Origin of the sequence: Roseovarius confluentis, assembly GCF_002917925.1 — a bacterium.
Taxonomy (GTDB): Bacteria; Pseudomonadota; Alphaproteobacteria; order Rhodobacterales; family Rhodobacteraceae; genus Roseovarius; species Roseovarius confluentis.
The window spans coordinates 113,862-168,708 of sequence record NZ_PPFE01000001.1 but is presented as its reverse complement, the minus strand read 5'-3'; the positions used below and the strand labels follow the sequence as shown (position 1 = coordinate 168,708).

56 protein-coding genes, 1 tRNA gene and 1 pseudogene (2 of these 58 only partly in view) are annotated in these 54,847 nt (G+C 61.9%); 32 read left to right on the top strand and 26 right to left on the bottom strand.

Annotated elements, in window-relative coordinates; translation table 11 throughout:
• The 6 genes from plsX to C2I35_RS00805 all read left to right on the top strand — a co-directional run.
• A protein-coding gene (gene plsX, locus C2I35_RS00830; RefSeq protein ID WP_103761146.1) for a phosphate acyltransferase PlsX crosses the window boundary here: on the top strand, positions 1-635 show its 3' portion. It extends 466 nt beyond the left edge of the window; only the last 635 of its 1,101 coding nucleotides appear in the window; the start codon falls outside the window, past its left edge; its stop codon occupies positions 633-635.
• The gene (locus tag C2I35_RS00825) at positions 632-1,606 is read left to right on the top strand and encodes a beta-ketoacyl-ACP synthase III (protein ID WP_103761145.1); all 975 of its coding nucleotides are present in this window, start codon (positions 632-634) and stop codon (positions 1,604-1,606) included. The genes plsX and C2I35_RS00825 overlap by 4 nt, the downstream gene beginning before the upstream one ends.
• Before the next feature lie 112 nt (positions 1,607-1,718).
• Entirely contained in the window at positions 1,719-2,021 is a 303-nt protein-coding gene (gene ihfA, locus C2I35_RS00820) for an integration host factor subunit alpha (RefSeq protein ID WP_057789467.1), read from the top strand.
• 10 nt (positions 2,022-2,031) lie between these two features.
• Positions 2,032-2,997, top strand: coding sequence for a MerR family transcriptional regulator (locus C2I35_RS22380; RefSeq protein ID WP_245890351.1), 966 nt, complete (start codon positions 2,032-2,034; stop codon positions 2,995-2,997).
• A gap of 62 nt (positions 2,998-3,059) precedes the next feature.
• Positions 3,060-3,136, top strand: a tRNA-Pro gene (locus C2I35_RS00810).
• 73 nt (positions 3,137-3,209) lie between these two features.
• Positions 3,210-4,286: a 2'-deoxycytidine 5'-triphosphate deaminase gene (locus C2I35_RS00805; RefSeq protein WP_103761144.1), complete on the top strand. Its 1,077-nt coding sequence runs from the start codon at positions 3,210-3,212 to the stop codon at positions 4,284-4,286.
• Here C2I35_RS00805 and C2I35_RS00800 read toward each other — a convergent pair.
• From C2I35_RS00800 to C2I35_RS00765, 8 genes are all read right to left on the bottom strand, one after another.
• Positions 4,283-4,501 carry a hypothetical protein gene (locus tag C2I35_RS00800; protein WP_146049934.1) on the bottom strand — a complete coding sequence of 73 codons (219 nt, stop codon included), beginning with the start codon at positions 4,499-4,501 and terminating at the stop codon, positions 4,283-4,285. The two genes, C2I35_RS00805 and C2I35_RS00800, sit on opposite strands and share 4 nt — an antisense overlap.
• Positions 4,502-4,583: 82 nt before the next feature.
• Positions 4,584-5,255, bottom strand: coding sequence for an SMC-Scp complex subunit ScpB (scpB, locus tag C2I35_RS00795; protein WP_103761142.1), 672 nt, complete (start codon positions 5,253-5,255; stop codon positions 4,584-4,586).
• A gap of 7 nt (positions 5,256-5,262) precedes the next feature.
• Positions 5,263-6,051, bottom strand: a complete 789-nt coding sequence (locus C2I35_RS00790; RefSeq protein WP_211286090.1) for a segregation and condensation protein A — start codon at positions 6,049-6,051, stop codon at positions 5,263-5,265.
• Entirely contained in the window at positions 6,044-7,051 is a 1,008-nt protein-coding gene (nagZ, locus tag C2I35_RS00785) for a beta-N-acetylhexosaminidase (RefSeq protein ID WP_245890350.1), read from the bottom strand. The genes C2I35_RS00790 and nagZ overlap by 8 nt, the downstream gene beginning before the upstream one ends.
• Positions 7,048-8,043, bottom strand: coding sequence for an SPOR domain-containing protein (locus C2I35_RS00780; RefSeq protein WP_103761140.1), 996 nt, complete (start codon positions 8,041-8,043; stop codon positions 7,048-7,050). The genes nagZ and C2I35_RS00780 overlap by 4 nt, the downstream gene beginning before the upstream one ends.
• A 77-nt stretch (positions 8,044-8,120) precedes the next feature.
• Positions 8,121-9,866 (bottom strand): arginine--tRNA ligase, encoded by a 1,746-nt coding sequence (gene argS, locus C2I35_RS00775; RefSeq protein ID WP_103761139.1) that lies wholly within the window; start codon positions 9,864-9,866, stop codon positions 8,121-8,123.
• A gap of 48 nt (positions 9,867-9,914) precedes the next feature.
• Complete coding sequence (locus C2I35_RS00770) at positions 9,915-11,762, bottom strand: cation:proton antiporter (RefSeq protein ID WP_103761138.1); 1,848 nt, start codon at positions 11,760-11,762, stop codon at positions 9,915-9,917.
• A gap of 3 nt (positions 11,763-11,765) precedes the next feature.
• The gene (locus tag C2I35_RS00765) at positions 11,766-12,935 is read right to left on the bottom strand and encodes a deoxyguanosinetriphosphate triphosphohydrolase (RefSeq protein ID WP_103761137.1); all 1,170 of its coding nucleotides are present in this window, start codon (positions 12,933-12,935) and stop codon (positions 11,766-11,768) included.
• Positions 12,936-13,012: 77 nt separating this feature from the next.
• On the opposite strand from C2I35_RS00765, the gene C2I35_RS00760 reads away from it, so the two are divergent.
• Positions 13,013-13,339, top strand: a complete 327-nt coding sequence (locus C2I35_RS00760) for a HesB/IscA family protein (protein WP_057789486.1) — start codon at positions 13,013-13,015, stop codon at positions 13,337-13,339.
• 1 nt (position 13,340) lies between these two features.
• On the opposite strand, the gene C2I35_RS00755 is transcribed toward C2I35_RS00760, so the two are convergent.
• Genes C2I35_RS00755 through C2I35_RS00745 form a run of 3 tightly spaced genes read right to left on the bottom strand, consistent with a single transcriptional unit; the run spans position 13,341 to position 15,773 of the window.
• Positions 13,341-14,243 carry a DMT family transporter gene (locus tag C2I35_RS00755; RefSeq protein WP_103761136.1) on the bottom strand — a complete coding sequence of 301 codons (903 nt, stop codon included), beginning with the start codon at positions 14,241-14,243 and terminating at the stop codon, positions 13,341-13,343.
• Entirely contained in the window at positions 14,240-15,316 is a 1,077-nt protein-coding gene (locus tag C2I35_RS00750; RefSeq protein ID WP_103761135.1) for a DUF6902 family protein, read from the bottom strand. Before C2I35_RS00750 ends, C2I35_RS00755 begins: the two co-directional genes overlap by 4 nt.
• Positions 15,317-15,359: 43 nt before the next feature.
• On the bottom strand, positions 15,360-15,773 hold the full coding sequence (locus C2I35_RS00745; protein ID WP_103761134.1) for a DUF6749 family protein: 414 nt from the start codon (positions 15,771-15,773) through the stop codon (positions 15,360-15,362).
• Between the two features lie 325 nt (positions 15,774-16,098).
• Here C2I35_RS00745 and xth point away from each other — a divergent pair, with 325 nt between their 5' ends.
• The gene (gene xth, locus C2I35_RS00740; protein ID WP_103761133.1) at positions 16,099-16,881 is read left to right on the top strand and encodes an exodeoxyribonuclease III; all 783 of its coding nucleotides are present in this window, start codon (positions 16,099-16,101) and stop codon (positions 16,879-16,881) included.
• On the opposite strand, the gene C2I35_RS00735 is transcribed toward xth, so the two are convergent.
• Positions 16,878-18,047: an FAD-dependent monooxygenase gene (locus C2I35_RS00735; RefSeq protein ID WP_103761132.1), complete on the bottom strand. Its 1,170-nt coding sequence runs from the start codon at positions 18,045-18,047 to the stop codon at positions 16,878-16,880. The genes xth and C2I35_RS00735 overlap by 4 nt on opposite strands.
• A 72-nt stretch (positions 18,048-18,119) precedes the next feature.
• Positions 18,120-18,542: an RNA polymerase-binding protein DksA gene (gene dksA / locus C2I35_RS00730; protein WP_057790282.1), complete on the bottom strand. Its 423-nt coding sequence runs from the start codon at positions 18,540-18,542 to the stop codon at positions 18,120-18,122.
• 204 nt (positions 18,543-18,746) lie between these two features.
• Between dksA and C2I35_RS00725 the strand changes: the two genes are divergently transcribed.
• The 7 genes from C2I35_RS00725 (at position 18,747) to C2I35_RS00700 (ending at position 25,664) form a co-directional block, all read left to right on the top strand.
• On the top strand, positions 18,747-19,586 hold the full coding sequence (locus C2I35_RS00725; RefSeq protein WP_103761131.1) for an AAA family ATPase: 840 nt from the start codon (positions 18,747-18,749) through the stop codon (positions 19,584-19,586).
• Positions 19,587-19,942: 356 nt separating this feature from the next.
• Complete coding sequence (locus C2I35_RS00720) at positions 19,943-21,298, top strand: DUF2927 domain-containing protein (RefSeq protein ID WP_103761130.1); 1,356 nt, start codon at positions 19,943-19,945, stop codon at positions 21,296-21,298.
• Positions 21,299-21,315: 17 nt separating this feature from the next.
• Positions 21,316-21,483, top strand: coding sequence for a hypothetical protein (locus tag C2I35_RS22035; protein ID WP_170067084.1), 168 nt, complete (start codon positions 21,316-21,318; stop codon positions 21,481-21,483).
• Between the two features lie 8 nt (positions 21,484-21,491).
• Positions 21,492-22,676 (top strand): vWA domain-containing protein, encoded by a 1,185-nt coding sequence (locus tag C2I35_RS00715; RefSeq protein ID WP_103761129.1) that lies wholly within the window; start codon positions 21,492-21,494, stop codon positions 22,674-22,676.
• Positions 22,677-22,828: 152 nt separating this feature from the next.
• Positions 22,829-23,770 carry a nucleoside hydrolase gene (locus C2I35_RS00710; protein WP_103761128.1) on the top strand — a complete coding sequence of 314 codons (942 nt, stop codon included), beginning with the start codon at positions 22,829-22,831 and terminating at the stop codon, positions 23,768-23,770.
• A complete protein-coding gene (locus tag C2I35_RS00705; protein WP_103761127.1) occupies positions 23,767-24,213 on the top strand; it encodes a GNAT family N-acetyltransferase in 447 nt (148 codons plus the stop codon). The genes C2I35_RS00710 and C2I35_RS00705 overlap by 4 nt, the downstream gene beginning before the upstream one ends.
• A 32-nt stretch (positions 24,214-24,245) precedes the next feature.
• Complete coding sequence (locus tag C2I35_RS00700; protein ID WP_103761126.1) at positions 24,246-25,664, top strand: protein adenylyltransferase SelO; 1,419 nt, start codon at positions 24,246-24,248, stop codon at positions 25,662-25,664.
• Between the two features lie 2 nt (positions 25,665-25,666).
• On the opposite strand, the gene C2I35_RS00695 is transcribed toward C2I35_RS00700, so the two are convergent.
• The gene (locus C2I35_RS00695) at positions 25,667-26,317 is read right to left on the bottom strand and encodes a DUF2238 domain-containing protein (RefSeq protein WP_103761125.1); all 651 of its coding nucleotides are present in this window, start codon (positions 26,315-26,317) and stop codon (positions 25,667-25,669) included.
• A 38-nt stretch (positions 26,318-26,355) separates the two neighbouring features.
• On the opposite strand from C2I35_RS00695, the gene C2I35_RS00690 reads away from it, so the two are divergent.
• From C2I35_RS00690 to C2I35_RS00670, 5 genes are all read left to right on the top strand, one after another.
• A complete protein-coding gene (locus tag C2I35_RS00690; RefSeq protein ID WP_103761124.1) occupies positions 26,356-27,057 on the top strand; it encodes an endonuclease/exonuclease/phosphatase family protein in 702 nt (233 codons plus the stop codon).
• Between the two features lie 72 nt (positions 27,058-27,129).
• Positions 27,130-27,543 (top strand): Fur family transcriptional regulator, encoded by a 414-nt coding sequence (locus C2I35_RS00685; RefSeq protein ID WP_103761123.1) that lies wholly within the window; start codon positions 27,130-27,132, stop codon positions 27,541-27,543.
• A gap of 84 nt (positions 27,544-27,627) precedes the next feature.
• A complete protein-coding gene (locus C2I35_RS00680; protein WP_103761122.1) occupies positions 27,628-28,506 on the top strand; it encodes a DMT family transporter in 879 nt (292 codons plus the stop codon).
• A 99-nt stretch (positions 28,507-28,605) separates the two neighbouring features.
• A complete protein-coding gene (gene eno / locus C2I35_RS00675) occupies positions 28,606-29,883 on the top strand; it encodes a phosphopyruvate hydratase (protein WP_103761121.1) in 1,278 nt (425 codons plus the stop codon).
• A 1-nt stretch (position 29,884) separates the two neighbouring features.
• Positions 29,885-30,304 (top strand): cupin domain-containing protein, encoded by a 420-nt coding sequence (locus C2I35_RS00670; RefSeq protein ID WP_103761120.1) that lies wholly within the window; start codon positions 29,885-29,887, stop codon positions 30,302-30,304.
• On the opposite strand, the gene pgi is transcribed toward C2I35_RS00670, so the two are convergent.
• From pgi to zwf, 3 genes are read right to left on the bottom strand one after another with little or no spacing between them, the layout of a single operon-like run.
• The gene (gene pgi, locus C2I35_RS00665) at positions 30,301-31,896 is read right to left on the bottom strand and encodes a glucose-6-phosphate isomerase (protein WP_103761119.1); all 1,596 of its coding nucleotides are present in this window, start codon (positions 31,894-31,896) and stop codon (positions 30,301-30,303) included. The genes C2I35_RS00670 and pgi overlap by 4 nt on opposite strands.
• Before the next feature lie 39 nt (positions 31,897-31,935).
• Positions 31,936-32,607 carry a 6-phosphogluconolactonase gene (pgl, locus tag C2I35_RS00660; protein ID WP_103761118.1) on the bottom strand — a complete coding sequence of 224 codons (672 nt, stop codon included), beginning with the start codon at positions 32,605-32,607 and terminating at the stop codon, positions 31,936-31,938.
• Positions 32,604-34,058: a glucose-6-phosphate dehydrogenase gene (gene zwf / locus C2I35_RS00655; RefSeq protein WP_103761117.1), complete on the bottom strand. Its 1,455-nt coding sequence runs from the start codon at positions 34,056-34,058 to the stop codon at positions 32,604-32,606. Before zwf ends, pgl begins: the two co-directional genes overlap by 4 nt.
• 128 nt (positions 34,059-34,186) lie before the next feature.
• On the opposite strand from zwf, the gene C2I35_RS00650 reads away from it, so the two are divergent.
• Together C2I35_RS00650 and C2I35_RS00645 are read left to right on the top strand one after the other, a co-directional pair.
• Entirely contained in the window at positions 34,187-35,140 is a 954-nt protein-coding gene (locus C2I35_RS00650; protein WP_103761116.1) for a radical SAM protein, read from the top strand.
• A gap of 114 nt (positions 35,141-35,254) precedes the next feature.
• Complete coding sequence (locus tag C2I35_RS00645; RefSeq protein WP_103761115.1) at positions 35,255-35,956, top strand: M48 family metallopeptidase; 702 nt, start codon at positions 35,255-35,257, stop codon at positions 35,954-35,956.
• Positions 35,957-35,977: 21 nt separating this feature from the next.
• Here the strand turns inward: C2I35_RS00645 and C2I35_RS00640 are convergent, their stop codons facing one another.
• The 5 genes from C2I35_RS00640 to C2I35_RS00620 all read right to left on the bottom strand — a co-directional run bounded on the left by C2I35_RS00640 (position 35,978) and on the right by C2I35_RS00620 (position 41,558).
• Complete coding sequence (locus C2I35_RS00640) at positions 35,978-36,523, bottom strand: RSP_2648 family PIN domain-containing protein (RefSeq protein WP_103761114.1); 546 nt, start codon at positions 36,521-36,523, stop codon at positions 35,978-35,980.
• The gene (locus C2I35_RS00635) at positions 36,520-37,716 is read right to left on the bottom strand and encodes an RSP_2647 family RNA methyltransferase (RefSeq protein WP_103761113.1); all 1,197 of its coding nucleotides are present in this window, start codon (positions 37,714-37,716) and stop codon (positions 36,520-36,522) included. The genes C2I35_RS00640 and C2I35_RS00635 overlap by 4 nt, the downstream gene beginning before the upstream one ends.
• Before the next feature lie 19 nt (positions 37,717-37,735).
• Positions 37,736-38,389 carry a DUF6778 family protein gene (locus tag C2I35_RS00630; RefSeq protein ID WP_103761112.1) on the bottom strand — a complete coding sequence of 218 codons (654 nt, stop codon included), beginning with the start codon at positions 38,387-38,389 and terminating at the stop codon, positions 37,736-37,738.
• 126 nt (positions 38,390-38,515) lie between these two features.
• Positions 38,516-38,779 carry a hypothetical protein gene (locus C2I35_RS00625; RefSeq protein WP_103761111.1) on the bottom strand — a complete coding sequence of 88 codons (264 nt, stop codon included), beginning with the start codon at positions 38,777-38,779 and terminating at the stop codon, positions 38,516-38,518.
• Positions 38,772-41,558 (bottom strand): bifunctional [glutamate--ammonia ligase]-adenylyl-L-tyrosine phosphorylase/[glutamate--ammonia-ligase] adenylyltransferase, encoded by a 2,787-nt coding sequence (locus tag C2I35_RS00620; protein ID WP_103761110.1) that lies wholly within the window; start codon positions 41,556-41,558, stop codon positions 38,772-38,774. Before C2I35_RS00620 ends, C2I35_RS00625 begins: the two co-directional genes overlap by 8 nt.
• A 207-nt stretch (positions 41,559-41,765) precedes the next feature.
• On the opposite strand from C2I35_RS00620, the gene C2I35_RS00615 reads away from it, so the two are divergent.
• The 5 genes from C2I35_RS00615 to C2I35_RS00595 all read left to right on the top strand — a co-directional run bounded on the left by C2I35_RS00615 (position 41,766) and on the right by C2I35_RS00595 (position 45,656).
• Complete coding sequence (locus C2I35_RS00615; protein ID WP_103761109.1) at positions 41,766-42,224, top strand: DUF2852 domain-containing protein; 459 nt, start codon at positions 41,766-41,768, stop codon at positions 42,222-42,224.
• A gap of 69 nt (positions 42,225-42,293) precedes the next feature.
• The gene (locus C2I35_RS00610) at positions 42,294-42,743 is read left to right on the top strand and encodes an RDD family protein (RefSeq protein WP_103761108.1); all 450 of its coding nucleotides are present in this window, start codon (positions 42,294-42,296) and stop codon (positions 42,741-42,743) included.
• A gap of 85 nt (positions 42,744-42,828) precedes the next feature.
• Complete coding sequence (locus tag C2I35_RS00605; protein WP_103761107.1) at positions 42,829-43,659, top strand: arginyltransferase; 831 nt, start codon at positions 42,829-42,831, stop codon at positions 43,657-43,659.
• A gap of 140 nt (positions 43,660-43,799) precedes the next feature.
• Positions 43,800-44,810: a serine hydrolase domain-containing protein gene (locus C2I35_RS00600; protein WP_103761106.1), complete on the top strand. Its 1,011-nt coding sequence runs from the start codon at positions 43,800-43,802 to the stop codon at positions 44,808-44,810.
• Positions 44,811-44,930: 120 nt separating this feature from the next.
• A complete protein-coding gene (locus C2I35_RS00595) occupies positions 44,931-45,656 on the top strand; it encodes a DUF1194 domain-containing protein (protein ID WP_103761105.1) in 726 nt (241 codons plus the stop codon).
• A gap of 8 nt (positions 45,657-45,664) precedes the next feature.
• Here the strand turns inward: C2I35_RS00595 and C2I35_RS00590 are convergent, their stop codons facing one another.
• The 4 genes from C2I35_RS00590 to C2I35_RS00575 form a co-directional block, all read right to left on the bottom strand.
• A complete protein-coding gene (locus tag C2I35_RS00590) occupies positions 45,665-46,207 on the bottom strand; it encodes an AAA family ATPase (protein ID WP_103761104.1) in 543 nt (180 codons plus the stop codon).
• Positions 46,208-46,280: 73 nt separating this feature from the next.
• Positions 46,281-48,635 (bottom strand): TRAP transporter large permease, encoded by a 2,355-nt coding sequence (locus C2I35_RS00585; RefSeq protein ID WP_103761103.1) that lies wholly within the window; start codon positions 48,633-48,635, stop codon positions 46,281-46,283.
• On the bottom strand, positions 48,635-49,525 hold the full coding sequence (locus tag C2I35_RS00580) for a TRAP transporter small permease subunit (RefSeq protein ID WP_103761102.1): 891 nt from the start codon (positions 49,523-49,525) through the stop codon (positions 48,635-48,637). The genes C2I35_RS00585 and C2I35_RS00580 overlap by 1 nt, the downstream gene beginning before the upstream one ends.
• Before the next feature lie 107 nt (positions 49,526-49,632).
• Positions 49,633-50,715: a TRAP transporter substrate-binding protein gene (locus C2I35_RS00575; protein ID WP_103761101.1), complete on the bottom strand. Its 1,083-nt coding sequence runs from the start codon at positions 50,713-50,715 to the stop codon at positions 49,633-49,635.
• A gap of 263 nt (positions 50,716-50,978) precedes the next feature.
• On the opposite strand from C2I35_RS00575, the gene C2I35_RS00570 reads away from it, so the two are divergent.
• The 5 genes and pseudogenes from C2I35_RS00570 to ilvN all read left to right on the top strand — a co-directional run.
• Positions 50,979-51,176 carry a hypothetical protein gene (locus C2I35_RS00570; RefSeq protein WP_103761100.1) on the top strand — a complete coding sequence of 66 codons (198 nt, stop codon included), beginning with the start codon at positions 50,979-50,981 and terminating at the stop codon, positions 51,174-51,176.
• Between the two features lie 79 nt (positions 51,177-51,255).
• A pseudogene (locus C2I35_RS22375) lies at positions 51,256-51,622 on the top strand (LuxR C-terminal-related transcriptional regulator); the annotation flags it as partial.
• Between the two features lie 124 nt (positions 51,623-51,746).
• Positions 51,747-52,073 (top strand): hypothetical protein, encoded by a 327-nt coding sequence (locus C2I35_RS00555; RefSeq protein ID WP_146049931.1) that lies wholly within the window; start codon positions 51,747-51,749, stop codon positions 52,071-52,073.
• Positions 52,074-52,758: 685 nt separating this feature from the next.
• Positions 52,759-54,516 (top strand): acetolactate synthase 3 large subunit, encoded by a 1,758-nt coding sequence (locus C2I35_RS00550; protein WP_103761096.1) that lies wholly within the window; start codon positions 52,759-52,761, stop codon positions 54,514-54,516.
• Positions 54,517-54,565: 49 nt separating this feature from the next.
• A protein-coding gene (gene ilvN / locus C2I35_RS00545) for an acetolactate synthase small subunit (protein ID WP_103761095.1) crosses the window boundary here: on the top strand, positions 54,566-54,847 show its 5' portion. The gene runs 279 nt beyond the window's last position; the window shows 282 of its 561 coding nt (coding positions 1-282); the start codon lies at positions 54,566-54,568; its stop codon lies beyond the right edge, outside the window.

Below are 54,847 nucleotides of genomic sequence, written 5' to 3'. Positions count from 1 at the left end.
GCGGCGCCGATATCCGGGCCGATGCCAAGGACCTGATGCAATACGCGCTGATGGGCACGTCCTATGCCCGCAACGGCTTTGGTCTGGAGCGGCCGCGCGTCGGGCTTTTGAATGTGGGCACCGAAGAGCACAAGGGCCGCGCAGAACTGCGCGAGGCGTACGATCTGATCGAGGGAAATGCGCGAAACGGCGATTTTGAATTCGTGGGCTTCGTCGAGGGGCGCGACCTGCCCGGCACGGTCTGCGACGTGATCGTGACCGATGGATTCACGGGCAACGTGGCGCTGAAGACCGGCGAAGGCACGGCAAAGCTTATTCGCGAGTTGCTCAAGGAAGCCTTTGCGCACACGCCGCTGTCGCGGCTCGCCTCGATCCTGGCGTTGACCTCGCTGCGGCGAATGGGCAAGCGGATCGATCCCAGCCGGGCGAATGGCGGAGTATTTCTGGGTCTCAACGGGACAGTGGTGAAATCGCACGGCTCGGCCGATGCCACGGGGATATCCGCCGCCGTCAAGCTTGCCTTTGAGCTGGCCGATACCGGGTTCACCGAAAAACTGGCCGCACGGGTTGCAACTGCGACGATGCTTGAACAGGATGCCGCAAACGAACCCGACAGTAACGGTGAACAGGCATGACGATTCGCGCCGTTGTAGACGGTGTCGGTCACTACCTTCCTGAACGAGTGGTGCCGAATTCTCATTTCGAGACGTTTCTCGAGACGTCCAACGAATGGATCAGGAGCCGGTCGGGGATCGAGCGCCGCCATTTTGCCGCCGAGGACCAGACCACGTCCGATCTTGGCGCTCGTGCGGCCCTTGCGGCGATGGCCGATGCGGGGGTTGGGCCCGACGATATCGACGGCATTCTCGTGGCCACCTCGACGCCCGACCTGACCTTTCCCTCGGTCGCCACAATGATCCAGAAAGAACTGGGCATGACACGCGGCTTCGGCTTTGACGTACAGGCGGTCTGTGCCGGGTTCATCTATGCGCTGGCAAATGCCAACGCGCTGATCGTCTCGGGCCAGGCCAAACGCTTGCTGGTGATCGGGGCCGAAACGTTCAGCCGGATCATGGACTGGACCGACCGCTCAACCTGCGTACTGTTCGGTGACGGGGCCGGCGCGGTGGTGCTGAGTGCCTCCGAGGCCGACGGCACATCGCAAGACCGTGGCATCCTTTCGACCGACCTCAATTCGGACGGGCGTTACCTCGACATGCTGTATGTCGACGGGGGCGTGTCGTCGACCGGTACCTCGGGCAAGCTGAAGATGCAGGGCAACCTGCTGTTCAGGCAGGCCGTAGAAAAGCTGACCACCACCGCCGAGGCCGCCCTTGAGAAGGCCGCGCTGAGTGATGACGATGTCGACTGGATCGTGCCGCACCAGGCCAATATCCGGATCATCCAGGGCACCGCGAAGAAACTTGGGGTCCCGATGGACCGGGTCGTCGTGACGGTGCAGGATCACGGCAACACATCGGCCGCATCAATCCCGCTGGCGCTTTCGGTGGGCGTGGCAGAGGGCAAGATCAAGCGCGGCGACGTAATCGTTTCAGAGGCCATCGGTGGCGGCCTGGCTTGGGGCGCCGTGGTTCTGCGCTGGTGAATGTCGGAACAAAGCGCGATTTTTCCGCTTAAACTGTACCTTCCAAGTCATTGACATTGACTCGGAAAATTCTTCACCCCTAAAGTCCTTTGCAAACGACAAAGGGGATGTGATGACAAACGATACGGTGACACGGATGGACCTGAGCGAAGCAGTGTTTCGCGAAGTGGGTCTGTCACGCAACGATTCCGCCCAACTGGTCGAAAGCGTTTTGGAGCATATGTCGGACGCGCTGGTGCGCGGCGAACAGGTCAAGATCTCGTCCTTCGGTACCTTTTCTGTTCGCGACAAGTCCGCCCGCGTGGGGCGTAACCCGAAGACCGGCGAAGAAGTCCCGATCAACCCACGGCGTGTTCTGACATTCCGTCCGTCGCACCTGATGAAGGACCGGGTGGCGGCAGGCAACAAGGCCTGAGGGTCCACCGATGGGCAAATCCGCCGACGCGTTCCGGACCATCAGCGAGGTCGCCGATTGGCTTGAAACCCCGGCGCACGTGCTGCGTTTCTGGGAAAGCAAGTTCAGCCAGGTAAAACCGGTGAAGCGCGCAGGTGGTCGGCGGTATTACCGTCCCGCGGACATGAAGCTTCTGGGCGGAATCAAGAAACTGCTGCACGACGATGGCATGACCATCAAAGGCGTGCAGAAGATGCTGCGTGAACAGGGCGTTGGCCATGTTTCGGAGTTTTCCCAACCGCTGGGCGATGCGGCGGATGACGTCATAATAGATCATGTCGAGGATGCGCCAGCAGCGGAATCGGCCGATGCCGTGGCGGACATCACCTCACCTGAAGCTCAGCCGGATCCGACGGACCCGGTGGGGCGCCCTGCCCCACCCGCCGCTATGCCTGCAGGTTCGGCGCCCGAGTCGAACGCCCCACCACCCCAGCAATCGCCGGGCGCCGTGCCCGACCCCGCACCGCTGACGCCCAGTGCCGCGCCCGAGCCCGCGCCGGTTGCCTCAAGTCTGCCGCCGCGGCCGGATCGCGTGGCACAGACCGAGACACCGCCGTCCGAGCCACCTCAGAGCGCAAGCGACGAAAGCCCGGTGACCTTCAGCCGGAACAAGACTGAAGCCGAGTCGCCGCAAGAAGACGTCCCGCCGCTGCCAAGTTTCCTGCAACGGCGGAATGCATCAACTGAAGCCTCCGCGGCGTCCGGCACCGTGGACGGCCCGGTCGACGAACCGGAGCCTGCCAGGGCCGAGCCGCCTGCGTCGCAACCGATCGAGGTAGATGTTCCCGACGACCCTGATGACGGACTCGACGTCGATCCGGGTGTTCTGTCGATGCTGGCGCGGGTACGAAGACCGCTGACGCCCGACACGATTACCAGACTTGAAAGCCTGCTGTCCCGGCTGCGCGCGACAACCGGTTCCACGCCCAGAGAGTAGCGCGTGAATCTGGAATTTCCCCCTTGTCCTTGGCGCGAAAACCAGTATGAACGGCCAGACGTCGGGCTATGGCGCAGCCTGGTAGCGCGTCCGTCTGGGGGACGGAAGGTCGCAGGTTCGAGTCCTGCTAGCCCGACCAATTCTTCGCGTACCACAGGCCTTTTTTCCCGGGGCAACACGGGTGCCGCCACGGCGCGTGCAAGGAGGATCGCATGACCGGCGTTCTGGCCAGCCAGCAACTGAGGGCGATGATCCTCGACGGGCGTCTTTCGGCACAACCGTCGATCACCGACGAACAGGTACAGCCCGCATCCCTGGATTTGCGGCTTGGCACAACGGCGTACCGGGTCAGGGCGTCGTTCCTTGCCGGGGCCGGTGCGAAGGTCGAGGACCGGCTGAAGGAATTCGAGATGCACCGGATCGACCTGTCGGACGGCGCGGTGCTGGAAAAGGGCTGTGTCTATGTCGTGCCGCTGATGGAGCAGCTGGACCTGCCGTCGAATATCCATGCGGTAGCGAATGCCAAATCCTCGACCGGGCGGCTGGACCTTCTGACGCGCACGATCACGGATGGCGGCGAGGAGTTCGACCGTATTCCGGCCGGTTATGCCGGGCCGCTTTACGCAGAGATCTGCCCGCGGTCCTTTTCGGTGCTGGTACGGCCCGGAATGCGGCTGAACCAGATCAGGTTCCGGTCCGGTCAGGCGGTGTTGAACGATGCCGCGTTGAGCGCGCTGCACGCCGAAAGCCCGCTGGTGGACGCCCCACCGGTGATCAGCGACGGGCTGGGATTCTCAGTCGACCTGAAGCCCGAGGCCGGTACGCTGGTGGGCTATCGCGCCAAGCCCCACACGGGCGTGATCGACCTGGACAATATCGCGGGCTATGACGCCGCCGAGTACTGGGAACAGGTCCATAGCGACACGGGCCGCATCATTCTGGACCCCGGCGCTTTTTATATTCTGGTAAGCCGCGAGGCGGTGCATATCCCGCCTGCCTATGCGGCCGAGATGGCACCCTACCTAGCGATGGTGGGAGAATTCCGGGTGCATTACGCGGGATTCTTCGACCCCGGGTTCGGCCATGACGCGGCCGGTGGTGCCGGATCGCGCGGGGTGCTGGAAGTGCGCTGTCACGAGGCGCCCTTCGTGCTGGAACACGGGCAGATCGTCGGACGGCTGGTGTACGAGCAGATGGACGAAGTGCCCGAACAACTCTACGGCGCGGGCATTGCGTCAAATTACCAGGGCCAGGGGCTCAAGCTGTCAAAGCATTTCCGGGCGGCCTAGAACTTACCAATCTTGCGCGCGACGCGCATGGACTGGCGCATACGCTTCTGCGTCTCGGCCGTCTGCTTTTTCTGCTGCGGGTCCGCGGCGCCCTTACCCTCGGGCGATTTCTTCCCGCGCTGCGAGAACTTGTCGATGCCGACATTCACGCCCGAGCGAACCACACGGTTCATGACCATGCGAATGACCATGTTGATGATACGGTTGGCGTTCATTGCGCCCTCCTCGTCCTGTGTCTTCTCCATGATGTAACACGGAAAGATGAAATTTTCAGGGCTTTGACCGAATTATCGCGGCTCAGTCCTCGAATAGCTCGGTCTGGCCTTCTTCGGTCTCTTCGTTCAGGTCCTCGTCGCCATCGCCCATCTGCGGCATGTCGCCGGGTGGCGGACGATTTTCCAGCAGGCCGGCGGCGCGCAACTCCTTCAGACCCGGCAGGTCGCGGGCATTTTCCAGGCCGAAATGGTCGAGGAAATGGGGTGTAACGACGAAGGTCACCGGCCTCCCCGGCGTCATTTTGCGGCGTCCGAAGCGGATCCACTCCATTTCCAGAAGCTGATCCACCGTACCACGGCTGACGCTGACGCCACGGATTTCCTCGATCTCGGCGCGGGTGACGGGCTGGTGGTACGCAATGATGGCCAGCGTTTCGATCGCAGCGCGGCTGAGCTTGCGGGTCTCGACCGTTTCCTTTTGCATCAGGAAGCCGAGGTCGGGTGCCGTGCGCATGGCCCAGGCGTCGCCGACCTTGACCAGATGCACGCCCCGGCCCTCGTAGCGTTTGCGCAGATGTACCAGCGCCTCGGCGGCGTCACAGCCATGCGGCATCCGCGACTCGATCTCCTTTGCCGAGATCGGCTCAGCAGTCGCAAATAGGATCGCTTCGCACATGCGCTCCTGCTCGGCCATGGGAGGGGCCTCGAAAAGGCTTTCTTCCTGCGGCGCGGGGTGTTCAGTTTCGTCCGACATAGGCCTCTTATCCTTTACGCCGCAGTTCCAGCGGCGCGAAAACCTCAGACTGGCGCAGTTCGACCTTGCCCTCCTTGGTCAACTCGAGCGCGGCCGCGAAGGTCGAAGCAGTCGCCGAGCGCCGGCGGGCCGGATCGGCAGTGAAGCCATCGGGCAGATAGGATGCGATGTCGGTCCATGCGCCGGCAAATCCGATCAGGCCGCGCATCCGTTCCAGCGCTTGTTCCAAGGTGAATAGCGCCTCGCGGTCGAACGCGTATGGGCGAAACTCATCCCTTGTTCGGATGCGGGCATAGCCCTGCATCAGGTCAAGCAGCGTGGCGGTGTACTGCACGCGGCGGATGCGCGTGACGTCCTCGGGCAGGCCGCGGGCAAAGAAATCGCGGCCGAGCTGGTCGCGGCCCATCAGCCGCGCGGAGGCCTCGCGCATGGCTTGCAAACGCTCCAGCTGGAAGGCGAGGTGTGCGGCAAGCTCCTCGCCCGAGGGGCCCTCTTCCGACGGATCGGGTGGCAGTAGGAGGCGGGATTTGAGGAAGGCCAGCCAGGCGGCCATCACGAGGTAGTCGGCGGCCAGTTCCAAGCGTAGCGCCTTGGCGCGTTCGACAAAGGCGAGGTATTGTTCGGCCAACTGAAGCACGGAGATCTTGCGCAAGTCGACCTTTTGCGTACGGCTGAGTGTCAGCAGCAGGTCAAGCGGTCCCTCGTAGCCGTCCACGTCGACGATCAGCGCCTCGGCCGCCATGCGATCGCTCACGCTTTCGATTTGCCCCATTTCTTCGAATGTATCTTCAGACATTGCCCTGGCCGTGTAGCAGTTCGGCAAGCTTTGCCTCCAGCGCAGGAATGTCAACCTTTGTTGGGGTTTTCCGCGCGGCAAGGGCAGCTTCGGCCCGCCGCAGGGCGGCACCGGCCAGCGTGCCGGAGGCGCCGGTGACCGCCTTCATCTCGTCGAACGTGCCATTGCAATGCAGGATCACGTCGCAGCCCGCTTCGATCGACTGCCGCGACAGAGTGGCAAGATCGCCTTTGAGCGCCTTCATCGAGATGTCATCCGTCATTATCAGGCCGTCGAAACCGATCTGGGCGCGGATCAGTTGCATCATTCGGCGCGACGTGGTCGCGGGCGCTGCATCGCAGGCCTCATAAACAAGATGCGCGGTCATGCCCATCGGAAGATCGCTGAGAGCGGCGAAGGGGCGAAAATCGGTCTCGGCGAGGGTGTCGATGTCGGTATCGACGACAGGCAGGTCGAAGTGGCTGTCAACGACGGCCCGGCCATGACCGGGGATGTGCTTGACCACCGGCAAAACGCCACCGTCCAGATGCGCGTTGGCCACAGCGCGGCCAACCTTCGCCACCGAATCCGGATCCGTTCCATAGCAGCGGTTCTTCAGAAACGGGTGCGTTTGGCGCCCGGCGACGTCGACCAGAGGCGCGCAGTTGGCGTCTATGCCCAGTTCGATCAGTTCGTGCGCGATGATGCGATAGCGCGCGTACATCGCCTCTTCGGCGTGACGTCCGGCCAGTTCGACCTGTTCCAATGGCGGCAGCCATTCGCGCCAGACCGGGCCGCGCAAGCGTTGGACGCGCCCGCCCTCCTGGTCGATCAGGATGGGCGCGTTGTGATCCGCGGCTTGACGCAGGCTGTCACAGAGTGCGCGCACCTGGTCGGGGCTGTCGATATTGCGGGAAAACAGGATGAAGCCGAAAGGACGGCTCGCGCGGATGAGAGCAGTCTCTTCCGGTGTCAGTTCTGTGCCCGCTACGCCAAGGATCGTGGCGCCAAGCGTGCTCACCTTGTCACCACCGGAATGCAATCGGCCTTCTCGGCCACCAGCGCCGAGCAGAAGCGACGCGCATCACTGAGGTCGCCGAAGCCCATGGCCCGCAGGCGATAGAAGGTACGGCCGCCGCTTTGCGCTTTCTGGATCACCCGCTGCTTATCGTCGAGATATTCCGCGAACTTGTCCGACAGCTTGCCCCATTGCTGTTCCGCAATGGCGGCGCTTTCGAAGGCGCCGAGCTGGGCCATGCGAGTGCCGGCGGGGATGGTCTCGGGATTGATTTCGGGCGCGGCCTGCGCGGCGACGCTAGCGGCGACAGCATCCTCAACGGTGCTGACCTGCGCGGGGCGAGCCCTTGGCCGCAATGAGCGCCCAAGACCTTCGGTCACCTGCGTGGCAGTGGGGTCGGGCTCTGCCGCAGGCTCTTCGTCGGCATCAAGCGCCGGCTCGGCGGTGGCGTTATCTGTGCTGTCCTCCGTTGCAGGGGCGACAGGAGTCAGGGGCGCGACACCATCGGACAATTCGTCGGCCAAGGTGTTGAGGGCGGCCAGCGTGGCGGCATCTTCGTCGGTTTCAACGGCATCCTCGGACTCGGCGATTGGCGTCACTTCTTCTGTTGCATCCTCGGTTCCTGTTGCCGGAGCGGCGACCTGTGTTTCTGCCTGGGGCGTGTCCTCGAGGCTGAGAGCCAGCGGTTCCGGTGCCAGCACCAGTCGGTCCGCCGGCTGTGCCGCAGAGCCGTCGGCGGCCACGTCGTTGACCGCAAGCCCCTGGTTTTCAGCCGTGGAGCCACCGGGATTCTCGGGCTGAATGCGCATCGGGCCTTCTGCGACGCGCACCACCGGCACGCCGCTGACATCGCGCACGAGGATCTTGTAACCCCAGACGCCGATCCCGATCACGAGGGCCAGCGATATCGCCGCCCCGGCCATGTTGGTGAATTTCTGAACTGATATCTGCCGAACTGTCCCCGTTTCATCGGAGACACCATGCATCTGTGCCATCGCTCGCCTCGCTACCTCCGGCGATACTTGGCCGCCGGGTTGGATTACTGCCACGTCCCCGGCGCTGGCACGGTTTATTACCGCATCTCTTCGGCCGGAGTTACGCCCAAGATACCAAGACCGGCGGAAATAACAACGGTTACGGCCCGCGCAAGCGCAATTTTCGCCTGCGAACCGGCGATATCGGTCTCGTCAAGGAAGCGAAGCGCAGGCAAGTCGTTACCCCGGTTCCAGAGGCTGTGCAGGTCGCTGGCGAGGTCGTAGAGATAGAAGGCCACGCGATGCGGCTCGTTTGTGCGACCTGCGATCTCGACCAGCCGGGGCCATTCGGCGATTTTCTTTGCCACGGCGAGTTGTGCGGTGTCCTGAAGCACCGAGAGATCCGCGCCGGCCAAGGTGGTGTCATCGACATCGATGCCGGCCTCGCGTGCCTTGCGCATTACGGAAGAAATCCGCGCATGAGCGTATTGCACGTAAAAGACCGGATTTTCCTTGGATTGCTCCAGGACCTTGTCGAAGTCGAAATCGAGCGGCGCGTCGTTCTTGCGGGTCAGCATGACGAAACGGGTGACGTCCGGACCGACCTGGTCGACCACGTCGCGCAGCGTGACGAAGGTCCCTGCCCTCTTGGACATCTTGAACGGCTCGCCGTTCTTGTAGAGTTTCACCAACTGGGTGAGCTTGATGTCGAGCGGCACGCGGCCATCGGTGAGCGCGCTGACGGCGGCCTTCATCCGCTTGACATAGCCACCGTGGTCGGCCCCGAAGACGTCGATCAGCGCGTCGAAGCCACGCTCGACCTTGTCGTAGTGGTACGCGATGTCGGGCGCGAAGTAGGTCCAGCTGCCATCGGATTTCTTGACCGGGCGATCGACGTCGTCGCCATGTTCGGTGGACTTGAAGAGCGTCTGTTCGCGCGGCTCCCAATCCTCGGGCTTCTTGCCCTTGGGCGGCTCGAGCACGCCTTCGTAGATCAGACCCTTGGCTTGCAGCGCGTCAAGCGCCTGTTCAATCCGGCCCGTGCCATAGAGGGACTTCTCGCTGTAGAAGACATCCATCCGGACACCGAGCGCGCGCAGGTCTTCGCGGATCAGATCCATCATCGCGTCGGTGGCGAAGTCGCGGACCTCTTCCAGCCAGACGGCCTCAGTCTGGCCGACATATGCATCGCCCACCTTCGCCTTGAGCGCTTCACCGACCGCGATGAGGTAGTCGCCCGGATAAGTGCCGTCTTCGAAGGCGATTTCCTGGCCATGCGCCTCAAGATAACGCAGGTAGACGGAGCGTGCGAGCACGTCGACCTGGGCGCCGCCGTCGTTGATGTAGTATTCGCGGGTGACGTCATAGCCCACGTAATCCAGCAGGCTGGCCAGCGCGTCGCCGAAGACCGCGCCGCGGGTGTGACCCACATGCAGAGGACCAGTCGGGTTGGCCGAGACGTATTCGACATTGACCTTCTTGCCGTTGCCCAACTCGGACCGGCCATAGGCCTCACCGCGCTCAAGCGCGGCGCGCAGGACGTCCTGCCAGAGCGTGTCCGACAGGCGCAGGTTCAGAAAGCCCGGTCCCGCCACTTCGGCGCTCTCGATCCGGTCATCGGCGGCCAAGAGACCGGCCAGCGTGTCGGCGATATCGCGGGGTTTCTGGCCAGAGGGCTTGGCCAGAACCATCGCCGCATTGGTGGCCATGTCGCCATGCGCGGGATCGCGGGGCGGCTCGACCGTGACGTTCGACATCTCAAGGCCGGCCGGCAGTTTCCCCTGCCCCTGCATGGTATCAAGGGCGGCAAGGACGCAGGCGCGGATTTCGGTAAACAGATTCATCGGACAATCCTTCATTTCGGCGCCGGTTTATCACCCGGGCCGGTCGCGTCAATCCGCGCTGTCCGTCTCGGCGGCCGCCTCGGGCGTCTTGTCTTCGCGCGGGGGCCCAAGCCAGAGAAGCTTGAACTCGCCGCCGGTCTCGACTTTCGAGGTCTCGGACAGGATCCGTAGACCGGTGGCCGGGCTGTGCGTGGCGAGGGGGATGCCTTCTTCGTTCTGGGCTGACCAGTCCTCCATCGTGAAGTCGTCGGTCATGTTGGTGGCGCGGACCTGCCAGTCTTGGACCATCCTGCTCGCCAAATCGGTATAGCCATAGCCCTGCGCCACGACGCGCCCACCCAGCGAGGCGGGAAGCGCGTGGCGCTTGCTGTCCTGCTTGGCGCGGCCAAGCTGGTAGACGTTCTCGCGCCCGAATTCCGGCGCGAGGTCGGCGGCGACCAGCGTGTTGTAGGCGTCGTTGTCACTGAGCGCGAGAACGACGCCGTATTTCATGATCTCGGCGCTGTGCTCGGCGGCCTCTGACAGCACGTCGCCGAAAAAGGTCGGCAACCCGGCTTCACGTGCGCTGCGCAGGCGGGCACGGTTGGTGTCGGTGATCAGGATCCGCACCTCGAGGTCCTGAAGTGTTTTCGCGAAGGAGGTGGCGAATTGCGAACCACCCGCCAACAGAACGCCCGGCTGCCCCTTGCCCGCCAACCCCATGGCGCGGGCCAGCGGGGCCAGCGTGAAGCCGTGCAGAACTACGGTCGCGGCGACCAGCGCAAAGGCGAAGGGTGTGAGAAAGGCCGCGTCCTCGACCCCTTCGGCCACAAGCCGCTCGCCGAAAAGGCCCGCGACCGCGACCAGCACGACCCCGCGCGGCCCGGTCAGTCCGACAAGCAGTCGCTCCCGGAAGGGAATGTTGGTGAAGGCCAGTGAGAACAGCACCGTCAGCGGGCGCACCAGCAGGATCACGACCGCCACCATTGCGGCCGCGTTCCAGTTGATCCTGTTGAGCGTTGCGACATCCATGCTGGCAGCCAAGAGGATAAACACCCCCGAGACCAGCAGGATCGTCGCGTGCTCCTTGAAGCGGCGCAGTTCGGTATAGCTGGGCAGGTTGGCGTTGGCCATCACAACGCCCATCACGGTGACGGCCAGAAGGCCGCTTTCGTGAAGCATGTAATCGGTGACCGCGAAGATTCCGAGCAGGATGGCGAAGAGCACCGGCACCTTCATGTATTCCGGCACGTACGCCCGGCGGAACGCCTCGCTGAGAACCCAACCTCCGGCCCAGCCAAGCGTGCCCGCCACGACGATACCACGGATGATCTGCCAAGCCGCGAGGCCGAGACTGCTCTCGCTGGCCGTCAGGACGACAACCTCGAAGGCCAGCACGGCGGCAAGCGCGCCGATGGGATCGTTGACGATGGCTTCCCATTGCAGGAGCTGCGCGGGACGACGATTGAGACGAGCCTGGCGCAAAAGCGGTGCGATGACGGTGGGGCCTGTGACGATCATAATGCCGCCGAAGACAGCGGAACTTTCCCAACTGAGACCGCCCACATAATGCAACGCCAGGGCGCTGCCGATCCAGCCCACGGGCGCTCCCAGCAGAACGAGACGCTTAACGCCCTGCTCGGCCCCGCGCAGGGAGTGGAAATCGAGCGTCAGCCCTCCCTCAAAGAGAATGATGGCCACGGCAATGGAAATCATAGGCCCCATCAGCGTGCCGATGTCGCGTGCCGGATCAAAGATTCCGAGGATCGGTCCCGCAATGAGGCCCGCGGCGAGCATCAGCACGATCGCCGGCATCCGCAGGCGCCACGCCACCCATTGGGCCCCGACGCCGAGCGCCCCCACCAGCGCGACCGCCATGACCGGGTCGATCGCCCCTTCCGCACCGCCAGTTGCCATAGGCTATATTCCCTTTCTCTCGCTCATGTCGGCGTCGCCGCCCAACAGCCGCGCATGAGCCTCGAGCGCGAACCGGTCCGTCATTCCCGCGATATAGTCCGCGACCAGACGCGCCAGCGCCGTTTCATCGGGGGCATCGGCCACGTCCTGAAGCCACCGCCGCGGAAGGAAGTCGGGATGCGACATGTAGAACGGAAACAGGTCCTCGACTACGTTGGTGACACGCTTGCGCATCTCGACCACTTTGGGAGCGCGGTACATACGTTTGAAAAGAAAAGACCTTATCTGCTGAAGATCAGACCACATTGGATCGGAAAAGCGGATAACGGGGCGGCCAAGGTCACGCACTGCCTGGGCGTCGGCCGGCGCAGCGCGCTGAAGACGCGCATGCGAGGTTTCGATCACGTCCGTGACCATGACGCCAAAGACTCGACGCAGCGCCTCGTGTCTTCGGCGATAAGGATCGAGTCCGGGATATTTTGCATCCACTTCACGATAGCACGCGCCGACGACCGGAAGCTCGGCAATGTCGTCTTCGCTGAAAAGTTTCGCGCGCAGGCCGTCATGCAGATCGTGATTATTGTAGGCTACGTCATCGGCAAGTGCGGCCACCTGCGCCTCGGCACTGGCATAAGTGTCGAGTTCAAGGTCGTGGCGAGCATCATAGTCGGCCAGCGCATAGGGAAGGTCGCCCGAGACTGGGCCGTTATGTTTGGCGATGCCTTCCAGCGTGTCCCATGTCAGGTTCAGGCCATCGAATTCGGCATAATGCCGCTCCAGCGAGGTGACTATGCGAATGGCCTGCGCGTTATGATCAAATCCGCCATATTGCGCCATCAACGCGTCGAGCGCATCCTCGCCGGTATGGCCGAAAGGTGTGTGGCCCAAATCATGCGCCAGCGCCACGGCCTCGGTCAATTCGACATTCAGACCAAGCGCCCCGGCGATGGTCCGGGCCACTTGCGCCACTTCGATCGAGTGTGTCAGGCGGGTGCGGAAATAATCGCCCTCGTGCTCGACGAAAACTTGCGTTTTGTGCTTGAGACGACGAAACGCACTGGAATGGATGATCCGGTCGCGATCCCTTTGATAACAAGACCGAAATGCGCTTTCTTCTTCGGCGTACAGACGTGCGCGCGCTGCTGCCGGATCCGAAGCATAAGGGGTATGCATCGCCTGTTTCCTTGTCGTCCTGTCCCAGCCTTCGTATATTCCAAGATGAACGGCAAAGAAACCTTGAGGATCGCCAGATGCAAATGCCCCCCAAAGTGACGCAACGCGCCTATGAACGCCTTGCTGAAATCGGTGCCGGCGAACAGGGTCAGGCCCTGCGCGTCGCCGTCGAAGGCGGCGGGTGCTCGGGCTTTCAGTACGACATCAAGCTGGACGCGCCCACGGGTGATGACCTTGTTCTGGAAGGCGGCGATGGTCAGAAGGTCATCGTTGACAGTGTGTCCCTGCCCTTCCTGGCCGGGGCGACGATTGACTTCACCGAGGAACTGATCGGCGCGCGGTTCACCATCGACAACCCGAACGTGACCAGCGCCTGCGGTTGCGGGACGTCCTTTTCAATGTGATCTATTCGGCGGGCACGGCCGCTTTCGGTGCATGGGTCCGGACCTGGTCCCAAACCAGCCATGCGCCGGCCGCGATCAGGAGTGCGGCGCCAAGAAACACCCCTGCCCCAGTCCGTTCGCCGAACGCGAGCGATCCGATAGCGACCATCCAGAGAAATTGCAGGTTCATCAAGGGTGTGACCACATAGGCCGGAAGCAGCTTGAGCGCGGCCACGAGAACCCATCGCGCGGCAAAAAGCAGCCCGGCGTAATAGGTCACCCACATCACATCCAACCAGCCCATCGGCACGAAGACGAAAGGCAAGGCAGCGCTCATCATGACCATCAGCGCGAGGTTGGGATAGAAGACCTGCGACAGCAGCCCACCCGGGTCGCGCTGGCCGATATAGCGCGAAGCGACCATGGAAACTGCTCCCATCGCAACTGCAAGAAAAGCGACGAGATGGCCTGCCCCGAAACTGTCAAGGCCGCCAGGAAACAGCGCGGCCATGCCGAGGACGCCCAAAATCATCGCGCCCCAGACCTGCCCCCCCGCGCTTTCTTTAAGCATCACCCGCGACAGAAGCGCGGCTAGGATCGGGATGATGGCGATAAACAGGAAAACCTCGGCGAAGGGCAGCAGCTTGAACGCATAGAAGAAGGCGCAAGTGCCGATGACGGTGGCGGCGGCGCGCAGCGCCATGACGCGTGGGCATCGGGTGGCAAGCACGCGCGTGGCGGCGGATTTGCGGCCCGCCGCCAGGCAAAAGAGTGAGACCAGACCGCCGGAGAGCGCGAACATCTGGGGTGCAGCGTAAGTGGACGAAAAAAGCTTGGTGATGGCATCGGCACCTGTGATCAGTAGCGTGTAGATCACTGTCAGGGACACACCCAGAAAGACCGCCTCGCGGCCCCGGGCGATCATGCCGGTATTCCTTTGACGGTCGCGGCGCGGGAGAAGCCGTGGAAGAAGGCGTCGAAGTCGACGGCCTTTTCGGCGGCCTCGACCACCTCGCGGGCCTCGGCGGTCAGGAGCGGGTCAATGCGGGTGCGCATCCGGGACCAGTCGGCAATGCGGTTGCCCTCGAGGCGGTACATGCATTCCGACAATTCGCGCAGCGGGGCCACGTGCGGCCTTGGCGCGGTGATCCGAAGCCCGCCTTCGGGAAGCATCGTGCCGAACCCGCCAAGCCCGGCAGTGGACAGGAACCATTGGACCATCAGGTAGGGATGGTAGTCGTCCGACACCCAACCAGTCGCGTCGGCCTCGATCACGAAATGCCGTACCTGCGCCGCCAGCCAGCTTTCCCAGGTGTCAGGCGGAGTTTGCCCGGAAAAGCGCAGGGCGATGCAGATTTCGGCAAGGAGGTCGATGTTCATTTCGAGGAACGCTACAGTTCCGGCAAACCGCAGGCTGTCGATGAAAACGGCTGGCAGGTCGGGATCGCGGTGGCCGTACTCGGACAGATAGAAGACAATATGAGTGAGTTCGTAGGCGGCCTTTTTGTTGGGGAGCGTGAACGTCGCGCTTCGGCTGCCGAAGCCGCGCAGTCGATCATCCAGCCCAGAGTCGCAAAAGGTAGGATCTATGCCGCGGCGTAGGCAAAGGCGACGGGCCTCGGCGCGCTGAAGGTCAGAGAGCTCTGCATGCACCAGCCCCTCAAAGGCAACCCACTCTACTGATCGTGCGCCCATGTCTCCGGGCATGCCGAGATCCTCGAGGTCGAGGCAAAGCGACAGGAGGAACCGGTAATATTGGGGGAAGAACGCAAGCTTGCGATCCAACGTGATGTAGTGCGGGTCAAATGGAGCAAGGGCCGAAAGCGGTAGCTTTGCGCCTGTGCTCGTCAGAATGTTCAGAACCTCGGCGTTTTCCTTGAGCCAGAAGACGTCGGTGTCAGGCCGCCGCTCGCAGGCGAAGCGTTGCAGGAGCGCGGTTTGCCGGGCGTCCCGCGTGGTCTGGCGGAACGGAAGGTCGAGTGTGACAACGGATCCCATAGTTATGATATCCCTGTAATTTGTTTCCGTTCCGCCGTAGGTCTTAGAGGCTTGACGTGAAGGCGCCGACAATTTCGCCTTCGCCGGCACGCTCTGTCCGGACGGGGCTGAGGCTGGACGTGAATGCTTCGACGGCGTCGCCAGCGCTGGTGGTGGTTCCGGTCACCGGGCCGAGGCTGGAGGTGAAGAGGTCAACCGAGTCACCGGTTGCGCTGTCGGACGTTGCGCTGGCGGCCAAGCTGGAGGTGAAAGCCTCGACCGCATCGCCTGTCAACCGGCTGGTTTCTGCAACAGGACCCAGACTGGAAGTGAACGCCTCGGTTCCGGCACCCTCCAGCATGTCGCCAGATGCTTGCAAAGACGAGGTGAAAGCTTCGACAGCGGTGCCGTCGTGCAGGCTGGCCTCGATAGAAGCGGCGGAGTTTTCGGCGAAACGATTTTTGCGAAGTGCAACCATTGGTGGTCTCCTGATTTGGTCAACACTCAAAACGGTTACACGCAAAACGGGTTTTGCAAACTGAAATTCGCGGTTAGCGAGTTATCCACAAGGCTAATTTTCTGATCGCGATTTTCGCGCGGCCTTGCCTGCTTTTCCGTGCGCTGCTTTGCAGCGCACGGAAAAATTTGTTTTCCACAGCGCAACGAATCTGTGGATAACCGGATGATTGTTTCCAATTTAAGCCGAATCAGCCTCGATGAGAATCGTTAAGGAAGTCCTTGTTCCGGCTTGCCTCGCCATTCGTGCTGAGCGATAGATTGCAAAGAACCGAGGGGGGCCGTGCATGAAGATCGCCAGTTTCAATATCAACGGCATCAAGGCCCGGCTGAGTGCCCTGACCGATTGGCTGGATGAAGCACAACCTGATGTGGCGTTGCTGCAGGAGATCAAAACGGTCGACGAAGGCTTTCCCCATGAACCATTCGAAGACCGCGGGTATAACGTAGAAACCCATGGTCAAAAGAGCTTCAACGGGGTTGCGATTCTGTCAAAACTGCCCTTGGAGGACGTCACACGTGGCCTGCCCGGCGATGACGAAGACGACCATGCGCGGTGGATCGAGGCGACGGTCGTGGGCGAGAAATCGTCGGTGCGTCTGTGCGGGCTTTACCTGCCCAACGGAAACCCGGCGCCGGGTCCGAAATACGACTACAAGCTTGCCTGGATGCAACGTCAAAAGAAGCGCGCCGCCGAGTTGCTTGCGACCGAGGAGCCCTTTTTGATGGCAGGCGATTACAACGTTATTCCACAGGATGAGGACGCCAAGCGCCCAAAGGCCTGGGCCGAGGACGCGCTGGCCCTGCCGCAAAGCCGGGCAGCCTTTCGCGAGCTTCTGGCCATGGGATTCACCGAGGCCTTCCGTGCGCGTGTGCCTGGGCCCGGCCACTACACATTCTGGGATTATCAGGCGGGCGCCTGGAACCGGGACGACGGCATCCGCATCGACCATTTCCTGCTGAGCCCGCAGGCGGCGGACCTTTTTGTCGGCGTGGGCATCGACAAGGATGTCCGCGGTCGGGAAAAGCCCTCGGATCACGTGCCGATCTGGGTCGAACTGGATGCTTAGACGTCCGTCGCCGTAACGTCGTAGCCGTAGATCCAGTCGAACTGTCCAACCATGCGGCCGGGCATCAAAGCCCCGCCAATACGAAGGGCGGCGTGTGCCGCGGCGCGGAGCGGCGGAAAACTAAGGTGGTATTTCCAGGCATTTCGGCTGGCGGTGTCTACAACCCGTCGCACGCGGTCAAAACGCATGTCTTGGTAAGCACTTAGCGCGGCTTCCAAAGTCGAGCCGTCGCCAAGGCAACGGCCAAGAGCGAAGGCGTCTTCCAGCGCCATATTGGCCCCTTGCGCCATGAAGGGAAGCGTAGGATGGGCCGCGTCTCCGGCCAGAACCACGCCACCCAAATGCCATTTTGCGGCCACCGAATGGCGGAAAAGCCCCCAGCGATTCACTTTTTCCACCCGGTCGAGCAAATCCTTCGCGTCGCGCCCGAAATCCCCGAAGACGCCGCGCAGCGTTTCCGGATCATCCTCGGCGGTCCAGCTTTCCTCGTGCCACTGAGCCCGTTCCTGTACAGCGACGAGGTTGCGCATACGCCCGCCGCGGAGGGGATAGGTGACAAGATGCCGGTGTGGGCCCATGAACACCTGCGCCTGAGGGTCGGCGCCGGTTTCGGGTATCACGGCGCGCCAGGCCACCTGCCGGGTAAAGAAAGGGGCGGACGTGCCGTTGAGCGCCTGTCGCGCAACCGAATGGAGCCCGTCGGCGCCGACCACCAGATCGCAGTCGAGCATGGATCCGTCCTTCAGGGTGACCTGAGGCGCCGGTCCCGGCGTCACGGACATCGCCGTATGGCCCAGCGATATCTCGACCCCTGCTGCAAGGGCTGCGTGTTCGAGGATGTGGACGAGGTCGGCGCGATGCACGAAATGGTAGTCACCGCATGGCAGCCGCGCGAGATCGAGACGGACGACTTCGGTCCCCTTGTAGTCGCGCAACAGCACCGACTGCCCGCGCACGGATTTCGCCCTCAGCGCACTGCCCAAGCCCAGCTTTTCGAGCACGACGAAGCCGTTGGGACTGATCTGCAGGCCCGCGCCCACTTCCGTGATCCGGGGGGCTTGTTCAAGAACGCGCACGGCGGCGCCCGCGCGGCGCAGCATGATCGCCGTTGTCAGCCCACCAATGCCTCCGCCGAGAACGATGCAATTGAGAGACGCGATATCCATGACGATCCTTTGAATGCGAAAACGCCGAAGCAAAAGCCTCGGCGTCTTGAATTCGCTTAGGTTCTCCGGCGATCAGTCGTCGCGGTGAACCTTTTCGCGCCGTTCGTGACGTTCTTGCGCCTCGAGACTCATCGTCGCGATCGGGCGCGCATCCAGACGCTTGAGGCTGATCGGCTCGCCGGTCACTTCGCAATAGCCGTATTCGCCCTCGTCAATCCGGCGCAGCGCAGCGTCGATCTTGGCGACAAGCTTGCGCTGGCGATCGCGTGTGCGCAGTTCCAGCGCCCGGTCGGTTTCCTCGCTGGCGCGGTCGGCCACGTCGGGGATGGCGCGCGTGCCGTCCTGAAGGCCCTCGATGGTATCGCGGCTGTCCTCGAGCAATTCGCTCTTCCAGGTCAGCAGCTTGCGACGAAAATACTCCACTTGCCGTTCGTTCATGAACGGCTCGTCTTCGGCCGGAGTGTAATCCTCCGACAGAACCACGTCCTGTTTCATTTCCACTCCCTCCTGCAGGTCCCCGTCGGTCACCCAACTTCCCCTTTAGAAATCCACCTTGTGGCGTGCAATTACACGCGCCTCGACAGATTGTCACTACACAAATGCCCGCCATTGATGTGAATTCCCCATGACAATAGGGTGCTGCAAAAATTCCATGCGACCGGCCACTTGCGCGCGGCGGGACCAAGAAAAGGGACGCTCATGAAATTCGAAGGCACCGACGCCTATATCGCCACCGACGACCTGACCGTCGCGGTAAATGCCGCCGTGACTCTGGAGCGCCCCCTTCTGGTCAAAGGCGAGCCGGGCACCGGAAAGACCGAGTTGGCCCGGCAAGTTGCCAACGGCCTGGGCCTGCCGATGCTGGAGTGGAACATCAAGTCCACCATCAAGGCACAGCAGGGTCTTTACGAGTACGACGCGGTGTCGCGGCTGCGCGACAGCCAGTTGGGCGAGGAACGCGTGCACGACGTGCGCAACTACATCCGCAAGGGCAAACTGTGGCAAGCGTTCGAGGCCGAGGAAAAGATCGTGTTGCTGATCGACGAGATCGACAAGGCTGATATCGAGTTTCCCAACGACCTGTTGCAGGAACTGGACCGTATGGAGTTTCACGTCTACGAGACCGGCGAGACCGTCCGCGCGGTCCAGCGGCCGATCGTGATCATCACCTCGAACAACGAAAAGGAACTGCCCGACGCCTTTCTGCGACGGTGTTTCTTCCATTACATCCGTTTTCCGGACCCCGATACGATGAAACAGATCGTCGAGGTTCACCATCCGGGTATCAAGGAACGGCTGCTGACCGAGGCGTTGACCCAATTTTATGACATCCGAGAACAATCGGGACTGAAGAAGAAGCCTTCGACCTCGGAAGTGCTGGACTGGCTGAAGCTTATCCTGGCCGAAGACCTGACGGCGGAAGACCTCAAGCGCGACGGGGCCGACGCCCTGCCCAAGCTGCATGGGGCGCTACTGAAGAATGAGCAGGACGTGCACCTTTTTGAACGGTTGGCCTTCATGGCGCGCCGCCAACGCTAAAGGTCTAGTCTGAAAATTCGACACCGGCACGCAAATGCGTGCCGAAGCGGCAACAATCATTCCCCAAAATGGAGACGGTAAATTCCGTATGTCCAGAATTCGGGGATCATTCAAAACGGACTTCGAATCGTGATTCGGATTGCTGGCGATTCGGCCACAGTTTTGTCTTTTTTGCTCCTTACTGGGAACGAAGTAAGAGGCAATCAAGGCACCTGTCCGGTAGGCTGCATTGAACAGCAGGTCGAAATGCGTGCGGTCAAGGACGCGCAGAACGATCAGGCGGCGACTGCGCCGGATGGCAGGGTGAATCACGACGACCGCCTGCCACTAGAGTTGATACAGGCATCGGGGGGCTTATGCGCCGCGTCATTCTTCCATTGTTCCTTATGCTGGGCGCGTGCGTTCCGGGTCCCTCCAGTGAAATGCCGACCCGTGCGGCCACACCGTCCGCCAGTTCCCTGCCCGCGTTGAAGTCCTTCTCCGCGCCGCGCCCGGTCCCGCCGTCACGGTCCAACAGCGATATAGCTCGGGATTTCCTGGAACTGTCCTTCCAGCTTGAGTCGGGAAGAAAGTTGAAGAATTTCTCGCGGTTCGAGGGACCGATTTCCATACGGGTCACGGGCAATCCTCCGTCGACGCTTATTCCCGATCTCAACCGGCTGGTGCACCGCCTGCGCACCGAAGCAAAGATCGACATCGCCCGCGTCCGGTCCGACGTCGCCAACATCACCATCGAGGCCGTGCCGCGGGCAAAGATCCGCAGGCACCTGCCCAAGGCGGCCTGTTTCGTGGTTCCCAACATCAGCCGCCTGTCAGAGTACCGCGCGGCGCGCAACAAGCGGCAGACGAACTGGAGCACGCTGATAGAGCGTAAGCAGATCGCGATCTTCCTGCCCAACGATGCCTCGCCGCAAGAGGTGCGCGACTGCCTGCACGAAGAAGTCGCGCAGTCGCTTGGCCCGCTCAACGATTTATACCGGCTACCCGACAGCGTGTTCAACGACGACAACGTGCACACGATTCTTACCGGCTTCGACATGCTGATCCTGCGGGTCTACTACTCGCCGGATCTGCGTTCGGGCATGACACGAGGACAGGTCGCGGCGCGACTGCCGTCGATCCTGTCGCGTCTCAATCCTGCCGGCGATTCAATTGCGCCGCACGCACTGTCATCGACCCCGCGGGCCTGGATCGAGGCGGTGCAGACCGCGCTTGGCCCCGGCGCTGGCCATTCGCAACGGCTGGTGGCCGCAGCCGAGGCGCTGCGTATCGCAGACGCTATGGGCTGGTACGATCACCGACGGGCGTTTTCGCATTTCGCCATGGGGCGCCTGACCCAGGCCAGCCAACCCGACACCGCATTCGAGCATTTCCGCCTCGCCGAGCGGTTCTACAGCCAGACCCCCGGCACCGAGCTGCACCGCGCCTATTCCGCCTCGCAGCTGGCCGCGTTCGCCATCGCCGAGGGCAATGGCCAATTGGCCCTGACCATCCTGGCGCCGCATCTTGCAATCGCGGAACGTCATGAAAACGCGGCGCTTCTGTCTACGCTCATGTTGCTCAGGGCCGAGGCGCTGGACCTGACGGGCCGCGTCGCTGAGGCGCAGTCGGTGCGGCTGGACAGTATCGGCTGGGCACGGTACGGGTTCGGCGCGGACTGGGCGGTACGCGCGAAACTGCGGGAGATCTCATCGCTCAGCCCCCTGAAGTGACCTGACGGGAAGACACGATGATCGTAGTATTCGGCGCGATCCTGGGCGCGAGCCTGGGAGCATTCACCGCGTGGCGGCGCAAGGGGCGAACTGCCGACATTCTTCTTTACGCGGCGGTCTATTGCCTGATCTTCACCCTGCTGGGGCTTTTCGCTACGCTGATTATTCACCGCATGTCGATCTGAGGTAAGCGATGTTCCTGCCCTTCTTCGAGAATCTCAGGAAGGCGGGCCTGCCGGTCTCGCTGCGCGAGTACCTGACCTTTTTGGAAGCGATGGGCGCGGGACTCGTGACCTATGACTTGGAGGGGTTCTACTATCTCGCCCGCACAGCGATGGTGAAGGACGAGCGGATGATCGACCGCTTCGACCGCGCCTTCGCCGCCAGTTTCGAGGGCCTGGAAGCCATCAGTTCAAACGACGTGATCGAGGCGGTCGATATCCCTCAGGAGTGGCTGGAAAAGCTGGCAGAAAAGCACCTGAGCGAGGAGGAACGGGCCGAGATCGAGGCGCTTGGCGGATTCGACAAGCTGATGGAGACCCTGAAAGAGCGGCTGAAGGAACAACAGGGCCGGCACCAGGGCGGCAACAAGTGGATCGGCACGGCGGGCACCTCACCCTTCGGCGCCTATGGTTACAACCCCGAAGGCGTGCGCATCGGCCAGAAGGAAAGCCGCCACCAGCGGGCCGTCAAGGTTTGGGACAAGCGTGAGTTCCGCAATCTCGACGATACGATCGAGTTGGGGACACGCAACATCAAGGTGGCGCTGAAGCGACTGCGGCGATGGGCGCGGGACGGCGCCGAGGAGGAACTGGACCTCGACGGTACGATCCGGGCGACGGCCGAGCACGGTTATCTCGACGTCAAGACGCGCCCCGAGAAGCGCAACGCGGTTAAGGTGCTGCTGTTTCTGGACGTGGGCGGGTCAATGGACCCACATATCAAGATGGTCGAGGAACTGTTTTCTGCCGCGCGAACCGAGTTCAAGCATCTGGAATACTACTATTTCCACAACTGCCTTTATGAAGGCGTCTGGCGCGACAACCGCCGCCGCTGGGACGCGCAGACCCCGACCGACGAGGTGCTGCGCACTTATGGGCCGGACTACAAGTGCATCTTCGTCGGCGACGCCTCGATGTCGCCTTACGAGATTGCCTATCCGGGCGGCGCTAACGAGCACTGGAACGCCGAGGCCGGACAGGTCTGGCTGCAGCGGGCACGAGCGCAATGGCCCGAGCACCTGTGGATCAACCCGGTGCCCGAGGCCTATTGGGGTTACACCCATTCGATCGGAATGGTTCGCGAGATATTCGAGGACCGAATGGTGCCGATGACCCTTGACGGTATCGAACGCGGGATGAGGGAGTTGGGCCGCTGATCCGCTTGAGTTGCCGCACCACGCAGGACGGTTTTGCGTAGGCTGCCTGCCGCTCTGGTCGAACAAAGGATAACGCCCCTGCCCCGGAGTATTTCCGCCAAGAAGAATCATGCGCAGTGGACAAGCAATGTCCGCCGTGACAGGGGATTTGCATGAGCGTGCGCAAAATCATCATCGACACCGACCCCGGGCAGGACGACGCCGTCGCGATCCTTCTGGCGCTTGGGAGTCCGGACGAGGTCGAGGTTCTGGGAATTACCTGTGTGGCCGGCAACGTGCCGCTCGACCTGACCACCCGCAATGCAAGGATGGTCTGCGAGCTTGCCGAGCGGCGCGATATCAAGGTTTATGCCGGATGCGACCGCCCGCTCAACCGTGGCCTTGTGACCGCAGAGCACGTGCACGGCAAAACCGGACTGGACGGTCCCAACCTGCCCGAGCCGACGATGCAGGTTGAGGATATGCACGCCGTCGATTTCATCATCGAGACACTACGGAAGGAGTCTGAGGGCACTGTCACTCTGGTGCCGATCGGGCCGCTGACCAACATCGCCACGGCGTTCCGCAGGGCGCCCGAGATCGTTCGGAACGTGCGGGAGGTCGTCCTCATGGGCGGCGCCTATTTCGAAGTGGGCAACATCACGCCCGCGTCCGAGTTCAACATCCACGTCGATCCGCATGCGGCAGACACGGTTTTCAGTTCCGGCGTCCCGATCGTGGTCATGCCGCTCGATGTGACGCACAAGGCGCTGGTCACCCGGGCGCGCAACGATGCCTTTCGCGCCCTGGGCAACCGCGTGGGTCAAGCTGTTGCAGAGATGACAGACTTCTTCGAACGGTACGACCGCGAGAAATACGGCTCGGAGGGGGCGCCGCTGCACGATCCCTGCACCGTTGCCTACCTGCTCCGGCCAGCGCTGTTCTCGGGCCGACACGTCAATGTCGAGATCGAAACCCAGTCGGAACTGACCATGGGAATGACCGTGACGGACTGGTGGGGAGTGACGGACCGGACGCCAAACGCGTTGTTCATCGGGGACCTGGATGCCGACGGATTTTTCGACCTACTGACCGAAAGGCTGGCCCGGCTATGACGAAACTGACCCTTGCCGCGATAGAGGACATGGAGCGCCTTATGCCGCTGGTGGCGGCGTTCCACCAAGAAGAAGGCATCGTGCAGGACGATGCGACCCGGCGGGACGCCCTTTCGCCGCTTCTGGAGGGATCGCCGCACGGTTGCGTCTACCTGGCCGGACCGAGACGCGCACCGATCGGCTATGTCACCATCACCTTCGGCTGGTCGGTGGAGTTCGGCGGACTGGATGGGTTCGTCGACGAAATCTTCATCCGCCCCGGTGTGAGAGGCCGCGGAATCGGTTCGGAAATTCTTCTGACCTTGCCCAAGACGCTGGCGTCGGCCGGCATGAAGGCAATTCACTTGGAGGTCAGCCGCGACAACGCAAAAGCGCGGCGCATCTACGAGAAACTGCGCTTCGAGCCACGCGAGAACTATATGCTGATGTCACGCAAGCTCTAGCGTTCGCGGGATATGCTACTATGTTTTGAGGTATGAATCTGCAAATCCCATTCGACAATTCCTATGCCCGCCTGCCCGACCGCTTTTTCACCAGACAGCCCCCCGTGCCTGTCAAAGCGCCGCAGCTGATCGCATTCAACGATGTGCTGGCGCGTGATCTCGGGATCATAACGGGCTCCGAGGACGAAATGGCGCGCGTTTTTGCCGGCAACGCGATACCAACCGGCGCTGACCCGCTGGCACAGGTCTATGCGGGGCACCAGTTCGGCGGCTTTTCACCACAATTGGGTGACGGCCGGGCCAACCTGTTGGGAGAAGTCGCGTCGAACGGGACGCGATTCGATATCCAGCTCAAAGGCTCCGGGCCGACGCCCTATTCGCGAATGGGCGACGGGCGCGCCTGGTTGGGGCCAGTGCTACGGGAATACGTGGTGAGTGAGGCGATGCACGCGCTTGGCATCCCCACCAGCCGCGCGCTGGCGGCGACGCTGACTGGCGAGTCGGTGTTTCGCGACACCGGCGCCCTGCCCGGTGCCGTGCTCACCCGCGTCGCGCAAAGTCATATCCGAGTCGGCACATTCCAGTTCTTTGCAGCACGGCGCGACCTGCCCGCGCTTCAGGCGCTCTACGAACACGTGGTGGAGCGTCACTATCCCGAGGTGACTTCCCCGGCGGAGCTGCTGGACGCAGTGATCGCGCGACAGGCGCGGCTGGTGGCGCAGTGGATGTCGGTCGGGTTTATTCACGGCGTGATGAACACCGACAACACCACGCTGTCGGGTGAGACCATCGACTATGGGCCCTGCGCCTTCATGGACGCCTACCATCCCGACACCGTATTTTCGTCCATCGACATGCACGGGCGCTATGCCTTTGCCAACCAGCCCAACGTGATCGCGTGGAACATGGCCCAACTGGCGACGGCACTGGTGCCCTTGATGCCGGATCAGGACAAGGCGGTCGAAGAGTTTACAAATGCCGTTCACGCCATGCCGGGCCAGGTTCATGACACCTGGCGCGCGCTATTCGGGCGCAAAATCGGGTTGGCCGATGCGACGTCAGAGGACGAACCGATGATCGTATCGCTTTTGGATACCATGGCCGCCTCCCGCGCCGACTTTACGAACACATTCCGGGCGTTGAGCGACGGCAAGCCCCGGGACGAATTTCTGGACCCAACGGCGTTCGACGCCTGGGAAAAGGACTGGCGCGAACGGTTGGAGCAGGAACAGGCGCCGGATGACGTGATGCGCGCGGCCAACCCAGTCTACATTCCGCGCAATCACCGCGTCGAGCAGATGATCGCGGCGGCGGTGGCCGGGGACATGGCTCCGTTTCACCGGCTGTGCGAGGTGCTGGCCGAGCCATACCGCTCCCGGAGCAATGCTGCGGACCTCGCCCGCCCACCAGAGCCGTCCGAAGCGGTCCAGCAGACCTTCTGCGGCACGTGAGGCTACTCTCGTCGGTCGTGACGTCGGCGCAGTCTGCGGAACAAGCGCGGGTTACGACGCACAAACTCGTCGATGAAGGTTCCGATACCAACATGCCGTCCCTTGAGGTAGCCATAACCCGCCGCCGCGCCCAGCAGGGCACCGACCGCGTTGATGATGAGATCGCCCATGGTGTCCTGAAGCCCGGATTTCTGCATGTTGAGCCCGAAGATCTGATCCATCGCGAATTCGAATATCTCCCAGACCGTTCCAATCGTCATGGCGAAACAGAATGCGAGGAAACTCAATTGCAGATGCGGCGCGGCGAACCGGTCGCCCTGGAACATCATGAAGACGAAGACGAAGCCGATCAGCCCGAAGGCTACGGCGGACGTGCCGTGCATGGCGATGTCCCACCACCAGAACCGTTCGTAGAAATCGAAGACCTCGCCCAGGAACAGCGTGGCCGCCACGAAAATCACAACCACCGCGATGAAGGTCGGCGGCACATGCACCTGCGCCCAGTTTGCCACGACGACCGGGGTCAGAGAAAGGCCCAGCGTTGCCAGCGCCACGAAGGCCAACTCAAGCCGCAGCACGGCCAGCGCCCACAGAGCGGCTCCCGCAAGTGCCAGCCAGATGATCCGCGCCAGCCAGGTCTGATCTGCGAACATGTGCAGCGATCCTTTCTTTGTCGTACAGGTGTCGTAGCATGAACGAACCCCGGCTGAGAATTGCAACTTACAACCTGCAAAAATGCGTGGGCCTGGACATGCGCCGGCGACCAGATCGCAGCCTTCAGGTGATCAACGCCCTGGGCGCCGACATCGTGGTCTTGCAGGAAGTCGACAAGCGCTTACCGCCCCGGCCCGCAGCCCTGCCTCATAACCTCGTGGAGCGTGACGGCTGGCACATCCTGCCATTCGGCGCACCGGGTGGATCGCTGGGCTGGCATGGGAACGCAATGCTGGCGCGGCACACCCTGTCGGTCCGGCACACACGGCATGTTGAACTTCCGGGGCTGGAGCCGCGCGGTGCGGTGATGGCCGAGTTCGAGACCAGTCTTGGTCCCTTGCGGGTCGTTGGCGTTCATCTGGGGCTGGTCCGGCGGTACCGGCTATTGCAGATGAAGGCGGTGATGCGGGCCGTTGCACGGTGCGAGACGATGCCGCTCGTACTGGCGGGCGATTTCAATGAGTGGCGTCCCCCCGCCGCGCTGCGAGGTGCAGCCGGCAGCGTGGAGTTCGTGCCGACTCCGGCCAGTTATCCCGCGATACGCCCTGTGGGGCGGCTGGATCGGATCGCCCATTCTGCCGAGCTTGGAGTCGCAGCAACTGGCGTCCACTCGGACAAGCCCGCGCATATCGCCTCGGACCATCTGCCCGTCTGGGCGGACCTGACACGGCAGCGCTAGTGGGTAGCAAAAAGCTGGATTTCCGATATCACACCCGTTATCCAACGCTCCGAAAACGCGAAGAAGGCCGGAATGACAGACACCATCATCGACCGTTGTGAGGCGAAGGGCTTGAGGATGACCGACCAGCGGCGCACCATAGCGGCGGTGCTGGAATCCTCGGACGATCATCCCGACGTGGAAGAACTGTATTCTCGCGCGAGCGGTCGTGATCCGAAGATTTCTATCGCCACCGTGTATCGCACAGTGAAGTTGTTCGAAGAGGCCGGGATCATCGACAAGCTGGAATTCGGGGATGGGCGCGCCCGCTACGAAGACGCCGAGCGTGACCACCACGATCACCTGATCGACATGCATTCCGGCGAGGTGATCGAATTTGTCGATCCGGATATCGAGAAATTGCAGGAAAAGATCGCCGCCAAGCTTGGCTACAAGCTGAAGGGCCACAAACTGGAACTCTACGGCGTCCCGATCCGGAAGGACTGATCCGGCTCCGGCTTGCCGACTGACTTGTATCGCCCCGAAAAGCCGCCTATCGCGGCAGGGGAACTTTCAGGCGGTACGGCGATCATGGACAATCTTCGCGGAATAGTGCTGGTGATCCTGTCCATGGCGGCCTTCACCGTCGAGGACATGTTCATCAAGAAAATGTCGGCGGATATTTCAGTTGGTCAAATCCTGATCTTCCTCGGGATTGGCAGCGCGTCGATCTTCGCGGTCGTGTCCCGCCTGGGCGGGCACCGTATTTTCGTGCGGGAAGCGTGGCGCAGGCCCTTCCTGCTGCGCGCAGGGTGCGAGGCCGGGGCGGCGCTGGCCTTTACCACCGCGCTGTCCCGGGTCGATATCTCGGTCGTGGCCTCGGTGTTTCAGGCGACGCCGCTGTTCATCACCATGGGCGCAGCACTTTTTCTGGGCGAAGACGTGGGCTGGCGCCGGTGGAGCGCGATTCTGATCGGGTTCTGCGGCGTGCTGCTTATCATCCGCCCGGGCCTTGCCGGTTTCGACCCTTCGGCGTTGCTGGTATTGGTGTCCGTGGCCTGCGTGGCCGCGCGCGACCTTATCACCCGGCGCATCGATGTCGCTGTGTCCTCGGCCGTGGTGTCGTTCCAAGGCTTTGCCGCGGTGGTACCGGCCGGGATTCTACTGATCCTGCTTGGGCCACAGACGCTATCACCGTTGACGCCGCAGCTGTGGGCGATGATCGGAGGCGGCATGGTTTTCGGGGCTTTGGGTTATTACGGGATCGTTGCAGCCATGCGCATGGGCGATGCGGCGGTGGTCACGCCGTTCCGGTATACCCGCCTGCTTTTTTCACTGATCGTGGGGGTCGTGGTCTTTGCCGAACGGCCCGACAGCCTGACGTTGCTGGGGGCAACGCTGATCATCACCACCGGGCTTTACACTTTTCTGCGCGAGCGGCGGTTGGCCCGGCGGGCGCGGACTACCTGAACGGTCGAAAGATTGCGCGACACCGCCATGCGTCGCAGTTCCCATTCACGCGCGTTCTTGCTATGGGACCTGCAACTGTATTCTGCCAAAGGGTCTCTCATGAGCATCATTCTGGATATCCACGCACGCGAAATCCTCGACAGCCGCGGCAATCCGACAGTCGAGGTGGACGTGATCCTCGAAGACGGCACCATGGGCCGCGCCGCCGTTCCATCTGGCGCATCCACAGGTGCCCATGAAGCGGTCGAAAAGCGCGACGGCGATGCCGCCCGCTACATGGGCAAAGGCGTACTGGAGGCCGTGGCGTCAGTGAACGGCGAGATTGCCGACGCGCTGGCGGGGTTCGATGCAACGGAACAGGTCGCGATCGATGAGGCGATGATCGAGCTTGACGGCACCCCGAACAAGGGCCGGCTGGGCGCTAACGCCATTCTCGGCGTCAGCCTTGCCGTCGCCAAGGCCGCGGCCGATTTCGCCATGCAACCGCTCTTTCGTTATGTCGGTGGCACGTCGGCACGTACCCTGCCGGTGCCGATGATGAACATCATTAATGGCGGCGAACATGCCGACAACCCGATCGACATCCAGGAATTCATGATCATGCCGGTCAGTGCGGGAAATATTCGCGATGCCGTGCGCATGGGGGCAGAAGTCTTCCACACGCTGAAGAAAGAGCTGTCCAGCGCGGGGCTGTCGACCGGGATCGGCGACGAGGGTGGCTTTGCCCCGGACATCGCCTCGACCCGCGATGCGCTGGATTTCATCCTGCGGTCGGTCGAAAAGGCCGGCTACAAGCCCGGTGAGGATATCTACCTTGCGCTTGATTGCGCCGCGACCGAATACTTCAAGGACGGGAAGTACGAGCTTGCGGGCGAAGGTAAATCCCTGTCGTCAGAAGAAAATGCGGCGTACTTGGCGGCACTTGTGAACGACTATCCGATCATCTCGATCGAAGATGGCATGTCCGAGGATGATTGGGACGGCTGGAAGACCCTGACGGACCAGATCGGTGACAAGGTGCAGCTGGTGGGTGACGATCTGTTCGTGACCAACCCCACGCGCCTGTCGGACGGGATCAAGCGCGGCGTGGCAAACTCGATGCTGGTCAAGGTCAACCAGATTGGCAGCCTGACCGAAACGCTTCAGGCGGTCGAAATGGCGCATCGCGCGGGCTACACAAACGTCATGTCGCACCGGTCCGGCGAGACCGAGGATGCCACAATCGCCGATCTTGCGGTGGCCACCAATTGCGGTCAGATCAAGACCGGGTCGCTCGCCCGCTCGGACCGGCTGGCGAAATACAACCAGCTTATCCGCATCGAAGAGGCGCTTGGCGACACGGCGATCTATGCCGGGCGCTCGATCCTGCGGGACTGACGTGACAGCCGACGAGATCATAGCCGCCCTCGATTTGTCTCCGCATCCCGAGGGCGGGTTCTTTCGCGAAACATGGCGCGCGTCCAACGCAGGGCGTGCCCATGGCACGGCGATCTATTTCCTGCTGCGGGGCGAGGACACCAACCAGTGGCACAAGGTGGACGCGGCCGAGATCTGGCATTTTTACGCGGGCGCGCCGCTGGTCCTGTCGATCTCGGAAAGTGAGGCCGGGCCCGCGCGGGACACGGTGCTTGGCCCGGACCTGACCGACGGTCAGCGGCCGCAGGTCATCGTGCCCCCCGGCGCCTGGCAGATGGCGCGGTCGACCGGGGACTACACGCTGGTCGGCTGCACTGTCTCGCCCGGCTTCGAGTTCGAGCATTTTACACTCGCGCCTGACGGGTTCGATATTCCGCGCTAGCCACGGATCGCTTTCAGGAAGGCCAGAAGGTTTTGCGTCGAGCCGTCCTTGTCTTCGGGTGCGGCAGCGCCCGCAACCATTGGCTCCATCTCCTTCGCCAATTCCTTGCCCAACTCAACCCCCCATTGATCGAAGGAATTGATGCCGAGGATCACCCCCTCAACGAAGACCCGGTGCTCGTAAAGCGCGACGATCTGCCCAAGCCGATAGGGCGTAAGTCTGTCATAGACCAGAGTGGTCGAGGGGCGGTTCCCTGGAAAGACACGGTGCGCGGCCTGCCGTTCCAGCTCCGCGCCTTCAAAGCCCGCGTGGCGCATCATGTCGCGTGCGGTGTCGATGTCCCGGCCTCGCATCAACGCTTCGGACTGAGCGAGGCAATTGGCGATCAGCAAGCGGTGATGGTTATCCAGCGAAGGCTCGTATCCCCAGGCGGCGACCATGAACTCGCAGGGTACCACCTGGGTGCCCTGGTGGATCAACTGGTAGAACGCGTGCTGTCCGTTGGTGCCGGGCTCGCCCCAGATTATGGGCCCCGATCCGTCTTCCACCGGTTCGCCCTGCATAGTCACGCCCTTGCCGTTGCTTTCCATCTCCAGCTGCTGAAAATAGGCGGGCATGCGCGACAAGCGCTGATCGTAGGGCAACACTGCCCGCGTGGGATAGCCGCAGGCGTGACTGTGCCATAAGCCAGTCAGCGAAAGCATCACCGGCATGTTCCGTTCAAGCTGTGCGGTCCTGAAATGAGTATCCATCGCGGCACCGCCGGCAAGAAATGCGTCGAATTCCTCCGGTCCGACGGCCAACATCAGCGACAGCCCGATCGGCCCCCACATAGAATAGCGACCGCCGACCCAATCCTCGAAACCGAACACGCGCTCAGGCGCGATACCGAACGCCTTGGTCTTGTCCAGAGCCGTGGACACGGCCACGAACTGAGCATTTGGGTCCCCTCCACCAAGCTGCACCCAGGCCTTGGCGGTCTCGGCGTTGGTCATCGTCTCGATGGTGGTGAACGTCTTTGAGGCGACGATGAAGAGCGTCGTCTTCGGCTCCAGCCCGTCGAGGCAATCGGCAATATCCGCCCCATCGACGTTCGACACGAAGTGACAGCGCGGGCCGTCATGATAAGGACGCAGTGCCAGCGTGCCCATTTCTGGGCCGAGATGCGAGCCGCCGATGCCGATATTCACCACGTCGGTGATCTGACCGCCCGCACCCTTGTGCTGCCCTGAGCGCACGTCTTCGGCAAAGGCGCGCATGCGGGACAGGACGTCGCGGACGCCGGGCATCACGTCGTGCCCGCCCGCCTTTATCACTGCGTCGGCCCGTGCCCTGAGCGCCACGTGCAGAACCGCGCGCCCTTCAGTTTCGTTGATCGGCTCGCCTGCGAACATCGCGTCCCGCCGCTCCGCAACATTGCGGTCCGTGGCCAGTTGCAAAAGTCGCTCACGGGCCGACTCGGTCATCGAGGTCTTGGCGTAGTCGAACAGCATCCCATCGGCCTGGACCTGGAACCGAGTCGCCCGGTCGGGCGATTGCAAGAGATCGCCGATCGGCGTTCCCGTCTCAGACTTCAGCGCCGCCCAGGTCATGTGGTCTCCTCCTGCGTTGTCGCGATGGACTGCCCGGCACTAGGGCGCCCAATGCACATCCGTTTCTTCAAGGATCGCGGCCACGGGAGCCTGCTCGGGCCGGCAGGTGCGAGCGCGCTCGACAGCCTTGCGCTTGTCCTCGCCGGTGATCACCAGGTGCTTGGCCACCGCCGCGTTCAGCACCCGGGCCGACAGGCTGATTCGCACATCCTCGACCTTGCCAGGTCGCAGGGGAACCAGTACCGGCGCGTCATGTGCCAGCGCCGCGTCCAACCCGTCGGTGCCTGGAAAGAGCGAGGCAGTATGCATGTCCGCGCCCATGCCAAGAAGTAGAACGGCGATCGGCAGGCGCGGCTGGATGACGGCTTCCAATTCCGCAAGCACCGCCTCGGGCGCCTCGGCGCGGGCATAGAGCGGCAGGTAGCCGGCCTTGGCGGCACGACCCACCAAAAGCCGCTCGCGCACCATCCGGGTGTTGGAGCGGATGTGCACCTCGGGCACCCAACGTTCGTCGCTGAGGCAGATATCGATCCGCGACCAGTCTAGGTCAGCGTCGCACAGCACATCGAATACCGGACCGGGCGTACTGCCCCCCGGCACGACGAACAGTGCGCGGTCGTCATGTTCCAGCGCCGTGTTGAGATCCCCGGCAAGCTGGTTGGCGAGGTTGATCGCCATCATCTCTTCGTCAGCGTATTCGATCAGCCTCATGCGCGTATCTCCCGCCAGCGGCGGCCGTCGCGGTGCATCAGCATCAGCGCATCATCGGGCCCCGAACTTCCCGTGGCATATGTAAGCGGCGCGCGGCCCGAGTCTTCCCAAAGCCCGATGATCGGGTCGATCCACGCCCAGGCAGCCTCGACCTCGTCGCCGCGCATGAAAAGCGTCTGGTTGCCGCGGATCACGTCCATGATCAGACGCTCATAGGCATCGGGGAAATCGGCCTCTTCGGGTCCCAACGCCTCGGCGAAGGTCATGTCGAGCGGCACGTCAACCAATCGCATACCGCCCGGCCCCGGCTCTTTGATGGTCACGCCCAGTTCGATCCCCTCGTTTGGTTGCAGCTTGATCGTCAGGATGTTGCGGTGACGGCCGGCATCGGCGCCGAAGATGGAATGCGGCGCGTCCTTGAAGACCACGGCGATCTCGCTGGCCCTTTCACGCAGGCGCTTGCCCGTACGCAGGTAAAACGGCGTGCCGGCCCAACGCCAGTTGCTGATCGTGGCGCGCAGGGCCACGAAGCTTTCGGTCATGCTGTCGCGGTTGCCGACCTCGTTGCGATAGCTGCCGGACTGGCCACTGCCTTCGTACTGGCCGCGCACTGCGTCCTCGGGCGCGACGGGGTCCAGCGCGCGGATCACCTTGAGCTTTTCATCGCGCACCGCGTCCGGGTCGAACTTGGCCGGAGGCTCCATCGCGATCAGGCACAGCAGCTGCATGATATGGTTCTGCATCATGTCCCGCATCGCGCCGGAGCGGTCGTAGTAATCTCCGCGCCCGCCGACGCCCACGTCCTCGGCCACAGTTATTTGTATGTGATCGACATACTGGCTGTTCCACAGCGGCTCGAACAGAGTGTTGCCAAAGCGGATAGCCATGAGGTTCTGGACCGTTTCCTTACCAAGGTAATGATCGATCCGGTAGATCTGGTGCTCGTCGAAATACTCGGCGATGGTTGCGTTCAGCGCCTTGGCCGTTTCGAGGTCGCGGCCAAAAGGTTTTTCCACCACGATCCGACAATTCGGGCAGTCCATGCCGTATTCGTGCAGCCTGTCGGCAAGATCCCCGAACAAGCTGGGCGCGACGGAAAAGTAAAAGGCGCGAATTTCGTCGTCACGTAGCATGGAAGTCAACTCGGACCAACCGGCGTCGCCGCGGGCATCGATCGTCACATAGTCGAGCTGTTGCAGGAAGCTGTCGAGATGCTCGCTGTCTTTCGCGGCCTCCGGCTCGAACTCCATCACGGCTTTTCGGGCGAAATCTCGATAAGCGGCGGCATCCATGTCGCTGCGCGCTGCGCCGATCACGCGGGCATTGTCGCCCATCTGGCCCGCCCGGAACCGGCGGAACAGGCCGGGCAGGATCTTGCGCTGCGCCAAGTCCCCCGTGCCCCCGAAGATCACGAGGTCAAAGGGATCGACCGGAATGACGCGAGATACCATGTTTTTCTCCTGAACTCGGTGCAAGTCTAGGTGGCGATCACGAAGGTGTCACCTGCCCGAACTCGACTTTCAAGGGAAGAAAGGACAGGTTATGGGCGAAAGGCAAATGAAATTCGGAAGATAGACAGATGAAAGATGTAGCAGCCCCCCGTGCGAACGGTGGAAAATTCATCGACCCGAAGGTCACTGCGGATGGTGAACCGAGGGCGCATGTCGCGCTGAGCAAGCCACAGACGCTTTGGTTCAATACCGGGACGCTGTGTAACATCACCTGCGCGAATTGCTATATCGAAAGTTCTCCGGAAAACGACAGTCTTGTCTATATCACCACGGCCGAGGTTGAAGACTACCTTGATCAACTGGACACGCGCGCCTGGCCTGTCGGCGAGATCGGGTTCACCGGCGGTGAGCCCTTCATGAACCCACAAATGGTCGAGATGACCCGCGCCTGCCTGTCGCGTGGCTACGAAGTTCTTATTCTGACGAATGCAATGCGCCCCATGATGCGCAGGCACGTACAGGACGGCCTTAGAGCGCTGCACGAAGAGTTTGGTGAAAAGCTGACCCTGCGCATCTCGGTCGATCATCACTCCGAGTCGCTGCACGACGAGGAGCGTGGCAAGGGCAGCTTTGCCCGGACGCTGGAAGGAATGCACTGGCTTCGAGAAACTGGGATCCGTATGGCCGTAGCGGGCCGGAGCCTTTGGAACGACAGCGAGGCCGAATCCCGCGCGGGTTATCAGGCGTTTTTCGACGCGCATGGGTTCGACATCGACGCACACGACCCTGCAACGACTGTTCTGTTCCCGGAAATGGACGAACGCGTCGAGGTTCCCGAAATCACCACCGGCTGCTGGAACATCCTCGGGAAATCGCCGGACAGCGTGATGTGCGCGTCTTCCAGAATGGTCGTCAAGCGCAAGGGCGCGGAGCGGCCCGCCGTGCTGGCCTGCACCCTTCTGCCTTATGACGCGGAGTTCGAACTGGGCGAAACACTGGCGGAGGCCGAGGGCGACGTGGCACTGAACCACCCCCATTGCGCCAAGTTCTGCGTGCTGGGGGGCGCCAGTTGCACGGGCTGACCAGAGCTCGGGCCTCCTGCCCTTTTGCAAATCTCCAGAGTTGCGTGGTCATTCTGGATATCAGGCGGCGATGCGTCGCTTGCCCCGCCCGGCGACAGGGCTCATATCTGTAGAATGATCAAGTTCACCCCGATCCTTCTGGCAGTCCTCTATGCCGTGGTCATGTACCGCTTCTCGGTCTGGCGCACCAAGCGAGAACTGGACGCACGTTCGACCGAACTGGCGGATCCGAAGCTGACGCCGCTCTTCACGCGGCTGGCCAAGGCGCTCGACCTGCCGCGGATCAAGGTGCACATCTACGAGATCGATCCGGTCAATGGGTTGGCCGCGCCGGACGGGCGGATCTTCATCACGCGGGGCTTTTACCGCAAGTTTCTTTCCGGAGAGGTCTCGGCAGAAGAGATGACAAGCGTCATTGCGCATGAGCTGGGCCACGTGGCGCTTGGTCATTCGCGCCGCCGGATGATCGATTTTTCGGGTCAGAACGCACTGCGTACCGCGCTGGCGATGGTTCTGTCGCGGTTTTTGCCCGGTATTGGCGTCTGGGTCGCCAATGGCATGGCTTCGTTGCTTGCGGCACGGCTTTCGCGCGGCGACGAGTACGAGGCCGATGAATACGCCGCCGCCTTGCTGACAAAGGCGGGAATCGGCACCGCGCCGCAGAAGTCCCTGTTTGAAAAGCTGGAGGCCCTGACCCAGTCGCGTGCGGGCGCCATGCCGGCCTGGCTGATGAGCCATCCCAAGACGACTGAGCGGATTGCCGCGATCGAAAAGCTTGAAACGCGCTGGAACGGCTTGCCCGAGACACGGGACTAGTGGCCGGCGACGCCGCGGGATTCAGGCAAAGGCCAAAGCTTTACCCAAACGCGGCAACCGCGCTTTCTTCATCAGGCGTCTGATGTCCCAGTCTTCGCCGCTGAGGCGCCGTGCGTCGGCCAGCACCGCCCCGCCGATTTCCTGCATCAATTCCGGCGTTGCTTCGAAAACGCCGAGCAGGAAGGTATCGGGATCGGCCCGGTTTACGCCTTCCTCGGCTAGGATGTTGCGTGGAAAATCCTTGGCGTTGACCGTCAGGATCAGGTCGGCGGAGCCGGCGATGGCGGCCGCCAGCACATGGATATCCGCAGGGTCCGGCAGCCATAGCCGGGCTTCCAGCGACGGCGGCCAGGACACCTGCGCGTCGGGCCACTCGACAGCCAGCATCGCCGCCTCGGCCTGGGCCTGCGCCATGCCACCGGGGCCAAGCTTGACAACCGCGCGTTGCCACTCCTCGATGATGCGGGCAGACCAGAGCGGTTTGAAAACGCCCCGTTTCGCGGCGCCAAGCAGCGTCTGGCGCATCACGGTAGGGTAGATCACGCAGGTGTCGAGAACCGCCTTCATAACCGGAAGAAGAACGCCTTGAGATACCCGCTTTCGGCCAGTTGCGGATGCAGGGGATGGTCCGGACCCGCAAAGCCGGTATGGATGAGCGCACCCTCGCGCCCGGCCCGGCCGATGCCCCGAGTGCAAGCCGTGCGAAACTTGTCGAGTGTCGCGGCATGAGAACAGGAGCAGAGCCCCAAGTACCCGCCTGCCGCCACCAACGGGGCCGCCAGCCGCGCGACCCGCTCATAGGCGCGCAGGCCCTTTTCCAGCGCCTGCTTGTTCGGGGCAAAGGCCGGTGGATCACAGATGACCACGTCAAACCGTTCGCCCTGTTCGGCGAGGGCCGTCATCACGTCGAAGGCGTCGCCCCGCCGTGTGGCGAAGCTTTCCGAAAGCCCCATACGCGCGGCCCCGTCCCGGGCCAGATCAAGTGCCGGTTGGGAGCCATCGACTGCAAGCGCCCCGGACGCACCGGCCGCAAGCGCAGCGAGGGAAAAGCCGCCCACGTGGCTGAACACGTCGAGCACGCGACTGCCCTGTGCGAGTGTCGCGGCAAAGGCGTGATTAGGTCGCTGGTCGTAGAACAGCCCCGTCTTCTGCCCGCCAATGACGTCAGCCATGTAGGTGGCTCCGTTCATCTGCACCGGTAAAGGACTGTCGGGCAAGTCGCCCACAAGAGCCAGCGTAGCGTCATCAAGGCCTTCCAGCGCGCGGGCACGCCCAGACGCGTTCTTGATCACGCATGTAACGCCGGTAAAGTCGACCAGAGCCGCCGCGATCTGCGGTAGCAGCACATCGGCCCACGCCGCGTTGGGCTGTATGACGGCGACGGAGTCGAAGCGATCTATGATGACACCGGGCAGACCATCCGCCTCGGCATGCACCAACCGGTAGAAAGGCGCGTTGAACAACCGGTCGCGCATCTCGAAGGCGAGGCGCAGTCTGGTTTCCAGCCAGGATTGATCAATCCGGGCGTTCGGATCACGGTCCAACACCCGTGCCATGATGCGGGACTTGGGATTGACCGCGACCGTGGCCAGCGGTGTTCGCTCGGCGTCTTCCAGGACCGCCACAGTGCCGGGCGCCAGTGCTTTGGTCCGGCGGTCGGTCACGAGCTCATTATCGAAGACCCAAGGAAACCCGTGCCGGATGGCGCGGGCCTGCACTTTGGGTTTCAGACGTATGGAAGGCAAAGAGGACGGCGTCATGCCGTCCCCTTAAGCCGTTTCAGTTTTCGTTGGAAGCACCGAGTTGATTCAGCGCACCCATCAAGCCCAGGTTTGCCGCCTGGTAACCCTCGGGGCTCGTCAGCTGGCGCTGGATCACCGAGGCAAGGTGATTGGTGATCCGATATTTCTGGGTGATGCCCTGCTGCTCCGCCTTGATTGCCGCTTGCCCTCCAAGCGCCTTGAAGTCGGCCTTTACGAATTGCGGCTTGCCATATGCGACGCCGGTCTCGGGATTGCGTAGAAGCATGTGGAATTGCAGGGCATGAACGCCGCCAACAGTATAACGCGCCTTTTCGGTCAGTGCGTGAAAGCGCGTGACCTGGATATCCAGGACCGCCGGTACATGGCCGGGTTGCATGGCGTTGACGCCCTGCTGCATCGCCGCCTCGAAGATCGCCTTGACCTGTGCGTGCCGGTCGCCCGCAGGGTCTTCGCGCCAGACGATGTCACCGCCCGGAAGGTAGCGGTTGGCTTCGGAAACCCTGAGAGACTTCGGAACGTTGACGCGGATTTCCTGGACTGCATAGGCTGGCGCAGCCACGGCGACCGAAGGAGTCTCAAGCGAGGCATTCCGTGTTGCCGTCTCGGGTGTGGAGCAGCCCGCGACGGACAGTCCCACGATGAGTGCTGCGATAGCTTGACGGGTCTTCATGTCATCCTCCTAGCGCGATTTCAGCGCATTGGTTGGAGACATTTTGTCGAGTAATTGAGGCGAGTTTTCGGCGGTCTCGGTACTTAATCAAGATTCCGCAAGGCCGGAAAACGCGACCATGGAGCGTCAGCGTCCACGCCCGCGCCAGCCGCCGCGGCGCTTTGGCGCCTCAGTCGATTTCAGGCCTTCATTCAAAACGGCGGTCATCGGGTGGTCCGGGTGTTGCGTGCCGTGGCGCTCGATTAGGCCCTCAAGCAGCACTTTCATATCGCCATCGCCGTCAATCGAAAGCGCCCAGTCCAGAAAGATCGAGCGGCATTCGCCAGGCGTAATGCCCTCAATATTGTAGGACTCCCGGATCAACCCCTTTGGGTCTAACACGTCAGCCATCTTCGGTTCCTCGCTTCAATGCAGCATCAATCACTATGGCGGCGTCTGCCGTACGCCGTTGCAGTTCTTCGCGCAGGTCAGCCATATTTTCCTGCGCGGTCTGCCGCAGGACGAAAGCCTTTGCCCCGGCGCCAAGCACATCTTCGTCGATGGGTTTATCGCCCAGCAGGCGCGCCGCCTGCGTCACTTTCCAGCAAAGCGCGTAAGCAGCGCCGAGCGCAATTTCTTCTGCGTCAGTTAACCAACCGGCGGCGACACCGGCGGCCAATCCAGCCTCGACACTGCGTTCGGGCCGTCCGGCAAGCAGGCATCCAGCCTGTGCCACTAGCTCGATCTCCTGCATCCTCCCGTCGCCCAGCTTGGTGTCCCAAGGACCGCCGGACGCTTTGGCGGACTTGATGCGCGCTCGCATCTGCGCCACTTCCCTCAGAACGATTGCGGCATCCCCTTTTTGCTGCAACAACTCACAGAGGAATGCCTCGACATCTTCCGCCAGCGCGTCGGGACCGGCCACGACATGGGCGCGCGTCAGCGCCAGATGCTCCCAGACCCAGGCTTGCTCTTGCTGGTAGGTCTGAAACGAGGCCCAGCTGGTGGCGACCGGCCCCTGATTGCCCGAGGGACGCAAGCGCATGTCCACCTCGTACAGCCGGCCTTCGGACATAGGCGCCGTCACGGCAGTGATCAACGCTTGGGTCAGGCGCGCATAGTAGGGCCGTGTTGCCAGCGGCCTGCGCCCATCGGAGCCTTCGACCCCTTCGGAATCGTAGATCACGATCAGGTCGAGATCAGAACCCGCGTTGAGTTTGCCCGCCCCCAGAGAGCCCATCCCCAAAACCACGGCCCCGCGCCCGGGTGGCGGGCCGTGCTTTTCGGCGAACTGGGCGCAGACCACGCTCCAAAGTTCAGCGAGGATCACCTGCGCGAGATCGGCATACTGCGCACCGGCCTTGTCGGCGTCGATCAGGCCGCGCAGGAGGTGGACCCCGGTGCGGAAATGCCACTCCTTCAGCCAGCGGCGGGCCGCGTCCAGCTTGCGCTCGTAATCGTCTTCGCGGTCCAGCCGCGCCGCAAGTTCACGGCGCAGATGTGCCCTGTCTGGCCAAGGTGCGAAGAAATCCCCTGCGATCACCGCGTCGAACACGCCCGCATGGCGCGACAGGTAGCTGGCCAGCGCTGGTGACACACCCGCGATATCGACCATCAGGTCGATCAACTGGGGGTTGGCCTCGAACAATGCGAAAACCTGAACGCCCGCAGGCAGACCAGCCAGGAAGCCGTCGAACGCCACCAACGCCTCCTGCGGGTTGGACGACCGATTGAGACGTTCGAGGATCTCCGGCTTCAGCCGGTCGAAGATCGTGTTCGCGCGCTCGCTGCGAAGGGCCGGATAACCTCGCCAACGGGCGATAATATCCTCGTCCAGACCGTCGACCGCGACCGGCTTCTCGGCGCCGCTTTCGGGAGCAAAGAACCCCTCAATCAGATCGTGCACCTGTTGCAGCCGTCCGGTCAACTCGTCGCGAAAATCGGCCAAGTCGCGGTCGCAGAGCGCCGCGAGCCGCGCCCAGCCCTCAGGTTGCTCTGGCAGGACCTGCGTCTGCGCGTCGCGCACCATCTGAAGGCGGTGCTCAATCTCCCGATGCGCCCGGTAATGCTCGGACAGTGTCTCTGCCGCGTTCTCGGGAACCCAATTCTTGTCCGCCAGCCGCTCCAGTCCAACGACTGTGCCGCGGACCCGCAGGTCCGGGTCACGACCGCCAGATATCAACTGGCGGGTCTGGGTGAAGAACTCGATCTCTCGAATACCGCCCCGACCCAGCTTCATGTTGTGACCGTCGAGCCGGATGGGACCGTGAAGGCCCTTATGCTCGCGGATGCGTAGACGCATGTTATGCGCGTCCTCGATGGCGGCGAAATCTAGGTGCTTGCGCCAGACGAAGGGACGCAGCGTATCGAGGAACCGCGTGCCGGCCGAGATGTCGCCCGCCGCGGGACGCGCCTTGATGTAGGCCGCGCGCTCCCATGTCCGCCCAAGGCTTTCGTAATAGGTTTCGGCAGCGCCCATTGCCATGCAAACTGGTGTTACGTTGGGGTCGGGGCGCAGGCGCAGGTCGGTGCGGAAGACGTAGCCGTCGGCAGTCCGGTCGTTCAGCGTCGCAGCCATGCGGCGGGTCGCCCGCACGAAGCCGGCCCGCGCCTCGTGATAGCTGTCGCCATCGAACCGTTCTTCGTCGAAAAGACATATGAGGTCGATGTCGGAGCTGTAGTTGAGCTCGTGCGCGCCCATCTTGCCCATTGCCAGAACGACCATCCCGGCGGCCTCTTCCAGCGCATTCTCGTCCTGACCCGGTATCTTGCCGCGCCGCAACTCGGGCAGCAAAGCCGCGCGCAGCGCCTGGGCCACGGCAAGGTCCGCGAACCGCGTCAGGGCGCCGGTCACCTGTTCCAGCGTCCAGACCCCGGCAAGATCGGCCAGCGCGATCATCAGCGCGACCCTGCCCTTGGCCCGGCGAAGGCACGGTCCCACCTCGTCCATGGGAAACTCCGCAACCTCCTCCATCAGGGCGTCGAAGACGGCCTCGGGGTCGTCGAAGACTTCCGGCAACCATTCGCGCTCCTTGATACAGAGAGCTTGCAGAAACGGGCTGCATCCCGCTGCGCCTTCGACCAGTGCCGCGAGCTCGGACGGCAGGTTCGGAACTGCATCGCGCGCCTCCAGGCCGGGATCGGCTTCGAAGGGGCGCGGGCAACGTGTCATGCGGTCGGAAAAGCTCATGGATGCAGTGATACACCCTTGGCAGGTCCGGTCAACGACCCGCTTGCCGATGAAAACAACAAGTGGGAACGTCGAGAATGGCGCACAGATCGCGCCATGTGAAAATAATTTACATTACCCCTTGCACGCGTTGCGCCTGTTTCCCATCTCTTCAATGTAAATGCAATTCACATACTGCCCTTACACAACGTTCGAAAGGACCCAAGGATGAGCACATATACCTACAATTCACCCCATAGCGGCATAACCAGTTGGTTCGTCCGCTCAGAGGCATGGCTTGACGAGAAAGGCAAAGCTGCTTGGATCGCGGTTCTCGTGGTTTCGTTGATCGTCTTTTGGCCCGTTGGCCTCATGCTGTTGGCCTACATGATCTGGAACAACAAGATGTCCTGCCCGTCCGGTCGGACCTCTCGTCGCAGGGTGTCACGCCCGATGAACGGGTCCTCCGGAAACAGCACCTTCGATGCCTACCGCGACGAGACCCTGCGCAGGCTGGAAGAAGAGCAGCAGAACTTCGAGGCATTTCTCGAACGGTTGCGGGCCGCCCGCGACAAGGCGGAATTCGATCAGTTCATGGAAGACCGCGCCCGAAAGGCAGAGTCCGGTGACGATACCGAAGATCAAGGCGACGAAGAACAAGAGCGTGGTGCCGCGCCCGCCAGCTGACCCACCGAAATCCCGTGCCCCCGGCGCCGAGACCCTTCAAGGCGCTTGGGGCGAACCTATATGATACGGATGAGTGATACGACCTGGCATATCCCCGACCCCGACAGTCAGCCCGACTTCTACGCAGACGTCCCGTTAAAGCGATTTTTGGCATGGCTTGTGGACAGCGTGCTGATACTGGGCTTCTGCGTGCTGGTGCTGCCGTTCACGGCCTTTACCGGTCTGTTCTTTCTGCCGGTCCTGTTTCTTTCCATCGGCCTGATCTACCGCACGGCCACCATAGCGCAAGGATCAGCAACTTGGGGTATGCGCCTTTTCGCGGTCGAGTTCCGAACGGCATCCGGGCACCGCTTCGACGGCTTGATGGCGTTCTTGCATTCGATGGGGTTCACGTTTTCCTGTGCCATACCCCTGGTGCAGCTTGCCTCGGTCCTGTTGATGCTAACGGGGTCGCGGGGTCAGGGCCTGACCGACCTTGTCCTTGGAACCGTTGCGATAAACCGACGAGCGGCTTCCTGACGCCGCGCCGACGGCGCCGGATTTGACCTCTTGGCGCAGCGTCACATCGTTGTTATCGTCGGTTCCGAAAGTTGCGAATTCTGCCATGCGTCACACTCTTCCCATCGCGCCCCAGTTCTATGTGACGGCGCCCCAGCCCTGCCCGTATCTCGAAGGCCGGATGGAGCGGAAATTGTTTACGGCCTTGCAGGGTGACGGAGCGCAACGTCTCAATGACACGCTTTCAAAACAAGGCTTTCGTCGGTCGCAAAACGTGCTCTATCGCCCGTCTTGCGCGGACTGTGCCGCCTGTCTGTCGGCACGGGTGAATGTCGAGAATTTCACTGCGTCGCGCAGCCAACGCCGCACCATCAAGCGCAACCAGCGGCTCGAGCGCCGCGCCACGTCACCCTGGGCCACGGAGGAGCAGTATGCTCTGTTTCGAGAATATCTCGAGGACCGGCACGCGAATGGCGGCATGGCTGACATGGATACGTTCGAGTTCGCCGCGATGATCGAGGAAACGCCAATTCGCACGCGCGTCGTGGAATACGCCGACCAGGAAACAGGCGACCTGGTCGCGGTGTGCCTGACCGACGTGTTCGATGACGGTGTCAGCATGGTCTATTCCTTTTACGATCCGAACCGACCGCGCGACAGTCTCGGCACCTATATAATCCTCGATCACATCGAAATCGCCCGCGAGGCCGGCCTACCCTATGTCTACCTTGGATACTGGGTGCCAGGCAGTGCGAAGATGGGGTACAAGGCCGCGTTTTCCGGGCTGGAGGTCTACTCGGGTGGCGAGTGGCAGAAGATGCATGATCCCGAGGATTTCGAAGCGCACCGACATCCACTCTCGAACGATCCGATTGCCGAGCAAGTCGCGAATATTTCGCTGCCCGACGGCAAGCCCCTGCGCAACAAGAAGTACTGAGGCGCCAAGGGGTTCTTTCGCGTCCCGGGGACGCACGATCCGAACACGTTCACGTGTTTGACGGCTATTCGATGTCCCTGCCCTCTGGCCCTTCGCACGGTGCGTGATATCTGGTGAACTTCCCAGAAAAGCGAGGTTGCATGTCCTGTCTTAGTCGTCGCCATATTCTTGCCGGTGCCGCCGCATTTGCCGCATGGCCCGCCCGTGCCCAGCCCGCCGAATGGCGCGGCGTGGCGGATGTGGCGGGTGCGTTGGATCAATGCCATGCCGTCATGATCCACCAGCACGGCGCCGAGGTGTTTTCCGAGGCGTTTCGCGGTCCCGAGATCGGGACGCCAGTCCCGATAAAGTCGGTGTCAAAAACCGTCGTTGCGGCGCTGACAGGGGCCGCGCTGGACCGCGGCGAAATACCGACACTGCAGACCACTATCGGCCAGCTTTCCCCCGGCCTGATCCCCGCAAACGCCGAGCCGGGCGTTTCGGATATATCGGTCGAGAACCTCGTGACCATGCAAGCCGGGCTAGAGCGAACATCAGGACCGAATTACGGAGAGTGGGTCAGCAGTTCGAATTGGGTCGCCAACGCCCTGTCGCGCCCGTTCGAGACGGAACCCGGCGCGCGCATGCTATATTCGACAGGCTCGTTCCACGTGCTGGGTGCGATCCTGTCCGAAATCACCGGGCAAAGCCTTCTGCAGCAATCGCGAGAGCGGCTGGGTGCGCCGCTCGGCATCAGCATCCCGCCTTGGACCCGCGATCCGCAAGGGCGCTATCTTGGCGGCAACGAGATGTCGCTCAGCCTGCCCGCGATGATCCATTTCGGCGAGATGTACCGGCGCGGCGGCATGTGGGACGGCACGCGCGTGTTGAGCGAGGACTGGGTCAACCGGTCTTTCGATCCCGTCACACGCTCGCCATGGTCCGGGCTGCGCTATGGCTATGGCTGGTTTCTTGGACAGTCAGACGGAGATGATTTCGCCCTTGCGCGCGGATACGGCGGACAGGTGATCTGCATAGTGCCGGGACTGGGCCTGACTATCGCGATCACGTCTGATTCCACACGCCCTGCGCGCAGTGTCGGTTATTTCGGAGACCTGATGCAGCTTATCCGCGGAACCATCCTGCCGCTGGCCCGGGGTGACAGGACCTGAGCGCGGTACTGACGCCCGGTTCGCCTGTTTTCGCATCATAGGACCACGCAACGCCTGTCCACACGCGGATGTGACCACGGGCGGCTTGCCCTGATGCGGTTTGCAGGGAAAATTTGTCTCATGCGCATCATGACATTTTTCTTTTGCTGGCTTGCGGGTTCGGCTCTTGCCGAAACCCGCCAAGAGGTCGGACTGGAACTGGTCCTGCTGGCGGATGCGTCTGGGTCAATCGACGACATGGAGCTGTCCTTCCAGCGACAGGGCTACGCGACCGCGATAACGGACCCAGAGGTTTTAAAAGCCATAGAGCAATCGCTTTATGGCAATGTCGCGGTGACCTATGTCGAGTGGGCCACCAATACCGCCGTTGTCGTGCCGTGGACCGTGATCGACGGCGACGCCACCGCACAAGCCTTTGCCGACGCGCTGGACGGTCCGCCGCGCCAAGCTTATGGCAGCAACGCCATTGGTGGCGCTCTTCTTGATGCAAAGCGGTTGATCGAGTCCAACGACATCATCGCGCCCCGTGCGGTAATCGACTTTTCCGGGGACAGTATCCGTAACTCCTCGGGTCCTTCCATAGCTTCGGCCCGGGCCGAGGTTCTGGCGGCAGGGATCGTCATCAACGCCCTGCCGATCCTGCGGCCCGAAGACGGTCGCCGCGCCGGGGCGAACCTAGAGGAAGAATATGCCAAACGCATCATTGGCGGTCCCGGTGCCTTCATGGTGACGGCCGAGGGTCGGGACAGTTTCGCACGCACCGTGCGGCGCAAGCTTGTACTGGAGATCTCCGGGCGGACACCGGACCCCGACCGCGGCCGTATTGCCTTGATCCCAGCTCAGTAGGCATCGTTTCAACCCAGGTGGTTCAGAACGAATGCGGTCCGCTCAGCGACATTAGTTTTGGGCAAAGACACAATCGTGTAGCCAAGCCGGTCATATGCTTTGCACAGCCGGTGATACTCTTCGATCGCCACGTCAAAGCCGTGGCGTCGCGCGTTGTCGGATTTGTAGATCTCCGGCCAGGGCGGGGCCACGAATACCTTTTGGTGAAAGCGTTTCGCGGGCGCCATGGTGACGGCCATATCTATGCCCGCGGCATGCTCCAGCGCAACGGCAGCGTCGATCAATCCGCGATCAAAGAACACCCAGCCTGTATCGCTGGCCACGTCGGCCCGGTCCTGCAGGGCCATATCCACCGCTCGCCGGGCAAATGCGGTGGGATCGACCCAAGGTAAGGCCACGCCGCGGCCACGTGTCTCTTCCGCAACGATGCGTCGCCCGGGTTCGGGCACGGTGCTGTACCCGGTGCGGCCAAGCGCCGTCAGCAGCGTTGACTTTCCCCCACCGGAGCATCCGGACAGGATAACATGCCTTGTATTTGCTTCCTGTGTCATTTGGTGCGCTGCATTTGTCGGGAATGAAAGCGCCCGGCGATGCCCGAGCCCTTGTTATGTTGGCGATGCCGGGTCAACCGCTCAGCAGATCCGGGAAGATCGTGACGATATCCGGGAAGAACCACAGTATCGCCAGACCTACGACCTGGATTAGCACGAAAGGCGCGACACCGCGGTATATGTGCCCGGTCGTGACCTCCTTCGGCGCCACCCCCCTTAGGTAGAAGAGCGCGAAGCCGAAAGGCGGTGTCAGGAACGAGGTCTGCAGGTTCACCGCAATCATGATCGTCACCCATTTCGGATCAAAAGTTCCGCCGTAGATCACAGGCCCCACGATCGGGATCACGATGTAGATGATCTCCAGGAAGTCGAGCACGAAGCCGAGTATGAAGAGCACCAGCATCACGATCAGGAATACCTTGTATTCGTTGTCGAACGAGCGCAGGAACTGCTGGATGTAATGCTCGCCTCCGAAGGAGATCACCACGAGGTTCAGAAGCTGCGAACCGATCAGGATGGTGAACACCATGCTGGTCACCTTCGCCGTCTCGCGCACGACCGGGCTGAGTATGCCGCCGGCGAAGAGTACCCAGCAGGCGAAGAGCAGCCCGAAAAGAGCGTACAGATACGCCGCCTGAGCGACGAAAAACGCGATCCAGCTCTCGGCCGAGGCGCCCTCGACGTTGATCCGCAAGTCGAAATTGATGCCGACGATGATCGAGATGACTATCGCGAAGGTGGCGAAGATAATGATCTTGCCCGAGCGCTCGTCGTCCTTCAGCTTGCGGTAGGCGGCCAGCATGATCGCCCCGCCCGCACCCAATGCGGCGGCCGGTGTGGGGTTGGTGATGCCCCCGAGTATCGAGCCCAGTACCGCCACGATGAGAACCAGCGGCGGAAAGACCACGCGGATCAGCTCGTTCCGGGCCAATCGCGCAGCGCCATGGGCACAACCGTAAAGCGCCAGCGCAACGGGGATCGCCAAGATCGCGAAGGTCGCGCCCGCACTCCATTGCGGACCGATCAACAGGATGTCGACCAGAAGACCAAGCGTGATCCCGAGCGCCCCCACGATCAAGGGTGTTGGGCTTTCAGATGGAAGAACGCCGCGCGCAAGGGCCAGGACGAGGGAGAATATCAGCATCATAATCGCGATGCCGGTTCCAATCGGTGCCGCGTTCTCGACCTTTCGGGCCAGCATTTCGGCCTGTTCCTCCTCGGACAAGCGGACGCTTTGGGTCACGCCACCGGACTCGTCGATGGATTTTTGCTCGGCCACGGCGCGGTCCCAGGCGGCCTGTCCGTGCAGTTCGATCATCGCATCCTTGCAGTCGGGGCCGACGCTGGTGCGCAGGCTGGCGCTTTGACCCTGTTCGCTGAAGCTGTCGATGGTCGTGCTTTGGCTACCAATGATATTCATCTGCCCCAGCACCAGCATGCCGGCAACCAGCGCAACCGGGATCCCGAGAAACCATGTGAACGCCTCGCCGCGGGTGATGGCCTCTGCGTTGGTGGCACCCAGCTCGACCGCGGGGGCCCTGCTGGGGTAGACCAGAGCAAAGCCGAAGGCATAAAGCGCATAGAGCAGCGCCAGAAGGATGCCCGGCAGCAGAGCCGCCTGGAAGAGCGTGCCGACGGACACCACTGCGGGTTCCCCCAGGTAGGTCAGCGCGTCGGTGCAGCCCACCTCCTGCGCGCGCGCCTCCTGCGCGACCGAGTAGAGGTCGCCAGCAAGTGTGCCAAGAAGAACGATCACGATCGAAGGCGGAATGATCTGCCCCAGCGTGCCCGAGGCCGCAATAACGCCGGTGGCTATTTCGGGGCTGTAATTGCTGCGCAGCATGGTGGGCAGGCTGAGCAGCCCCATGGTGACCACCGTCGCGCCCACGATCCCGGTCGAGGCGGCAAGGAATGCACCGACGACGACCACCGAAACCGCGAGCCCGCCCGGCAGCGGCCCAAATACCCGCGCCATGGTTGTCAAAAGATCGTTTGCGATTTTCGACCGTTCCAGCGTGATTCCCATCAGCACGAACATCAGCACCGCCAATAGCGTTTCGATCGACTGACCGGCGAAGACGCGTTCGTTCATCCGGTTGACGATGAAGCTGACGTTGCGATCAAGCGCGGTTTCCCATCCCTGCGGAAATACTGGCTCGCCCACCCTTGGCAGGTCGGGATATCGGAAGATCGAAACGGTTTCGGGCTTTACTCCCGATCCGACGAGGGTGCGATACGCCTCGCTTCCGGTGTCGATCGCCTGGTGGATCAGCAGGCCTGCACTGTCGAGCCCCGCGATGATCGCAAAGGAAATGGCACCCGCACCGCCGATGGCAAAGGCCACCGGAAACCCGGAAAGTATGCCACCGAAGAGACATAGAAATACGATGATCAGGCCGACCTCGACGCCATCAAGTCCAAACAACATCAGTGTGTACCCTCATAGGCTTCCTCGCCTTGTCCGAGGTTATCCTTGTCGAGGTACCTGCCCTCGCTTTCCGGCCCTTCCTTGAACTCCAGATACGAGCGGTAGAAAAACGCTATGGCCTGGATAAAGACCATACCCGCGAACGCGACCATCAGGATCTTGAACAGAAAGTAGCCGTTGAACCCATTTGGGCTGAACCCGATCGTTTCCACGTTCCAGCGGACCGCACGCGCCTTCATCATAAGCCGGTCGAGCGTGTCAGACGCCGACGGCTTGGGAGTGATCAGATGCCGCCACATGAAATACCAGCCGTACATCCAGACCAGCACGGCCATCGGCGCCATGAAGATCAGGCTTCCGATCATGTCGATGATCCGCTTTGTGCGAAATTTGACGGCGGCATAGAACAGATCGACCCGCACGTGCCCGCCTTGGACGAACGTGTAGGTACAGCACAGGGCGACGACGAGCGCGTTGTGAAACTTGAGCATCTCGGCCCACCAGCTGATGTCGTAGGACAACGGGATGCCAAAACCGAACGAGATGTCGGGCCGCACGAAAATCCTTTGGACGAAGACAATGATGATCTGCTGGATCACCATGATCAGGCCGGCCCAGGCAAAGATGCGCCCGGTGATGTTGGCAAACCCCTCCATCACACGCACACAGCCCCACATGAAGCCGTTGCGCCAAAGACCGATCACTGTCAGCACCAGAACGAAGGTGAACACGACAAAGAAAAATTCCACCGATCCGCCGTAATAGACGAACCGCATGATCGCTTCCTTGTCTGCCCAGTTCAGCCAGCTGGCGGGATGGGTGACGGCATAGGCCAAGTTGTAAAAGGCCAAGCCGATATTTTGGAAAAACCAGAGAAGAGCGTCCAGCATGGGTTCCCACGTCCCTCATGTCGGTGCGGGTCCCCCGAGACCCGTTTACGGGATCGAGGCGGGCCCCGCCGAAGGGCCCGCCCACAAGACAGCACGCTACAGGGCGATCAGCCCAGAACGCGGTCGCGTTGCTTGGTATAGGCGCCGTCGGACTTGGCAAGCCAAGCCGACGAGGACTTCATCGAGGCCATGTAGCTGTCGTAAACCCGCTTGTAGATGTCGTCGCCCATATTCTCCTGGTGAACTTCATCAGCGGCCTGGCCAAACGCGTCCCAGACCGAATCGGGGAATTCAAGCGTGTTGACGCCGCTCGACTGAAGCCGGCTCAGCGCGGCAGAGTTGTTCGACAGGAATTGTGCAAGGTTCCACTGGTGCGCCTCGGCACAGGCGGTTTCGACCATCTTCTGCTGCGCCGGAGTCAGGCTGTCGAAGACTTCGCGGTTCATCCCGATGGATAGGCCAGCGCCCGGCTCGTGGAAGCCGGCGGTGTAGTAGGTCTTCGTGATCTCCTGGAAGCCTGCCTTTTCGTCCGCCCAAGGGCCAATCCACTCGGTGCCATCAATCGCTCCCGAGGCCAGCGCTTGGTAGACTTCAGCCCCCGGCAGGTTCTGAACCGATGCGCCCAGCTTGCCCAAGGCCTTGCCGCCCAGACCGGGCATCCGGAATTTCAGGCCGTTGAAATCTTCGGGGCCGTTGATCTCTTTCGAGAACCAACCACCCGCCTGAGCGCCGGTGTTGCCCGCGAGGAAAGATTTAAGGCCGAAGATCTGGCCCAACTCGTCGTGGAAGCCCATGCCGTCGCCGTGATAATACCAGTTCACCAGTTCCTGCGCCGTCATGCCGAACGGAACCGAGGTGAAAAAGGCATAGGCCGGATGCTGCCCCACGAAATAGTAGTCGGCGCCATGGTACATGTCAGCCTGCCCGGCGGTCACGGCATCGAACACCTCGAACGCGCCGACCAGTTCGCCCGCGCCCTTGACGTCGATGGTCAGTGCGCCGTCAGCCATGCCGTTGATGTTGTCTGCCGCGCGCTGTGCTGCATCGAAAACACCGGCGAGGCCCCGGCCCCAGGTTGTGACCATGGTCAACGTGCGGTTGCCTTGGGCATAGGCCGGTGCGGCCAGCGTCGTGGCGGCGGCGGCCGACCCACCCAATGCCGTATTCTTCAGGAATGAACGACGATCCATGTGATTTATCCTCCCAATTGATGATGCGCGAAAACCCGTCCCTGGCAGCTTCCGCGCGGACCGTTGCAGGTGCCGGGACACTATCGTGTGCATTTTGCGATGGGAATACCGAGTAGTGCGTAGGATCTGCATTCCGACCCGTCAAAAAGTCCAAAACCGGACCAGATGCAGCGGCGCGCGCACAAGCCAAACGTGTACTGACGCGCCACCTGACGCAGGGCTTTTGATGCAATTCGCATTATCAATTCACGAGAAGAGAATCGATGATCGTCCCCCGCGTGACCTACGGCCGGAAACAGTTCCTGACAGCCACGCCGCTGCTGATCGTAGCGGTAGAAACCATTTCCGCGCGGGTCACGCTTCAATCGCGCAAAGTCGCGGAGCGCAATATCCGCAACCTCGAGCAAAAACTGATCTCGGCGAAACGCGACGAACAGAAGAACTGGGTGTTTTTGGCATGACCTGCGGTTGTCAACATCTACGGCCGCGTCGTGCCCGAAGACGACGCGGCAATGTTGTCCCTCACGCAGCCCTTTAAGGCATGGCAGCGCCGAATACATCAGTTCCGCATTGGGCACGGTGCTATGGGATCCGTGCTGGAAGACGTGCCCGCATTGAAGTTCAATTGCGCGATCGACGAGGCCATCAAAGCCCAGTGTTACCTGTGCACCAGGGCGCAGGGACCACTGGTGCCGGATAGCCGCGAAGGGCGCGTTCGATTGACTGACCGCGAACAGATGACCTTGTTTCAACTGGCACAGCGTTAGTCGAAAAAGGCGGGGCTCAGGTTTTGGACATCTCGGTGCGCACCGTGGAAAAGCATCGCAAAATCATCAAGCGCAAGCTGCTTATCAGTGCTACCGTCGGCCTGACCCGCTATGTAATGGAACACGGTGTACTCCAGGGTCACAGCACTCATCTGGTCAACTTTGCGGCATATGATGCCGCGGCGCAGAAATTTTTTCGCTGCACCCCTTCCATAAACTGAATTTTGTGTCATCGTTGTGTCATTCATTGTCATGGGGGACACCATGCAGGATGTACAAGAGGACTACGGCGAAAGCACGGTCGAGTTCGCCGATTTCACCTTCGACCGCCAGAAAGCCGTATGTTACGGCCTACAGAACAACGCTGGTGGCACCACAACGATCATCAACTTCGCCTCAGAACGGCTGGCTGACAGGTTTCGCGTCGCTTATCTCCGGGACCTGAACATCCGGATTATCCAAAACGAGGCACAGCTGATCTGTTTTGCCGATTACGACACGGTGATGCGCACGTCGCAGGACGATCCCCGCGTGCAGGCGCTGCACTATAACCGAGACTACATGATGGGCACGCTGGGTCACATGATGTAGGGCGTTTCGCCCAAGATTCTTCGTACGAAGAATCTTGGGCTCGCTATTTTGCACGAATTTTCGCCATCCCAGCGGCGCACCGTCGTCGCGCTTGCCGGTCACCATTGCAAAACGCGGAAGCTTGCCTTCGCCGCCGGAGAATGGCGCGGCTGGGTGCCGAATACCCATGATCTTTGTGCGCCGGTCGGTCGACCATGTCAGCCCCGTCAGATCGGACCCTTTCGGCCTAGTCAGAAAGCATGAGATTCCGCCCCTGACCGTATCGCACGCAAACAACTGGCGGACAGGCGGTTGAGGTCGACATCTTTCATGGCGGGTCTGCGGATGGTGGTGGCAATAGATCCCCTAGATTGTCACACGAGTTTGACAGCCCTCGGACGGGTCCGCGACATCCTCCAAACCTGCGCGTTTCTGCCGCGCCGCATTCCGCGCAACAAATGCAAAGAATCCGCCCCCTCGCGCGACATTTTTCGCGGAAAGCCTGTTGACGCTCCTGACCCTCACACATAATGTCCCCGAACGCAGCAAGGAGTCGCCGCACATGGCATCGCTAATCGTAGTCGTAGGTAAATGGCGCATGGGCCGGTAACGGACACCATAAAGGTACCCCATGCGCCCTCGGAACCCTCCGGGGGCTTTTTTATGCGTAACGCAAAGAGACACATGTCATGAATGGAGCAATGAGATGACACGTCAGATGACCGGAGCGAAAATGGTGGTCCAGGCCTTGAAGGATCAGGGTGTGGACGTCGTATTCGGATATCCCGGCGGCGCCGTGCTACCGATTTATGACGAGATCTTTCAGCAGAATGACATTCGGCACATCCTCGTCCGGCATGAGCAAGGCGCGGTCCATGCCGCCGAAGGCTATGCCCGGTCGACCGGGAAGCCCGGCGTCGTTCTGGTGACCTCGGGGCCCGGGGCGACCAACGCCGTGACTGGCTTGACCGACGCGCTGATGGACTCGATCCCGCTGATCGTTCTGACCGGCCAAGTACCAACATTCATGATCGGCTCCGACGCGTTTCAGGAGGCCGACACGGTCGGCATTACCCGCCCCTGCACCAAGCACAACTGGCTGGTCAAGGAAACCGAGCGTCTGGCCCAGACCATCCACGAGGCGTTTCACGTGGCCACGTCGGGCCGACCAGGACCGGTGCTGGTGGACATTCCGAAAGACGTGCAGTTCGCATCGGCCAAGTACCTGGAGCCTGCGCAGACCAAGACCTCGCATTACCAGCCGCAGACCACGGGCGACATCGACACGATCACCGAACTGGTCGAGGCGCTGGAGCAGGCCGAGCGGCCCGTCTTCTACACGGGCGGCGGCGTCATCAATTCCGGCGACGAGGCGACCGCGCTTCTGCGCGAGCTGGTCGAGGCGACGGGTATTCCGATCACATCGACCTTGATGGGCCTTGGCTGCTATCCGGCGTCGGGCAAGAACTGGTTGGGTATGCTGGGCATGCACGGCCTCTACGAGGCGAACATGGCGATGCATGACTGCGACCTGATGATAAATATTGGGGCGCGGTTCGACGACCGGATTACAGGGCGGTTGGACGCGTTCTCGCCCGGATCGCAGCGGGCGCATATCGATATCGACCCGTCCTCGATCAACAAGGTGATCCGGACAGACTTCCCCATCGTAGGCGACGTAAAGGAGGTCCTGCGCCAGTTGATGTCGGTCTGGAAGGAGCGCGGCAGCAAGGTCAACCGTGAGGCCATTCGCAATTGGTGGGGTCGGATCGAGGAATGGAAAAAGATCAACTGCCTCGCTTTCACTCAACAAGGCAAGACGATCAAGCCCCAGCATGCGATGCATCGTCTTGAAGAACTGACCAAAGGCCATGATCGCTACATTTGCACCGAAGTGGGCCAGCACCAGATGTGGGCGGCGCAGTACCTTGGGTTCGAAGACCCCAACCGCTGGATGACGTCTGGCGGGCTGGGCACCATGGGATACGGCTTTCCGGCCTCTATTGGCGTTCAGGTGGCGCACCCAGAGGCGTTGGTGATCAATGTCGCGGGCGAGGCATCGTGGCTGATGAACATGCAGGAATTGGGAACGGCCGTTCAATACCGCCTTCCGGTCAAGCAGTTTATCCTCAACAATGAACGCCTTGGCATGGTGCGCCAGTGGCAGGAGTTGCTGCATGGAGAGCGTTATTCGCACTCGTGGTCCGACGCCCTGCCCGATTTCGTCAAGCTGGCCGAGGCGTTCGGGGCGAAAGGCATCCAGTGTTCGGACCCTGCCGATCTGGACGATGCGATCATGGAGATGCTGAACTACGATGGACCGGTGATTTTCGATTGCTTGGTTGAGAAGCATGAGAACTGCTTCCCGATGATCCCGTCGGGCAAGGCGCATAATGAGATGCTGCTGGGCGAGAATGCGTCCACCGCGGATGCCATCGACGCAGGCGGGGCGGTGCTGGTGTAGGCCACCCCCCGTCCCTGCCCTGCACGACACACTTCAAAGGATTAATCCCATGTCAGCCCTGAAAATCAAGAAAGGCGCGACCAGCCATTCCGCCTATAACTTGCGGCCCACGTTTTCCGACGCGGAAGAGCGTCACACTCTAGCCGTCATCGTGGATAACGAGCCCGGCGTTCTGGCCCGCGTGATCGGCCTCTTCTCGGGACGCGGTTATAACATCGACAGCCTGACCGTGGCCGAAGTGGATCATACCGGCCATATGTCCCGCATCACTATTGTCACCACGGGCACGCCTCAGATCATCGAGCAGATCAAGGCGCAACTTGGCCGGATC

Bases quoted from the DNA above. Each gene is read 5' to 3' on its own strand.
- C2I35_RS00825 (WP_103761145.1), top strand. From the start codon at position 632: ATGACGATTCGCGCCGTTGTAGACGGTGTCGGTCACTACCTTCCTGAA.
- ihfA (WP_057789467.1), top strand. From the start codon at position 1,719: ATGACAAACGATACGGTGACACGGATGGACCTGAGCGAAGCAGTGTTT.
- C2I35_RS22380 (WP_245890351.1), top strand. From the start codon at position 2,032: ATGGGCAAATCCGCCGACGCGTTCCGGACCATCAGCGAGGTCGCCGAT.
- C2I35_RS00805 (WP_103761144.1), top strand. From the start codon at position 3,210: ATGACCGGCGTTCTGGCCAGCCAGCAACTGAGGGCGATGATCCTCGAC.
- C2I35_RS00800 (WP_146049934.1), bottom strand. From the start codon at position 4,501: ATGAACGCCAACCGTATCATCAACATGGTCATTCGCATGGTCATGAAC.
- scpB (WP_103761142.1), bottom strand. From the start codon at position 5,255: ATGTCGGACGAAACTGAACACCCCGCGCCGCAGGAAGAAAGCCTTTTC.
- C2I35_RS00790 (WP_211286090.1), bottom strand. From the start codon at position 6,051: ATGTCTGAAGATACATTCGAAGAAATGGGGCAAATCGAAAGCGTGAGC.
- C2I35_RS00780 (WP_103761140.1), bottom strand. From the start codon at position 8,043: ATGGCACAGATGCATGGTGTCTCCGATGAAACGGGGACAGTTCGGCAG.
- argS (WP_103761139.1), bottom strand. From the start codon at position 9,866: ATGAATCTGTTTACCGAAATCCGCGCCTGCGTCCTTGCCGCCCTTGAT.
- C2I35_RS00770 (WP_103761138.1), bottom strand. From the start codon at position 11,762: ATGGCAACTGGCGGTGCGGAAGGGGCGATCGACCCGGTCATGGCGGTC.
- C2I35_RS00765 (WP_103761137.1), bottom strand. From the start codon at position 12,935: ATGCATACCCCTTATGCTTCGGATCCGGCAGCAGCGCGCGCACGTCTG.
- C2I35_RS00760 (WP_057789486.1), top strand. From the start codon at position 13,013: ATGCAAATGCCCCCCAAAGTGACGCAACGCGCCTATGAACGCCTTGCT.
- C2I35_RS00755 (WP_103761136.1), bottom strand. From the start codon at position 14,243: ATGATCGCCCGGGGCCGCGAGGCGGTCTTTCTGGGTGTGTCCCTGACA.
- C2I35_RS00750 (WP_103761135.1), bottom strand. From the start codon at position 15,316: ATGGGATCCGTTGTCACACTCGACCTTCCGTTCCGCCAGACCACGCGG.
- C2I35_RS00745 (WP_103761134.1), bottom strand. From the start codon at position 15,773: ATGGTTGCACTTCGCAAAAATCGTTTCGCCGAAAACTCCGCCGCTTCT.
- xth (WP_103761133.1), top strand. From the start codon at position 16,099: ATGAAGATCGCCAGTTTCAATATCAACGGCATCAAGGCCCGGCTGAGT.
- C2I35_RS00735 (WP_103761132.1), bottom strand. From the start codon at position 18,047: ATGGATATCGCGTCTCTCAATTGCATCGTTCTCGGCGGAGGCATTGGT.
- dksA (WP_057790282.1), bottom strand. From the start codon at position 18,542: ATGAAACAGGACGTGGTTCTGTCGGAGGATTACACTCCGGCCGAAGAC.
- C2I35_RS00725 (WP_103761131.1), top strand. From the start codon at position 18,747: ATGAAATTCGAAGGCACCGACGCCTATATCGCCACCGACGACCTGACC.
- C2I35_RS00720 (WP_103761130.1), top strand. From the start codon at position 19,943: ATGCGCCGCGTCATTCTTCCATTGTTCCTTATGCTGGGCGCGTGCGTT.
- C2I35_RS22035 (WP_170067084.1), top strand. From the start codon at position 21,316: ATGATCGTAGTATTCGGCGCGATCCTGGGCGCGAGCCTGGGAGCATTC.
- C2I35_RS00715 (WP_103761129.1), top strand. From the start codon at position 21,492: ATGTTCCTGCCCTTCTTCGAGAATCTCAGGAAGGCGGGCCTGCCGGTC.
- C2I35_RS00710 (WP_103761128.1), top strand. From the start codon at position 22,829: ATGAGCGTGCGCAAAATCATCATCGACACCGACCCCGGGCAGGACGAC.
- C2I35_RS00705 (WP_103761127.1), top strand. From the start codon at position 23,767: ATGACGAAACTGACCCTTGCCGCGATAGAGGACATGGAGCGCCTTATG.
- C2I35_RS00700 (WP_103761126.1), top strand. From the start codon at position 24,246: ATGAATCTGCAAATCCCATTCGACAATTCCTATGCCCGCCTGCCCGAC.
- C2I35_RS00695 (WP_103761125.1), bottom strand. From the start codon at position 26,317: ATGTTCGCAGATCAGACCTGGCTGGCGCGGATCATCTGGCTGGCACTT.
- C2I35_RS00690 (WP_103761124.1), top strand. From the start codon at position 26,356: ATGAACGAACCCCGGCTGAGAATTGCAACTTACAACCTGCAAAAATGC.
- C2I35_RS00685 (WP_103761123.1), top strand. From the start codon at position 27,130: ATGACAGACACCATCATCGACCGTTGTGAGGCGAAGGGCTTGAGGATG.
- C2I35_RS00680 (WP_103761122.1), top strand. From the start codon at position 27,628: ATGGACAATCTTCGCGGAATAGTGCTGGTGATCCTGTCCATGGCGGCC.
- eno (WP_103761121.1), top strand. From the start codon at position 28,606: ATGAGCATCATTCTGGATATCCACGCACGCGAAATCCTCGACAGCCGC.
- pgi (WP_103761119.1), bottom strand. From the start codon at position 31,896: ATGACCTGGGCGGCGCTGAAGTCTGAGACGGGAACGCCGATCGGCGAT.
- pgl (WP_103761118.1), bottom strand. From the start codon at position 32,607: ATGAGGCTGATCGAATACGCTGACGAAGAGATGATGGCGATCAACCTC.
- zwf (WP_103761117.1), bottom strand. From the start codon at position 34,058: ATGGTATCTCGCGTCATTCCGGTCGATCCCTTTGACCTCGTGATCTTC.
- C2I35_RS00650 (WP_103761116.1), top strand. From the start codon at position 34,187: ATGAAAGATGTAGCAGCCCCCCGTGCGAACGGTGGAAAATTCATCGAC.
- C2I35_RS00645 (WP_103761115.1), top strand. From the start codon at position 35,255: ATGATCAAGTTCACCCCGATCCTTCTGGCAGTCCTCTATGCCGTGGTC.
- C2I35_RS00640 (WP_103761114.1), bottom strand. From the start codon at position 36,523: ATGAAGGCGGTTCTCGACACCTGCGTGATCTACCCTACCGTGATGCGC.
- C2I35_RS00635 (WP_103761113.1), bottom strand. From the start codon at position 37,716: ATGACGCCGTCCTCTTTGCCTTCCATACGTCTGAAACCCAAAGTGCAG.
- C2I35_RS00630 (WP_103761112.1), bottom strand. From the start codon at position 38,389: ATGAAGACCCGTCAAGCTATCGCAGCACTCATCGTGGGACTGTCCGTC.
- C2I35_RS00625 (WP_103761111.1), bottom strand. From the start codon at position 38,779: ATGGCTGACGTGTTAGACCCAAAGGGGTTGATCCGGGAGTCCTACAAT.
- C2I35_RS00620 (WP_103761110.1), bottom strand. From the start codon at position 41,558: ATGAGCTTTTCCGACCGCATGACACGTTGCCCGCGCCCCTTCGAAGCC.
- C2I35_RS00615 (WP_103761109.1), top strand. From the start codon at position 41,766: ATGAGCACATATACCTACAATTCACCCCATAGCGGCATAACCAGTTGG.
- C2I35_RS00610 (WP_103761108.1), top strand. From the start codon at position 42,294: ATGAGTGATACGACCTGGCATATCCCCGACCCCGACAGTCAGCCCGAC.
- C2I35_RS00605 (WP_103761107.1), top strand. From the start codon at position 42,829: ATGCGTCACACTCTTCCCATCGCGCCCCAGTTCTATGTGACGGCGCCC.
- C2I35_RS00600 (WP_103761106.1), top strand. From the start codon at position 43,800: ATGTCCTGTCTTAGTCGTCGCCATATTCTTGCCGGTGCCGCCGCATTT.
- C2I35_RS00595 (WP_103761105.1), top strand. From the start codon at position 44,931: ATGCGCATCATGACATTTTTCTTTTGCTGGCTTGCGGGTTCGGCTCTT.
- C2I35_RS00590 (WP_103761104.1), bottom strand. From the start codon at position 46,207: ATGACACAGGAAGCAAATACAAGGCATGTTATCCTGTCCGGATGCTCC.
- C2I35_RS00585 (WP_103761103.1), bottom strand. From the start codon at position 48,635: ATGTTGTTTGGACTTGATGGCGTCGAGGTCGGCCTGATCATCGTATTT.
- C2I35_RS00580 (WP_103761102.1), bottom strand. From the start codon at position 49,525: ATGCTGGACGCTCTTCTCTGGTTTTTCCAAAATATCGGCTTGGCCTTT.
- C2I35_RS00575 (WP_103761101.1), bottom strand. From the start codon at position 50,715: ATGGATCGTCGTTCATTCCTGAAGAATACGGCATTGGGTGGGTCGGCC.
- C2I35_RS00570 (WP_103761100.1), top strand. From the start codon at position 50,979: ATGATCGTCCCCCGCGTGACCTACGGCCGGAAACAGTTCCTGACAGCC.
- C2I35_RS00555 (WP_146049931.1), top strand. From the start codon at position 51,747: ATGCAGGATGTACAAGAGGACTACGGCGAAAGCACGGTCGAGTTCGCC.
- C2I35_RS00550 (WP_103761096.1), top strand. From the start codon at position 52,759: ATGACACGTCAGATGACCGGAGCGAAAATGGTGGTCCAGGCCTTGAAG.